General features: G+C 51.6%; 47 protein-coding genes, 1 tRNA gene and 9 pseudogenes (1 of these 57 cut by a window edge). 46 read left to right on the top strand and 11 right to left on the bottom strand.

What is annotated here, in order from left to right; all coding sequences use genetic code 11:
* Positions 1 to 57 precede the first annotated feature (57 nt).
* Positions 58 to 828 carry a class I SAM-dependent methyltransferase gene (locus tag ACLJPE_RS20920; RefSeq protein ID WP_000207221.1) on the top strand — a complete coding sequence of 257 codons (771 nt, stop codon included), beginning with the start codon at positions 58 to 60 and terminating at the stop codon, positions 826 to 828.
* A gap of 55 nt (positions 829 to 883) precedes the next feature.
* Here the strand turns inward: ACLJPE_RS20920 and mltD are convergent, their stop codons facing one another.
* Both mltD and gloB read right to left on the bottom strand, forming a co-directional pair.
* A complete protein-coding gene (gene mltD, locus ACLJPE_RS20915) occupies positions 884 to 2251 on the bottom strand; it encodes a murein transglycosylase D (RefSeq protein ID WP_000644706.1) in 1368 nt (455 codons plus the stop codon).
* 71 nt (positions 2252 to 2322) lie between these two features.
* Complete coding sequence (gene gloB / locus ACLJPE_RS20910; RefSeq protein WP_039514496.1) at positions 2323 to 3078, bottom strand: hydroxyacylglutathione hydrolase; 756 nt, start codon at positions 3076 to 3078, stop codon at positions 2323 to 2325.
* Between the two features lie 34 nt (positions 3079 to 3112).
* Here gloB and ACLJPE_RS20905 point away from each other — a divergent pair, with 34 nt between their 5' ends.
* The gene (locus ACLJPE_RS20905; RefSeq protein ID WP_000801238.1) at positions 3113 to 3835 is read left to right on the top strand and encodes a class I SAM-dependent methyltransferase; all 723 of its coding nucleotides are present in this window, start codon (positions 3113 to 3115) and stop codon (positions 3833 to 3835) included.
* Here ACLJPE_RS20905 and rnhA read toward each other — a convergent pair.
* Positions 3832 to 4299, bottom strand: coding sequence for a ribonuclease HI (gene rnhA / locus ACLJPE_RS20900; RefSeq protein WP_000917872.1), 468 nt, complete (start codon positions 4297 to 4299; stop codon positions 3832 to 3834). The two genes, ACLJPE_RS20905 and rnhA, sit on opposite strands and share 4 nt — an antisense overlap.
* A gap of 63 nt (positions 4300 to 4362) precedes the next feature.
* Between rnhA and dnaQ the strand changes: the two genes are divergently transcribed.
* Together dnaQ and ACLJPE_RS20890 are read left to right on the top strand one after the other, a co-directional pair.
* Complete coding sequence (gene dnaQ / locus ACLJPE_RS20895) at positions 4363 to 5094, top strand: DNA polymerase III subunit epsilon (RefSeq protein ID WP_001562201.1); 732 nt, start codon at positions 4363 to 4365, stop codon at positions 5092 to 5094.
* Positions 5095 to 5227: 133 nt separating this feature from the next.
* A tRNA-Asp gene (locus ACLJPE_RS20890) sits at positions 5228 to 5304 on the top strand.
* 320 nt (positions 5305 to 5624) lie between these two features.
* Here ACLJPE_RS20890 and ACLJPE_RS20885 read toward each other — a convergent pair.
* The 6 genes from ACLJPE_RS20885 to tagK are packed head-to-tail and all read right to left on the bottom strand — an operon-like array spanning position 5625 to position 11780.
* Positions 5625 to 6674, bottom strand: a complete 1050-nt coding sequence (locus tag ACLJPE_RS20885; RefSeq protein ID WP_000367618.1) for an ImpA family type VI secretion system protein — start codon at positions 6672 to 6674, stop codon at positions 5625 to 5627.
* Positions 6675 to 6684: 10 nt separating this feature from the next.
* Positions 6685 to 7680 (bottom strand): type VI secretion system baseplate subunit TssG, encoded by a 996-nt coding sequence (gene tssG / locus ACLJPE_RS20880; RefSeq protein ID WP_023262999.1) that lies wholly within the window; start codon positions 7678 to 7680, stop codon positions 6685 to 6687.
* Positions 7677 to 9560 carry a type VI secretion system baseplate subunit TssF gene (gene tssF / locus ACLJPE_RS20875; RefSeq protein WP_039514494.1) on the bottom strand — a complete coding sequence of 628 codons (1884 nt, stop codon included), beginning with the start codon at positions 9558 to 9560 and terminating at the stop codon, positions 7677 to 7679. Before tssF ends, tssG begins: the two co-directional genes overlap by 4 nt.
* A 15-nt stretch (positions 9561 to 9575) precedes the next feature.
* The gene (gene tssE, locus ACLJPE_RS20870; protein ID WP_000108008.1) at positions 9576 to 10070 is read right to left on the bottom strand and encodes a type VI secretion system baseplate subunit TssE; all 495 of its coding nucleotides are present in this window, start codon (positions 10068 to 10070) and stop codon (positions 9576 to 9578) included.
* Complete coding sequence (locus ACLJPE_RS20865) at positions 10067 to 10891, bottom strand: type VI secretion system accessory protein TagJ (protein ID WP_001642663.1); 825 nt, start codon at positions 10889 to 10891, stop codon at positions 10067 to 10069. Before ACLJPE_RS20865 ends, tssE begins: the two co-directional genes overlap by 4 nt.
* Positions 10878 to 11780, bottom strand: coding sequence for a type VI secretion system-associated protein TagK (tagK, locus tag ACLJPE_RS20860; protein WP_001524811.1), 903 nt, complete (start codon positions 11778 to 11780; stop codon positions 10878 to 10880). The genes ACLJPE_RS20865 and tagK overlap by 14 nt, the downstream gene beginning before the upstream one ends.
* 367 nt (positions 11781 to 12147) lie before the next feature.
* Between tagK and tssH the strand changes: the two genes are divergently transcribed.
* The 24 genes and pseudogenes from tssH (at position 12148) to ACLJPE_RS20740 (ending at position 39775) form a co-directional block, all read left to right on the top strand.
* Positions 12148 to 14811, top strand: a complete 2664-nt coding sequence (gene tssH / locus ACLJPE_RS20855; RefSeq protein ID WP_000449780.1) for a type VI secretion system ATPase TssH — start codon at positions 12148 to 12150, stop codon at positions 14809 to 14811.
* A gap of 85 nt (positions 14812 to 14896) precedes the next feature.
* Positions 14897 to 15187 carry a hypothetical protein gene (locus ACLJPE_RS20850; protein WP_000175471.1) on the top strand — a complete coding sequence of 97 codons (291 nt, stop codon included), beginning with the start codon at positions 14897 to 14899 and terminating at the stop codon, positions 15185 to 15187.
* Positions 15188 to 15248: 61 nt separating this feature from the next.
* Positions 15249 to 15791, top strand: coding sequence for a type VI secretion system contractile sheath small subunit (gene tssB, locus ACLJPE_RS20845; RefSeq protein WP_000996818.1), 543 nt, complete (start codon positions 15249 to 15251; stop codon positions 15789 to 15791).
* 23 nt (positions 15792 to 15814) lie between these two features.
* Positions 15815 to 17323 (top strand): type VI secretion system contractile sheath large subunit, encoded by a 1509-nt coding sequence (tssC, locus tag ACLJPE_RS20840; protein ID WP_000013884.1) that lies wholly within the window; start codon positions 15815 to 15817, stop codon positions 17321 to 17323.
* 52 nt (positions 17324 to 17375) lie between these two features.
* Positions 17376 to 17776 (top strand): annotated as a pseudogene (locus ACLJPE_RS20835) (BPSL0067 family protein).
* Positions 17748 to 18173 (top strand): STY0301 family protein, encoded by a 426-nt coding sequence (locus ACLJPE_RS20830; RefSeq protein WP_001171575.1) that lies wholly within the window; start codon positions 17748 to 17750, stop codon positions 18171 to 18173. Before ACLJPE_RS20835 ends, ACLJPE_RS20830 begins: the two are co-directional and overlap by 29 nt.
* A gap of 236 nt (positions 18174 to 18409) precedes the next feature.
* Positions 18410 to 18895 (top strand): Hcp family type VI secretion system effector, encoded by a 486-nt coding sequence (locus ACLJPE_RS20825; protein WP_000312802.1) that lies wholly within the window; start codon positions 18410 to 18412, stop codon positions 18893 to 18895.
* A 66-nt stretch (positions 18896 to 18961) separates the two neighbouring features.
* Complete coding sequence (gene tssJ / locus ACLJPE_RS20820) at positions 18962 to 19498, top strand: type VI secretion system lipoprotein TssJ (RefSeq protein WP_023263004.1); 537 nt, start codon at positions 18962 to 18964, stop codon at positions 19496 to 19498.
* A gap of 3 nt (positions 19499 to 19501) precedes the next feature.
* The gene (gene tssK, locus ACLJPE_RS20815) at positions 19502 to 20845 is read left to right on the top strand and encodes a type VI secretion system baseplate subunit TssK (RefSeq protein ID WP_000118727.1); all 1344 of its coding nucleotides are present in this window, start codon (positions 19502 to 19504) and stop codon (positions 20843 to 20845) included.
* Entirely contained in the window at positions 20842 to 22146 is a 1305-nt protein-coding gene (gene tssL / locus ACLJPE_RS20810) for a type VI secretion system protein TssL, long form (RefSeq protein WP_039514490.1), read from the top strand. Before tssK ends, tssL begins: the two co-directional genes overlap by 4 nt.
* Before the next feature lie 4 nt (positions 22147 to 22150).
* Positions 22151 to 22924 (top strand): Rap1a/Tai family immunity protein, encoded by a 774-nt coding sequence (locus ACLJPE_RS20805; RefSeq protein ID WP_039514488.1) that lies wholly within the window; start codon positions 22151 to 22153, stop codon positions 22922 to 22924.
* A gap of 188 nt (positions 22925 to 23112) precedes the next feature.
* Positions 23113 to 23521, top strand: a pseudogene (locus tag ACLJPE_RS20800) (Shiga toxin A subunit).
* 33 nt (positions 23522 to 23554) lie between these two features.
* Positions 23555 to 27424 carry a Type VI secretion protein IcmF gene (gene icmF / locus ACLJPE_RS20795; RefSeq protein WP_039514486.1) on the top strand — a complete coding sequence of 1290 codons (3870 nt, stop codon included), beginning with the start codon at positions 23555 to 23557 and terminating at the stop codon, positions 27422 to 27424.
* The gene (locus ACLJPE_RS20790; RefSeq protein WP_001254128.1) at positions 27424 to 28212 is read left to right on the top strand and encodes a TagF domain-containing protein; all 789 of its coding nucleotides are present in this window, start codon (positions 27424 to 27426) and stop codon (positions 28210 to 28212) included. Before icmF ends, ACLJPE_RS20790 begins: the two co-directional genes overlap by 1 nt.
* Positions 28209 to 28625: a DUF2195 family protein gene (locus ACLJPE_RS20785; RefSeq protein WP_072102662.1), complete on the top strand. Its 417-nt coding sequence runs from the start codon at positions 28209 to 28211 to the stop codon at positions 28623 to 28625. The genes ACLJPE_RS20790 and ACLJPE_RS20785 overlap by 4 nt, the downstream gene beginning before the upstream one ends.
* A 23-nt stretch (positions 28626 to 28648) precedes the next feature.
* Positions 28649 to 29170 (top strand): DUF2778 domain-containing protein, encoded by a 522-nt coding sequence (locus ACLJPE_RS20780; protein WP_000968384.1) that lies wholly within the window; start codon positions 28649 to 28651, stop codon positions 29168 to 29170.
* Between the two features lie 396 nt (positions 29171 to 29566).
* Positions 29567 to 31756, top strand: a complete 2190-nt coding sequence (locus ACLJPE_RS20775; RefSeq protein WP_039514482.1) for a type VI secretion system Vgr family protein — start codon at positions 29567 to 29569, stop codon at positions 31754 to 31756.
* A gap of 23 nt (positions 31757 to 31779) precedes the next feature.
* The gene (locus ACLJPE_RS20770) at positions 31780 to 32226 is read left to right on the top strand and encodes a DcrB-related protein (protein ID WP_000375832.1); all 447 of its coding nucleotides are present in this window, start codon (positions 31780 to 31782) and stop codon (positions 32224 to 32226) included.
* A gap of 18 nt (positions 32227 to 32244) precedes the next feature.
* Positions 32245 to 36333 carry an RHS repeat-associated core domain-containing protein gene (locus tag ACLJPE_RS20765; protein WP_039514481.1) on the top strand — a complete coding sequence of 1363 codons (4089 nt, stop codon included), beginning with the start codon at positions 32245 to 32247 and terminating at the stop codon, positions 36331 to 36333.
* A gap of 9 nt (positions 36334 to 36342) precedes the next feature.
* Complete coding sequence (locus ACLJPE_RS20760) at positions 36343 to 37188, top strand: hypothetical protein (RefSeq protein ID WP_001084940.1); 846 nt, start codon at positions 36343 to 36345, stop codon at positions 37186 to 37188.
* Positions 37189 to 37329: 141 nt separating this feature from the next.
* Positions 37330 to 38145: pseudogene (locus tag ACLJPE_RS20755) on the top strand (RHS repeat-associated core domain-containing protein); the annotation flags it as partial.
* A gap of 341 nt (positions 38146 to 38486) precedes the next feature.
* The gene (locus ACLJPE_RS20750) at positions 38487 to 38933 is read left to right on the top strand and encodes a hypothetical protein (RefSeq protein WP_031564739.1); all 447 of its coding nucleotides are present in this window, start codon (positions 38487 to 38489) and stop codon (positions 38931 to 38933) included.
* A gap of 352 nt (positions 38934 to 39285) precedes the next feature.
* Positions 39286 to 39372 (top strand): annotated as a pseudogene (locus ACLJPE_RS20745) (hypothetical protein); the annotation flags it as partial.
* A gap of 124 nt (positions 39373 to 39496) precedes the next feature.
* A complete protein-coding gene (locus tag ACLJPE_RS20740; RefSeq protein ID WP_077677834.1) occupies positions 39497 to 39775 on the top strand; it encodes a hypothetical protein in 279 nt (92 codons plus the stop codon).
* 66 nt (positions 39776 to 39841) lie between these two features.
* Here the strand turns inward: ACLJPE_RS20740 and ACLJPE_RS20735 are convergent, their stop codons facing one another.
* On the bottom strand, positions 39842 to 40156 hold the full coding sequence (locus ACLJPE_RS20735) for a SymE family type I addiction module toxin (RefSeq protein WP_023892102.1): 315 nt from the start codon (positions 40154 to 40156) through the stop codon (positions 39842 to 39844).
* A gap of 52 nt (positions 40157 to 40208) precedes the next feature.
* On the opposite strand from ACLJPE_RS20735, the gene ACLJPE_RS20730 reads away from it, so the two are divergent.
* The 11 genes and pseudogenes from ACLJPE_RS20730 to ACLJPE_RS20680 form a co-directional block, all read left to right on the top strand.
* Complete coding sequence (locus ACLJPE_RS20730; RefSeq protein WP_001224041.1) at positions 40209 to 40406, top strand: transposase; 198 nt, start codon at positions 40209 to 40211, stop codon at positions 40404 to 40406.
* Positions 40340 to 40910, top strand: a pseudogene (locus ACLJPE_RS20725) (integrase core domain-containing protein); the annotation flags it as partial. The gene ACLJPE_RS20730 and the pseudogene ACLJPE_RS20725, both read left to right, overlap by 67 nt.
* 763 nt (positions 40911 to 41673) lie before the next feature.
* Positions 41674 to 42168: a pilus assembly protein gene (locus tag ACLJPE_RS20720; RefSeq protein ID WP_039514478.1), complete on the top strand. Its 495-nt coding sequence runs from the start codon at positions 41674 to 41676 to the stop codon at positions 42166 to 42168.
* Positions 42169 to 42251: 83 nt separating this feature from the next.
* Positions 42252 to 42989 (top strand): pili assembly chaperone SafB, encoded by a 738-nt coding sequence (gene safB, locus ACLJPE_RS20715; RefSeq protein WP_001530955.1) that lies wholly within the window; start codon positions 42252 to 42254, stop codon positions 42987 to 42989.
* Between the two features lie 23 nt (positions 42990 to 43012).
* Positions 43013 to 45523, top strand: coding sequence for a fimbrial biogenesis outer membrane usher protein (locus ACLJPE_RS20710; protein WP_000669620.1), 2511 nt, complete (start codon positions 43013 to 43015; stop codon positions 45521 to 45523).
* A 21-nt stretch (positions 45524 to 45544) separates the two neighbouring features.
* On the top strand, positions 45545 to 46015 hold the full coding sequence (gene afaD / locus ACLJPE_RS20705; protein ID WP_000266941.1) for an AfaD family invasin: 471 nt from the start codon (positions 45545 to 45547) through the stop codon (positions 46013 to 46015).
* A gap of 406 nt (positions 46016 to 46421) precedes the next feature.
* Positions 46422 to 47243 (top strand): polysaccharide deacetylase family protein, encoded by an 822-nt coding sequence (locus ACLJPE_RS20700; RefSeq protein WP_000119391.1) that lies wholly within the window; start codon positions 46422 to 46424, stop codon positions 47241 to 47243.
* Positions 47244 to 47325: 82 nt separating this feature from the next.
* Positions 47326 to 47563: pseudogene (locus ACLJPE_RS20695) on the top strand (PerC family transcriptional regulator); the annotation flags it as partial.
* Positions 47564 to 48059: 496 nt separating this feature from the next.
* Entirely contained in the window at positions 48060 to 49007 is a 948-nt protein-coding gene (locus ACLJPE_RS20690; protein ID WP_000970302.1) for a LysR family transcriptional regulator, read from the top strand.
* A gap of 119 nt (positions 49008 to 49126) precedes the next feature.
* A pseudogene (locus tag ACLJPE_RS20685) lies at positions 49127 to 49246 on the top strand (hypothetical protein); the annotation flags it as partial.
* A gap of 80 nt (positions 49247 to 49326) precedes the next feature.
* A pseudogene (locus tag ACLJPE_RS20680) lies at positions 49327 to 49488 on the top strand (transposase); the annotation flags it as partial.
* 64 nt (positions 49489 to 49552) lie between these two features.
* Here ACLJPE_RS20680 and ACLJPE_RS20675 read toward each other — a convergent pair.
* Positions 49553 to 50110 (bottom strand): annotated as a pseudogene (locus ACLJPE_RS20675) (ATP-binding protein).
* Between ACLJPE_RS20675 and ACLJPE_RS20670 the strand changes: the two are divergent.
* From ACLJPE_RS20670 to tioA, 7 genes are all read left to right on the top strand, one after another.
* A complete protein-coding gene (locus tag ACLJPE_RS20670) occupies positions 50102 to 50332 on the top strand; it encodes a hypothetical protein (RefSeq protein ID WP_000564356.1) in 231 nt (76 codons plus the stop codon). The pseudogene ACLJPE_RS20675 and the gene ACLJPE_RS20670 sit on opposite strands and share 9 nt — an antisense overlap.
* Positions 50333 to 51145: 813 nt before the next feature.
* Complete coding sequence (tcfA, locus tag ACLJPE_RS20665) at positions 51146 to 51856, top strand: fimbrial chaperone TcfA (RefSeq protein ID WP_001009507.1); 711 nt, start codon at positions 51146 to 51148, stop codon at positions 51854 to 51856.
* Positions 51857 to 51906: 50 nt separating this feature from the next.
* Positions 51907 to 52482 carry a fimbrial protein TcfB gene (gene tcfB / locus ACLJPE_RS20660; RefSeq protein ID WP_000287812.1) on the top strand — a complete coding sequence of 192 codons (576 nt, stop codon included), beginning with the start codon at positions 51907 to 51909 and terminating at the stop codon, positions 52480 to 52482.
* A gap of 108 nt (positions 52483 to 52590) precedes the next feature.
* Positions 52591 to 55278, top strand: a complete 2688-nt coding sequence (tcfC, locus tag ACLJPE_RS20655) for a fimbrial outer membrane usher protein TcfC (protein WP_023197139.1) — start codon at positions 52591 to 52593, stop codon at positions 55276 to 55278.
* 22 nt (positions 55279 to 55300) lie between these two features.
* Positions 55301 to 56359, top strand: coding sequence for a CfaE/CblD family pilus tip adhesin (locus ACLJPE_RS20650; RefSeq protein ID WP_039514474.1), 1059 nt, complete (start codon positions 55301 to 55303; stop codon positions 56357 to 56359).
* A gap of 132 nt (positions 56360 to 56491) precedes the next feature.
* Positions 56492 to 56947, top strand: coding sequence for an Lrp/AsnC family transcriptional regulator TinR (gene tinR, locus ACLJPE_RS20645; RefSeq protein WP_023136372.1), 456 nt, complete (start codon positions 56492 to 56494; stop codon positions 56945 to 56947).
* Between the two features lie 139 nt (positions 56948 to 57086).
* Positions 57087 to 57671, top strand: partial view of a protein TioA gene (tioA, locus tag ACLJPE_RS20640; protein ID WP_000241747.1) — the 5' portion only. Its footprint extends 33 nt past the window's final position; only the first 585 of its 618 coding nucleotides appear in the window; it begins with the start codon at positions 57087 to 57089; its stop codon lies beyond the right edge, outside the window.

Genomic DNA, 57671 nt, shown 5'->3' with positions numbered 1-57671 from the left:
GGGGCAGGCCTCTGCGGGTGCTGCCCTCTATTTTTCTCATAACAGAAGGGCACTACCATGACAACGCATTCCCACCATGACAATGTTGAAAAGCAGTTTGGTTCACAGGCGAACGCCTATTTACATAGCGCCGTTCACGCAGCGGGTCGTGACTTAGCGCGGCTGGCGCAAAGGTTGTCTGATTTTTCCCACGCGAACGTACTGGATATGGGATGTGGGGCTGGACACGCGAGTTTTGTCGCTGCGCAACATGCCAACTCGGTCGTGGCATACGATTTATCCGCCAGCATGCTTGAGGTTGTCGCTGGAGCGGCGGAAGAAAGACATTTAAGTAATATTACTCTCCGGCAAGGCTATGCCGAAAAACTGCCCTTTGAAGATGCATCGTTTGAGGTGGTGATTAGCCGCTATTCCGCGCATCACTGGCACGACGTTGGTCAGGCATTGCGTGAGGTTTATCGTGTATTAAAACCCGGCGGCGTGCTGATTATCATGGATGTCATGTCGCCTGGACATCCTGTACGCGATATCTGGCTGCAAACGGTGGAGGCGTTACGCGACACGTCGCATGTCCGTAACTATTCCAGTGGCGAATGGCTGGCGATGGTCAATAACGCGATGCTGGTAACGAATACCGTGATAACCGATCGTTTATCGCTGGAGTTTCGCTCATGGGTAACGCGGATGCGTACGCCAGCGCCGTTGGTTGAAGCGATTCGATTATATCAGGCGAGTGCCCCGGTAGAGGTGAAGCGTTATTTTGAGTTGCAGGATGACGGCTCGTTTAGCAGCGATACTATCATGCTGGAAGCGCATAAAGCGGTATAGCAATTTAAAAGGCGCCGGGGGAAGCGGCGCCTTTTGGCTTTTTCGTCGGACAATATCAGGAGTCTGGCGTGCTATTGTCCTTCACAAACAACGTAAGCTGATCGCCCGGTTGTAGATTATCCGTATCATGGTTCCAGCGCATTACATCTTTGATATTCACCCCGTGACGTCTGGCGATACTGGAAAGCGAATCGCCTTTACGGACACGATAGGTAATGCTATCGCTATTGTTTGCCAGTCGTTGCGCGCTGCTGCCAGCACCTACGGTCAGGCTTTGCCCGATTTTCAGGCGCGAACCACGCAGGTTGTTCCACTGCTGCAAGTCCTTCGTGCTTACGCCAAGCCGCGAAGCAATACCGGAAAGCGTATCGCCAGAGCGCACCTTATAGCTACGGCTATTCAACGGCGTATTGTCGGCGATCAGTTGGGACTGAACGGCGTCAATCTCACCGGAAGCCAGCGACTCACGCAACTGCTCGGCATGCTTTTTGGGCACCATAACATATTGCGGACCGCTTACGCCTAAGGTAGACCCTTTTACACCGGCATTAAACGTCTTCAGCTTGCTGATAGACATGCCCGCCATATCCGCAACCTGGGCCATTTCAACTGGACTGTTTAAACGAACTCGTGCCAGCGCTCGGCTTTCATCTGTTGTTGGCAGACGTACGCCGTAGCGTTTGCTGTTTTTGAGAATTTCACTCAATGCCAGCATCTTAGGTACGTAGAGTTTTGTTTCTCTGGGCAAAGAAAGCGACCAGAAATCCGTCGGTTTTCCACGCGCTTTGTTTGCTTTAATTGCCCGCATAACACGGCCTTCGCCGCTGTTATACGCTGCAACGGTTAACAGCCAGTCGCCGTCAAACATTTTGTTCAGACGCTGCATCATGTCTAACGCGGCGGTCGTAGAGGCTACAACATCGCGACGCGCGTCATAATTACGGGTCTGCTTTAAACCATAATTGCGCCCTGTGCTCGGTATGATCTGCCAGATGCCTGCGGCATTGGCGCCAGACGTTGCGTGAGGATCAAAAGCGCTCTCCACTATGGGTAGTAGTACCAGCTCCATAGGCATGTTACGTTTCTTAACCTGCCCCGCTATCCAGTACATATACGGCTCTGCCCGTAAAGTTACATCGTGGAGATAGCTCTTATTGCGTAAATACTTCTGTTTCTGTTCGCGAATCCGGCTGTTTTCCGGAATTCCCATCTTTAGCTCGTCGCCAATGAAAGCCCACAAGTCCTGATCTGGCGCGATAGACGTTCCGTCGTCCATCCATCGTGCCTGACTCGTAAACTTTCCTGCTTCCCCTTGACCAGCTGCAGAAAGGCTCTGTGCGTGCTGTTGGACGTTGCCAGTGTTCTGAGACGTCTGGCACCCCACAAGCAGGACAGAGGCGAGTAATATCGCTTTTGCCTTCATGTGTGTGTCAATAGTTGCTTAAAAGACGACCGATCATAACGGCGAAGTTAGCGAATGACAAGTAAGAATTATCAGAACGTGTCTTTCTTTGACCTTAACCATGCAAAACGCGCTTCTGGTTGTTGCAATATTGTTTCTTTGTTTATTTCGTTAATTAAATCAATATCTTCAGTTCTTAAAAAAAGATTAATCTTACGCTCATTTTTAAGAATAACGGGTAATGTCATTTGTTTTTTTACACGTAACTCTTTAACTTTACGATAATATTCATTTATGAACGAATCGTGCGGAAGTATGCTCAATGCGAACTTAATGTTAGCTAAAGTGTATTCGTGAGCACAGCAAATGAGCGTGTCGTCAGGCAGAGAGTTAATTTTCATAAGTGACTGATACATCTGTGATGGCGTGCCTTCAAACAGTCGACCACAGCCACCAGAAAACAGCGTGTCGCCGCAGAATAAGTAAGGGGGGCTAAAGTAACAGACGTGTCCTAACGTGTGGCCCGGCGTGGCAAAAAGAGTAAATTTCTCGCCTAAAACGCGAATAGTATCGCCATCGCCAACAAGATGGGTTGCTCCCTTGTCTTGCGTTTCCGCCGGTCCATAAACCGTCATTTGCGGGAAGTGTTGCAACAGCTCCTTGACTCCGCCAACATGGTCGTGATGGTGATGCGTCAGAAAAATCGCCTCCGGCATCCACTTATGTTCAGCAATGGCCTTTAAGACGGGTGCCGCTTCGCCGGGATCAACAATCACACAGCGGCCTTCATCATTGGTCAGCACCCAGATGTAATTGTCCTGAAACGCGGGAATACTGTTAAGATTCATATATTACCTCTCAAATAATTAGCGGAAGGTTGCGATGAAACCGGCAAGGCTCTCTCAAACTGTCGTTGCGCCCGGATGTTGGGGTGAGTTGCCCTGGGGCAATTACTACCGTGAGGCGCTGGAACAGCAGCTAAATCCGTGGTTTGCAAAAATGTATGGTTTCCATTTGCTTAAAATCGGTAATTTAAGCGCAGAAATCAATTCCGAAGCGTGCGCGGTCTCCCATCAGGTGAATGTTTCGTCGCAGGGGTCGCCGATGCAGGTTCTGGCCGATCCGCTACACCTTCCTTTTGCAGATAAATCCGTCGATGTTTGTCTGCTGGCGCATACTTTGCCGTGGTGTACCGACCCGCACCGTTTATTGCGGGAAGCCGACCGCGTATTGATTGATGACGGTTGGCTGGTCATCAGTGGATTTAACCCGCTGAGTTTGATGGGGTTACGTAAACTGGTACCCGTTTTACGTAAAACACCGCCCTATAATAGTCGGATGTTTACCCTTATGCGGCAACTGGACTGGCTGTCTTTACTCAATTTTGAAGTGCTACATTATAGCCGTTTTCATGTCTTACCCTGGAAAAAGCAGGGAGGGCGGCTATTAAATACGCATATCCCGGCGCTGGGCTGTTTACAGCTTATTGTGGCCCGTAAGCGGACCATCCCGCTTACGCTTAATCCGCTGCGACATAATAAAAGTAAAACCCCTATCCGCCAGACCGTTGGCGCCACCCGGCAATATCGCAAACCGGATGGCTAAGCTTCCGCCTGGTAGCCACTATCTTCCTGCGTGGGATTCATTGCCGCGGCGCGCGCCAGTTCATCACAACGCTCGTTTTCGGGATGGCCTGCATGGCCTTTGACCCATACCCATTTGATCTGATGCTGACCTAACGCAGCATCGAGACGTTTCCAGAGATCGACATTTTTTACGGGTTTCTTTTCCGCTGTTTTCCAGCCGCGTTTCTTCCAGTTATGAATCCATTGGGTAATTCCTTGCCGCACATATTGGCTGTCGGTGCTCAATGTCACTTCGCAATGTTCTTTTAACGCTTCAAGCGCGACGATCGCCGCCATCAGTTCCATACGGTTATTGGTGGTCAGCGTGTAACCTTCACTAAACGTTTTTTCATGACCGCGATAGCGTAAGATAGCGCCATAACCACCAGGCCCTGGATTCCCCAGGCAAGAGCCATCGGTGAAAATTTCTACCTGTTTAAGCATCTCTGGTAGACTTCCTGTAATTGAAATCGATAACAAAACGCAAGTCTGACATAAATGACCGATATGAGCACTGCAATTACACGACAGATTGTCCTCGATACCGAAACCACCGGTATGAACCAGATAGGCGCGCACTATGAAGGTCACAAGATTATTGAGATCGGTGCGGTTGAGGTGATAAACCGTCGTCTGACCGGTAATAACTTCCACGTTTACCTGAAGCCGGATCGGCTGGTGGATCCGGAAGCGTTTGGCGTACACGGCATCGCCGATGAGTTCCTGCTGGATAAGCCGGTTTTTGCTGATGTGGTCGATGAGTTTCTCGATTATATCCGCGGCGCGGAGCTGGTCATCCATAACGCATCGTTCGATATCGGCTTTATGGATTATGAGTTTGGTCTGCTTAAACGCGATATTCCTAAAACCAATACTTTCTGCAAAGTTACCGACAGCCTGGCGTTGGCGCGGAAAATGTTCCCCGGCAAGCGTAACAGCCTTGATGCGCTGTGTTCGCGTTATGAGATAGATAATAGCAAACGTACTTTGCACGGCGCATTGCTCGATGCCCAGATCCTTGCTGAAGTGTATCTGGCGATGACGGGCGGGCAAACGTCCATGACGTTTGCGATGGAAGGAGAGACGCAACGGCAGCAAGGTGAAGAGACCATTCAGCGAATCGTTCGCCAGGCCAGCCGGTTACGGGTCGTTTTTGCCTCTGATGAAGAGCTGGCTGCGCATGAATCGCGGCTTGATCTGGTGCAGAAAAAGGGCGGAAGTTGCCTTTGGCGGGCGTAATTTATTCCTTTTTAGGCTATAAAAATCATCCTTCGGGCGATTTTTGCAGCAACTGATTCAAAAGGTGAGAAAAAGCGTTGACGGGCGACACCGCAAACCGTAATATTCGCCTCGTTCCCAGCGGGAACATAACGGAGCGGTAGTTCAGTTGGTTAGAATACCTGCCTGTCACGCAGGGGGTCGCGGGTTCGAGTCCCGTCCGTTCCGCCAGATACAAATCACAGGATGTTTTTATACATCCTGTGAAGTAAAAAAACCGTATCGCTGTAAAAGGGATACGGTTTTTTTTTCGTCTTCAAGAAGTTCCTCCGTCTATCGTGGAATCTGACGCAAATGGGCCTACGCCTGGATGACGAACAGGATATTACCGCCACTTCTTTCACTGTTATGGTTATTTTGTCCCACTGACATTTAAGGCGCGGCCTCATGGCGGTGCTTAACCGGGATCGGGACATGTTCAGCGCAGAAGCAGACTGCGTAATGTTGATGTCACTCAGATAATCACGGACAACCGCCAGACATGCGTATCATCATTCCAGGGCATCCCACTTCTCCAGCAACTCCACCGGGATTTCATTGATCACCTCCGAGAACCGTTTTCCCACCAGTCTTTCAGCCTGGCGTAACAGTGGGATGGTCGGGCTGCTGGGTTCACTGCTCTCAAACCAGCGACGAATGCACCGCAGGCGTTCCAGCGCATCATTACGATCGCGAATTGGCCCCGGTTCAGCATTGTGTGGGAGGGATATACCGGGGGGCGTGTTGACAGGCGGCACATCCTCTGCCCGTGCCGGAACGGCATTAACCATAACCGTGCCTGCGGGGTCTGGCGCTGGCGACGGAGGGATTTCCGGCGTGGTTGTCTGTACCACGTCAGGCAGCAGCGCCAACAACTGCCGCAGGCGTGAAAAATCTGGAGCCAGATCGCCTAATGTCTCACGCGCCCACACTTGCAGGCGTTCTGCGCTTTCCTGCGCTTCGCGAAACGCCGCCAGCGGTAATGCCCCACGGGCTTCGAGGTCGGCCAGTTGCTGGCGGACGGATTCGGGGGCCAGCGCATCAGCCGGGCGGGGAGCGGATAACGCGCGCTCGACATCCCGTACCTGCAGGCGCAGGGCGGCACTGTTTGACAGCGTGATACCGCGAATGTCTGCCATCACGCCTTCGTGATCCAGCAGCGCCGCCAGGGCATTACTGCGCGCCAGCGCCGCATCTTCAATAGATTCTGCGGATGCGCCTTCGCCGGTAAGCAGCTGTGGATGGAGTGCATCAGACCAGATTACGCTCAGTTCTGCCAGTTGTGTGAGCATTTCCGCCAGTCCCTGTGCGCCAGCCTGCTGGATGCGACTGCGCAGCAGCAGGATCAACACCCGGATATCCTTACTGCGCGTGAGCAGACGGCGCGCATCACGCTCAATTTCCGGCCAGTTCACGGCTTCCGGCGTACTGACAAAATCACCATATTGCGCCTCCGCCTGGGGGGCGGCGCGGCTGAACAGCAGCAGGTATTCCGGATCGTACTCCGGATCGGGGCCGCAGGGTTGTTCCGCGCTTACCGGTTTAGTCAGGGACATGTCCATATCATTACTCTCAGTGGGTTAAGCCGTGTTCAGGTTCAAAAATCATGCCGGTCACCGGACGGTCATGCATGGCTTTACCTGCCCAGGCCGTCCAGCCAAGCCGCTGCGTGCCGCCGATCACCGCAGGCGGTGCGGCATGAGGCTTCAACTGCAGCTCAATTTCCCAGCAATATTCAAAACCGATGAACGTACGCACCAGTTCTGTCAGCACGGGCAGATTGTTGCCGCCGGGCAGAAAACGCAGGTAATCCTCCAGCGTGAGCGGGCCGATAATTAGCCGGAATTTGTACTGCATATCCGGTACGGCCTGGCCGATAAGCGCCCCGTTGCCCAGCACCGAAGACTGCGCGGGCGTGCCCAGACGGGTGATTTCATCGTTCGCCACCGTTATCCAGTGCAGGGCGAATTCTTTCACCGCAAAAGGTACGCTGAAATAGTGTGCCAGCGTGGCGGCCAGCCCGTCAGGATTACGCGATTCGCGTACCAGATGAGCGGAGGCTGCCAGGCGAACATGATCCGACAGCGGGCTTTCGGCACTTTCCCGTAGATCCTGCCCGCTGAGACTGGCGATATAAAACGCAAAACGGTCGTGTTCCGGTTTGTCCAGCCCGCCACCAGCGGACTGGGCGCTGCGCCATGCCTGCCAGAACTGCGTCAGCCAGCGGTGGTGAAAAATATTGGAAAAATGAACCAGCGTCGGATCGTGACGGCTCTCTGAGCGATTTAGCGCCAGCTCGGTATAGTGCAGCGGCAACGGGCCGTTTGGCCCCCACAGTCCGAGGCTGTACAGGCTCAGGTGCAGGCGTCCATCCTGCCAGCTGACCTGGGCGATTTCCCGTGGCGCAAAGGTCATCGTCGGCGTCTGTCCCAGACGGAATTTTTCCATCCGTGGCTGCCAGATACTGCCTGCCGGAGTATCACAGAGCTGGGCATCCACGCGCCGCATCAGGTTCAGGAATCCGTAACGCCATGGGGTTTTCTGCGCCTGGTCGAGAGCGCCGGTCATACGCTCCCCCGTTGCCCGGTTCTTACCGGCCAGGTCATGACATGCCCGCGTTGCATCGAGTGCAGCGCCATCTGTGAGAAGGTATTAATGGAAACATGGCGGGCAATATAGTGTTCCAGCACCAGACCGAACAGGTAAGGACTGATACCGGAAAATCCTTCTTCGTCCACGGTCAGTTCGCAACTGACGCCCCGGCCATAGACCAACAGACCGGAGCCGGGCAGGCGGCGGGTCACCGGGGTGGTTTTGCAGCCAATCAGGCTGCGCACCTGGCGCGACTGCGGGCTGTCGTGAGCCGGAATAAACAGATTCAGCAGATCGCGCAGCGCCTGACCGCCGGTACGGTGATCCAGATCGGCCAGCGGCAGATAATTAAACGACAACTGCCGGATCAGCCGCCAGGCCATTTCGCGTTCAGCCAGCGGCGGCTGCGGCGGGCGCGGCGGTCTGATAAGACCCACGCCCGCCACCGGAATCGCCGCATCTACGGTCAGATCATCCCGGCCATTACGTGGAATAAGGCAGGGCAGATCGCGGTTAGTCACCATTGCCGTGACGGTGATATGGCGCAGATTTTCCGGGTAGGGCGCTTCATGCTGATCAACCAGCGACAGGAAGACTTCCGAGCCGGTATAGGGGGTTCGGGTGCCATAGCGGCGGGCGTTTTCTGATGAGCGGCGCGGCTCACGACGCAGTGAAAAATAACGCCCGTGGTTGCCTTCGTCATTATTACGGGTGTGATACAGCGGACGAAAAATCATCTTCCGTGTGGTTTCCGCTTCCAGGCCTTCGACTTCCTGAACAGAAAACACCTCGTAATCCAGCGGACGGGTACGATCCACCACCAGATGCTGTTCCGTCACGCTGTGAGTAACTTCAATCCGGGTGGTGGTGCGGGGAAACAGGTTGATCACCGGCGTACAGAACAGGCTGAACTGTGCAGCGTCCGTCTGATGAATCAGCCAGTCCGGCGGCAGGCGGTTAAGCAGTATGACAATTTCCGCCACATTGCCCTGCACCTTTTGTAACCCGGCAGACAATCCGGTCGGGGTGAAGAAGTAAAACCGTTCCGGACAGGCGAAAAATTCATGGAGCAGATTATGGCCGTGAAACACGTTCCAGGCGAGCGGCAGCAGCCCCTGCCCTGGCTCCAGCCCTTCGTGCGCCACCGGGTGTTGAAGATTCACATTCAGTTCGCCGTCAAAGTGACCGGGTTCACCGGCCAGTGTGGCGACGGCGCTGGTATGCAGCAGCTCAAACAGGTGTGACGCAATGCGTTCTTCGCCGCAGAGGTAAAAGGGCAGCCGTGCCGGACCGGCCAGCTCGCTGAAAGTCAGTTCCCCGAAGGTTCGCAGGGTGATGCGCAATGCCCCGGCGACATGAATATTAGGCGGCAGATAGCGGTGCAGGGCGGGCATATCCGGTGGCGCGGCGGTCAGGCGTACCTCCTCGATGGACAGCGGCCACAGCGTGACGTCCTGGCTGCTGCGAAACTGGCAGGCGGTATTTTCGCCTTCCGGGATAGGGGAAACGAACGCGGTATCGCGCGGCACGGTGACCCCTTTCGCCAGGTCGCCTTCCTGCGTATCGGGATACAGCTTTACCACTGCCATCGATGGCGTGGGGGTGACGTAATTGGGGCTGACGACTTCCAGTAACCGCTGTGTGAAGCGGGGAAACTCGGCGTCAATTTTTAGCTGAGTACGGGCGCTCAGAAAGCTGAACGCCTCGATCATGCGTTCCACATACGGGTCGGCAATATCGCTTCCCTGCATCCCCAGTCGGGCGGCAATTTTGGGATGGAGGGTGGCGAACTCAGCACCGGTCTCCCGCAGGTAGCTCAGTTCGCGGTTGTAATACTCCAGTAGCCGTGGATCCATGAATAATGCCCTGTATTAAAAGAACGTAATGCGGCTCAGTTCCATATCCAGCGCGCTGCGTACCATAAACTCCGTGGGATACGGCTGCGTCAGAATTTGTCCGCGAATTTCAAACTGTAGCGTGTTATAGCTACCCTGCCGGGTTTTATCGAGCAATGGCGTGACCCTGAGTGTGGCGGCGTTCAGCCGGGGTTCGAAACGAATAATGGCGCGCCGGATCGCCTCGCTGATATCGTCCCACTTATGCTCATACATAAAGCTGCCCGCCAGCGGCGGCAGGCCATAGTTGAGCACTGACGCCGCCGCCTGCGGATAGCGCCGGGCGTCGATGTCACCCTCGTGGCTAATGGTATTGAGCAAAAAGGAGAGATCCCGACGAATGATCTCCTTCAGTTGTACCGGCGTGACGCTGATATCCCGGTCAATTTTCTGATACGGAGCATTGTCACACAGCCGATCAAATAGGGTGGGCAGCAGGTGGTTAGCGGGTGTAAAACGAGACGTGCTCATGCGCCATCGTTTTCCTGAGCATGAAAGGTACAATGGGCCATGTCCAGCAGGCTGATATCGCCGTGGCTGGTCAGCCAGACTTTCTGCCCCAGCGCCCGCACGGTGGTTTCGCCGGGACCGTCCTGCCAGGCGGTTTCCCGGCACAGACGCAGGGCGTCAGATGCACTTTCCGAACCGCTGTAACGGGTAAAGAGCCAGGCACCGTGCGTATCGCCATTCATCAGGGTGATATTAATGGGTTTCCACAGCAGATCGGTCAGGCGCGTCGGCTGCGGCGATTCCAGCGAGCGTATTTGCGAAAACGGTAGCCAGATATACACGCCGCCGGTGACCAGCTCAAGTACCGGGCCAAGGCGGGAATCGCTGTCGCTCGCCCAGTCAAACGCGCCGCCGTTCCACTGCCCGCCCGTGTCTGTTATGGCTTCCAGTGCGGTATTACGGTGTTTATCAACCTCACCGGTATCGTCATGACAGGCGAGTGCCGCCAGCAGTGACTCCACCCAAACGGGCTGCGGCAGAAGGAAACCGGGTCGTTGTTCACCCTGAAAAACGGTGCGGCGGAACATTTCGCAGCGAACCAGCTCCCGGTACAGCCGGGCCTCCTGGGTATAATTAGCCTCCATCCTGGCGCATAGCTGAAGTTGGTGTAGCGCCCGCGACCAGTCTCCGGCCACACACAGCAACTGAAACAGGCTGTGGCGGCAGAGCGCTTTCGCCGGATTTTCCCGAACCTGCTGCTCCGCCATCTGAATTCCCTCTGCAATAGAGTATTCCTGTAGCAGCGCGGACAGGGTAGCAGGAAGCGTGTCAGTTTTTTTCATGGGCGGTATTTCCATTTTTCTGTGTCGGAGTGATTCGGTAGTGGCTGTCGATGCCAATAATACGATGCTCGCGGCGGGTCAGATCGGGCAGTATCTCGCTATGTGCGGTTTTCCCCGCCTGTTCCGGCGAGAGCAGTTGCAGGATATCGGGCATTGATTCCATCGCCAGCCAGTGCATTTCACCCTCACCGGTCGTGTCCAGCGTATCCAGAATGGCATCAATACCGGGCGCGCCTGCCACCATATCCTGTAACGTGTCGGTGTCGCCCTTTTTATCGTATAACGACGTCAAATCCTGGGTGACAGCGTCTTCATTTCGGGGAAACGGTTTAGGACGGAGGGGCTTTTCCTGCCCGGAGGGCCGCAATGCCTGCTGATATTCCTGGTAAAGCTGGTGTAGCGTGCTATCCGCTTCATGGCCGGTGTAAGAGGACGCGGTTTCCCGGACGGGAATAATATCGAACGGGTTCTGCGGATTGAGCTGTTGTTGTTTAAACCAGTCCAGATCCAGGTACTCAGCAACGGATTCAGATGACTGAACCAACTGAGGAAACGAAACATCGGGACGGGACTCATCATTGGTGCGGGCAAGGCACCAGGATGACAGACCCCATTCAATCGTATCTCCATCATTCAGCCGCATACGGTGATGAGGTTCCATCACCTGCTCATTGACGGCACAGCACAGTTCATCAGAGTGATTAACAATCCACCACGCCTCTTCGTGGCGAACAAGACTGAGCGCGATATCGTCTTTCCCATGTTGCTCAAAAAGCGGAATGTAGGGGGCGGCGGCAGTAAATACGATGTATGTCCCTGCGGGATACTGTGCGTTATCCGTTATACCCTGCGACTGTATTTTCCGTAATTCCCACATGTCTTGTTTCATTATGTCCCTTAAATGTATTTATTTTTCTGGAGGAAACGTTTAGGGAGTTTTAATTCATAAATAATTTTAACTAAATTCATAGGGAGTCATTATTGATGACACCCTTTTTATTATTTTCGTCGTGAATGCATTGTTGTATGCATAGATGTCTTTTTTGAAATATTATTTCTTTTAATTCTGCAATTGCGATTTTTATCTTGCTGTTCATTGATTATTTAATATTAACAGCTTGGTTGCTAATTAGTCCCTGATCTGTATCATTGTTTTGTTTCGATATTTTTTCGAGGCTATCAATAAAGAATTGTTTATATATTTATATGCATTGATGCATTATTTTTATGAATTTTTATGTCACAAGGCATAACACATGGAAACTCCTGTTTCACGCAGTGCGTTGTATGGAAAACTGGCCGGCCCACTATTCCGGTCGCTGGAATCGGCAACGGCATTTTGCAAACTACGCTCTAATCCCTGGGTTGAGCTGACTCACTGGCTGCACCAGTTAACACAGCAGCCCGATAACGATATTCTCCACGTTCTTCGGCATTACCAGATCCCTCTTTCTGATGTGGAGAAAGCGTTACTCCGGCAACTGGATATGCTGCCCGCCGGGGCCAGCGCCATTAGTGATTTTTCTCACCATATCGATCTCAGCGTTGAAAAGGCCTGGATGCTGGCGAGCGTCCGTTACGGCGATAACAAAATTCGCAGCGGCTGGTTGCTGCTGGCCTTGTTGACCACGCCAGAACTGCGTCGGGTACTGAGCAGTATCTGCGCGCCGCTGGCCACGCTTCCGGTTGATGAACTGACTGAAATACTGCCCTCGTTGATCGAAACATCGCCGGAAGCGCAGGAGCGCCCTTACGACGGCTCCGGCCTGGCATCAGCCATTCCCGGTGAAAGCAGTCAGGCGATTCCCAACGGCGGGCAGGACGGTAAATCCGCGCTGGCAAAATACTGTCAGGACATGACGGCACAGGCGCGCGACGGCAAAATCGACCCGGTGACGGGGCGTGAGCATGAAATCCGCACCATGACGGATATTCTGCTGCGCCGTCGCCAGAATAATCCACTACTGACTGGTGAGGCGGGCGTCGGGAAAACGGCGGTCGTCGAAGGTTTTGCCCTGGCGATTGCGCAGGGGGAAGTGCCGCCCGCGCTGCGGGAAGTACGGCTGCTGGCGCTGGACGTTGGCGCTCTGTTGGCCGGAGCCAGCATGAAAGGCGAGTTTGAATCGCGTCTGAAAGGGTTACTGGAAGAGGCCGGGCGCTCGCCGCAGCCGGTTATTCTGTTTGTTGATGAAGTTCACACTCTGGTGGGCGCGGGCGGCGCATCCGGCACGGGCGATGCCGCTAACCTGCTGAAACCGGCGCTGGCGCGCGGCACCCTGCGGACTATCGGCGCCACCACCTGGAGCGAATACAAGCGCCATATTGAGAAAGATCCGGCGCTGACCCGGCGTTTTCAGGTGTTGCAGATTGCCGAACCGGAAGAAATCCCCGCAATGGAAATGGTGCGTGGTCTGGTGGATACGCTGGAAAAACACCATAACGTACTGATTCTGGATGAGGCGGTACGTGCGGCGGTACAGCTTTCTCACCGCTATATTCCCGCCCGGCAGTTGCCGGATAAGGCCATCAGCCTGCTGGATACCGCCGCGGCCCGCGTGGCGCTGACGCTGCACACGCCGCCTGCCAGCGTACAGTTCCTGCGCCAGCAGCTAAAAGCGGCGGAAATGGAACGGTCGCTGTTGCAGAAGCAGGAAAAAATGGGGATTCAGTCAGATGAGCGGCGCGATGCGCTGACGGCGCGAATTTTCTCGCTCAACGATGAACTGACTGCATCCGAATCCCGCTGGCAGCGGGAGCTGGAACTGGTACATACGTTGCAGAAACTGCGTCTCGCAGAGTCTGATGCTGATGACAAAACCACGCTGCAACAGGCCGAAACGGCGCTAAGGGAGTGGCAGGGTGACGCGCCGGTGGTGTTCCCGGAAGTCAGCGCGGCGGTGGTCGCGGCGATTGTCGCCGACTGGACCGGTATTCCTGCCGGGCGCATGGTGAAAGATGAGGCCAGCCAGGTGCTGGAACTGCCTGCCCGACTGGCGCAACGCGTTACCGGGCAAGACGGCGCGCTGGCGCAGATTGGTGAACGTATTCAGACCGCCAGGGCGGGACTGGGCGATCCACGCAAACCGGTGGGCGTGTTTATGCTGGCCGGGCCGTCCGGTGTCGGTAAAACCGAAACCGCGCTGGCGCTGGCGGAGGCTATCTACGGCGGTGAGCAAAACCTGGTAACCATCAATATGAGCGAGTTCCAGGAGGCTCACACCGTTTCCACACTGAAAGGCGCGCCGCCCGGCTATGTGGGCTATGGCGAGGGTGGTGTGCTGACGGAAGCGGTGCGTCGCCACCCCTGGAGCGTAGTGCTGCTCGACGAGATCGAAAAAGCGCACCATGACGTCCACGAACTCTTCTATCAGGTGTTTGATAAAGGGGGCATGGAGGACGGTGAGGGAACACATGTCGATTTCAAAAACACCACGCTACTACTCACCACCAACGTGGGTTCCGACCTCATCAGCCAGATGTGTGAAGATCCGGCCTTAATGCCCGATGCTACGGGGCTTAAAGAGGCGCTAATGCCGGAATTGCGCAAGCATTTCCCGGCGGCATTTCTGGGCCGCGTGACGGTGATCCCTTACCTGCCGCTGGATGAAACGTCGCGTGGCGTGATTGCCCGTCTGCACCTTGACCGGCTGGTGGCGCGGATGGGTGAACAGCACGGCGTGACGCTGACGTATAGCGAGGAACTGGTCGCACATATTGTGGCGTGCTGTCCAATGCATGAAACGGGCGCGCGGTTGCTGATTGGCTACATCGAACAGCACATCCTGCCACGACTGTCGCGCTACTGGTTGCAGGCCATGACGGAAAAAGCCGCTATCAGGCAGATTGATATCGGCGTTAATGGTGATGAGCAGATTGTTTTTGAGACAACCTCGCAGGAGGGAATATGCCAAAAGAGTTAAGTGGTGCGCAGTGGGTTTATGGCGTGACTAAGTTTGTCGGCGGAAATACAGATAAACCCCACTGGTCAATTGATGGGCATTAAATATGACATTACGTTACCCGGCGTTATTGACTCCTTTGCTAATGATGTTCGCTTTCAGTGTTCATGGCGAACCGCCTTTACCACAGGATGTGCAGCATTTTCTGAGCAATGCAGAGATGTGCCAGCATCTGGCCGGCGAATGGGACAGTTCTTTACCGGAAGAGGATAAAAAAGACATAGAAAAGGGCATTAATACCTGGTGCCCTCCGGCGAAAAAAGCACTTCCTGGGTTACGGGAAAAGTACAAAGAAAACAAAGAGATTATAAAAAAACTCTCTGAGTATGATTTTTAAACTGTGCCGTTGCACCGCTATCCGGGCGGTCGTCGGTAGATTGATAAGGAAATGAAAGAGTATGGCTATCAACAATAGCGCGCAGAAATTCATCGCGCGCAACCGCGCGCCGCGCGTGCAGATTGAATATGACGTAGAGATTTACGGTTCCGAGAAAAAAATCGAGCTGCCGTTCGTGATGGCGGTGCTGGCCGATCTGGCCGGGAAACCGCGGGAAGAACTGCCGCCGGTGACGGATCGCAAATTCCTCGATATTGATATTGATAACTTCAATGAGCGCATGAAAGCCATTGCGCCGCGCGTGGCGTTCGCTGTGCCGAATACGCTGACGGGTGAAGGTCAGTTGATGGTCGATATCACTCTGGAAAATATGGACGACTTTTCGCCGGCACAGATTGCCCGCAAGGTGGACGCCCTGAACCAGTTACTGGAAGCCCGCACCCAACTGGCGAACCTCCAGACCTACATGGATGGCAAGGCCGGGGCGGAAAATCTGGTCAATAAACTGTTGCAGGACCCGACCCTGCTGAAAACGCTGGCGAATGCGCCGAAATCGGCCGCTACCCAGCAAGGTGTGTCAGCGGATAATGAATCAGCGGAATAATGTCGAATTTTTAAGGAATTTTCATGGCAAACAGTAATATGCAGGCAACCGACGCGGTTGCTCAGGATACCGTCTCCGCATCCGGTGAATTTGATGCGTTGCTGAATCAGGCCTTCCGACCCAAGACTACCCAGGCGGCAAAAGCCGTGGAAGCCGCGGTGCAGACGCTGGCGCAACAGGCGCTGGCGAACACGATCACCGTCAGCGATGACGCCTATAAAAGCATCAGCGCTATTATTGCGCAGATCGACTTTAAACTGACCGAACAGATCAAACTGATTCTGCAACATCCCGACTGGCAGAAGCTGGAATCCTCGTGGCGCGGTATGGAGCATCTGGTTTACAACACCGAGACCGACGAAAAGCTGAAAATCCGCTTCATGAATCTGTCAAAAGATGAATTGCGGCGCAACATGAAGCGTTACAAGGGCATCGCCTGGGATCAAAGCCCGATGTTCAAGAAACTGTATGAAGCCGAATACGGCCAGTTAGGTGGCGAACCTTATGGCTGTATCATTGCGGATTACTACTTCGACCATACACCGCCCGATGTGGATCTGCTCGGCTCTATCGCCAAAGTCGCCGCGTCGGCCCATGCGCCGTTTATTGCCGGGGCTTCCCCCTCGGTACTGCAAATGGACTCCTGGCAGGAACTCGCGAATCCCCGCGACCTGACCAAAATCGTCACCCAGAACCTGGAATATGCGCCGTGGAACTCGCTGCGGGCCAGCGAAGACTCCCGTTATATTGGCCTGACGATGCCGCGTTTTCTTGCCCGCCTGCCGTATGGCGCAAAAACCAACCCGGTGGACGAGTTTGATTTTGAAGAAGATGCGGATGGTTCTGACCATACCAAATACGTCTGGAGCAACGCGGCCTACGCGATGGGCGTAAACATCAACCGTTCCTTCAAACACTACGGCTGGTGTACGTTGATTCGCGGTGTGGAATCAGGCGGTGCGGTGGAAAATCTTCCCTGCCATACCTTCCCGACTGACGATGGCGGCGTGGACATGAAATGCCCGACCGAAATCGCCATCTCTGACCGCCGCGAGGCTGAACTGGCGAAAAACGGTTTTATCCCGTTGATCCACCGTAAAAACTCAGACTATGCCGCCTTTATCGGCGCACAGTCGCTGCAAAAACCACAGGAATACTACGATCCGGACGCGACGGCCAACGCTAACCTGTCTGCCCGTCTGCCGTACCTGTTCGCCTGCTCGCGCTTCGCTCACTTCCTCAAATGTATCGTCCGCGACAAAATCGGTTCCTTTAAAGAGCGTGAGGATATGCAGCGCTGGCTAAATGAATGGATTATGAATTACGTCGACGCCGATCCGGTGAACTCCTCGCAAGAAACTAAAGCCCGTCGTCCGCTGGCTGCCGCTGAAGTAGTGGTGGAAGAGGTGGAAGGCAATCCAGGTTATTACGACGCGAAATTCTTCCTGCGTCCGCATTTCCAGCTTGAAGGGCTGACGGGATCGCTGCGCCTGGTGACAAAACTGCCGTCAGTGAAGCAGGGCAATGCCTGATGCATTTATTTTGTGAATGTATAAATGATATCAGAGGATATTAAGAGAATATATGCCATATGTTTATGCTAATGCAAAGGCTTTACAGGATACAGAAAAGGTAGGAAACCACCATCAGTGTGTTGAACTTATTCAACACTATATACGAGTAGGACAAGCGAGTACATGGCAGCAAGGGGCCGCAGTATTTGGAAACAAAAACATTGAAGTCGGGACAGTTATCGCTACTTTTGTGAATGGGCGATATCCGAACCACAATAGTGGCAACCATGCTGCATTTTTTTGGGGCAAGATGCTGGCGGGATATGGGTGATGGATCAATGGAAAGATGATATCGCAAAACCCCGTGTGTCCAAACGTTATATAAGAAAGTTGCATAATGGAAGTGTTCGTAGTGACGGGACTTATATAAGGATGAGTAATAATGCAGAAGCCTATTTTATCGTTGAATAGCACCTGTATTGTCGGGGGCATTCTGTGGTTACTTCCGGTAATAGTTGTTCATGCCGATGAGATTGTCTGCCCTGCGGTTATTCATTTTTCTCAGGCTCCAATAATTTCCTCAGCGGAAGGATGGAATGTCTCATCCCGTGCAGCGCGTATGTTGAATGATGGTGGTTTTCTTTCGTCTGGCGATCCCAAAGAGCAGGCAGATCTGAAAGGTGAAGATGCAGTCGTTGATGGGAAAAAGGGGCACCTGTGGGAGATAGACCCGGAGGATAATCGCCGGGGGATCTGGTTCTCGTGTAGTTATGGACAGTGGGCTGTTCTGCTTGCCAGAAAAGTTCAGGGAACGGTCGCGACATGCTGGAGCCCGGATGTCTTACCGGCGAAATTGATTTGTAAATAAAATATATAATCTTTATATGAATACTCTGATGCCAGAATACGCATAAAAGATGCCTGTTAATGTTTAAGATTTATTCGTGAAGTAAATACTTCAATAATATTGGCAGCGGAAAAAGACAGCCTTCTGTTCTCCTGAAATTACGGGGAAGGGGATTCTGTACGGCAACGGTTTATTTCTGCGCAAATTATCAGGATAAACCAGGTTTATTTTAAGTAAAACTTAATAAGGATATAAAAATGGCTTATGACATTTTTCTGAAAATTGACGGCATCGACGGTGAGTCGATGGATGACAAACACAAAAATGAAATTGAAGTACTGAGCTGGCGCTGGAATATCCATCAGGAATCCACCATGCACGCCGGTAGCGGCCTCGGCTCCGGTAAGGTCTCCGTCACCAACCTGGATTTTGATCACTATATCGACCGCGCCAGCCCGAACCTGTTCAAATACTGCGCCTCCGGCAAGCACATTCCGCAGGCCATTCTTGTTATGCGTAAGGCTGGCGGCAATCCGCTGGAGTACCTCAAGTATACCTTCACCGACCTGATTGTCGCCGTGGTTTCCCCGAGCGGCAGCCACGATGGTGAAATCGCCTCCCGTGAAACGGTCGAGCTTTCTTTCAGCACCGTGAAACAGGAATACGTGGTGCAGAACCAGCAGGGCGGCAGCGGCGGCACTATCACCGCAGGCTACGACTTCAAGGCCAACAAAGAAATTTAACGGTTGTTTTTCCGGCCAGATTTATATCTGGCCGGATTTATTGTTTTGATTTTAAAGGAATTTACAGTGAATAAATGGCGTAACCCCACTCGGCGGTTATGTGCGGTAGCTATGCCTTTTGCACTGCTCCTGCTTTCCGGATGCGGCAGTAGCGATGCGTTACCTGACCTCGAATCACAGCGACTCGACCTGAGCGTGAAAGCCTCCGATAAGGTGAATCCTGACAATCAGAAGAAGGCCGCGCCCATTGAGATACGTGTTTATGAACTGAAAAATGACGCCGCTTTCACGACAGCCGATTACTGGTCGCTCCATGACAACGACAAATCCGTCCTTACCGACGATTTAGTGCGTCGCGACAGCTTTATTTTGCGTCCCGGCGAAGAGAAAAAACTGCGTCGCCCGCTGAATGCGCAGACCACGGCAATCGGCGTACTGGCCGGATACCGTAACCTGGCCAAATCGGTCTGGCGGGTAACCTACAAAATCCCGGAAGCCCCGGGAAAAGCCTGGTACAGCAACTTCATACCGGGGAAAGGAAAAGTGCAGTTGGATGCGGAACTGGAACAAAGCGCTATTGTAATTACGGAACGGGATAAATGAATTATGAGCTGGAATGACCGCGTAGTCTGGAGTGAAGGACAATTTTTACTGCCGCAGATGTTTCAGCAGCAAGAGCGTTATCTGGAACACGTCATGCATTACCGCAGCCTGCCGCTGACCCCCTTTTTCTGGGGATTCAGCCACTACAATATTGATGGCGAAGCGCTGAACATCGGTAAACTGATACTGAAAGAGGCATCAGGGATTTTTCCTGACGGCACGCCGTTTAACGCACCGGACCACACCCCGCTGCCGCCGCCACTGACCATTCTGCCGGAGCACCTGAACCAGCAGATTTGTCTGGCGGTACCGGTACGCGCGCCGAACAGCGAAGAAACTACGTTTGACAATAACCCGGAATCATTGGCGCGTTTCTCGGTACATGAACACGACATCCGCGACGCCAACTCGCTGGGACGTGGCGCGCAGCTATTACAGCTCAGTCACCTGCGCCTGCGGCTGCTGCCGGAAAAGGCGGTGACGGGCGCCTGGATTGGCCTGCCGCTGACCCGCATCATCGGGCTGAATCCTGACGGGCGGATAGATATCGACCACGACCTGATCCCGCCCATCATTAATTATCAGGCCAGTTCACTGATGTGTACCTGGCTGTCGTGGATCAACGATCTCATCCGGATGCGGGCCGATTCGCTGGCGGAACGGCTGACCGGCAGCGACAACCACGGCCATGAAGCAGCAGAGGTCTCCGATTACCTGCTGCTGCAAATTCTCAATCGCTTTGAGCCGCTGTTGATTCACCTGGCGAAAACCCCGCTGGCCCCGGAAGTGTTGTATCGCTACCTGTCCGAACTGGCCGGGGAACTCTCCACCTATGTGCGTCCACAAACGCGACGGCCCGCTGAATACAAAGAGTACAAACACCTGACGCCCTATGCCGGGTTGAAATCACTGGTCGATGAGGTGCAGTTCCTGCTGAATGCAGTACTGATCCGGGGCGCGCAGCGCATCGAGCTGAAAGAGGGGACTTACGGCATCCTGAATGCGGTGGTGGCTCCTTCCGATCTTGCCGATTTCAGCACGCTGGTACTGGCGATAAAGGCTTCAATGCCGACCGATGTGCTACTGCAACATTTTGCCGCCCAGACCAAAATTGGGCCATCCGATCGCCTGCCGGAACTGATCCGCTCGCATCTGCCGGGGCTGGCTTTGCAGGTTCTGCCTGTACCACCGCGCCAAATCCCGTTTCAGGCCGGATACATCTATTACGACATCCGCCGCGAGGGAGCATTGTGGGAACACATTGCCCGTTACGGCGGGATGGCCATGCATACCGCCGGGGAATTTCCGGGGCTGGAGACAGAACTGTGGGGAGTGCGCGATAAATGACAGACAGTACCCTGACGCCGCCAGCGGCGGACATGATGTCCTTTTTGTCCACCACGCCGGAACATAAGAACAGTGAATATGAAACGCCGGTACACACCAGCCAGCGCACGGAACTCAATGTCATCGTTGAAGACGGTCCGGACAGCAAACTCCGGCTGGCTGAAATCAGCGCGGCGGCTAACCCGTTGCTCGCCGCTGCCCAGCCTTTATTGTGCGCTCTCGCAGCCATGCCCGCTAAGCTGGATGCGGCCCTGGTAGAGCCTTACCGTAATTTGCTGGTACGCGAGATGCATCTGTACCAGACATTATGCGATCAGGCGAACCTGCGGCGCGAGCACGTACTGGCGGTACGTTACTGCCTGTGTACGGCGCTTGATGAAGCCGCCAATAACACAACCTGGGGACGGCGCGGCGTCTGGGCCGGAAAAAGCCTGCTGGTAACATTTCATGGTGAAAGCGAAGGCGGGATAAAACTTTTCCAGATCATCGGGCGTTTGGCGGCCAGCTTCCAGGAGCATGGCAACGTACTGGAGGTTATCTACCACCTGCTAGGGTTGGGATTTGAAGGCCGCTACAGCGTGCAGCCAGACGGGCGTAAGCAACTGGACAATATTCGCCAGCAATTGCTGACACAGCTTTCACAGCGTCGCGATCCGGTCATGCCCGCGCTCTCGCCTGACTTTCAGGGGGCGATAAGCGGACGACTGCGACGGATGCGCCGGGTGCCGGTCTGGCTGAGCGCCGGGATAGCCCTGTTGGCGATGCTGACGCTGTTTGGCCTTTACAGCCACCGGATGGATGTGCAGACCGTCACCGTACAACAGCATATTGATGCGATTGGTATAAAACTGCCGCCGCCGCCCGTGCCGGTTCATAAGCTGCGGCTGAAAATCCTGCTGGCAAACGAAATCGCCCGTGGCCTGCTGACCGTGGACGAAGATGACCAGCACAGTAGGGTGGTCTTCCGTGGCGACGCCATGTTTGTACCGGGACAAAAAACGGTGAGTGACGCAATCCGGCCAGTGATTAACAAAGCGGCGCGGGAAATCGCCCGCGTGGGCGGCGCAGTCACTGTAACGGGTCACACTGACAGCCAGCCCATTCATTCGGCTGAATTCCCATCCAACCTGGTGCTGTCGGAAAAACGGGCGGCGGAAGTTGCGGCGTTGCTGACCTCCGGCGGCGTACCTGCCGGACGGGTACATATCGTCGGCAAGGGCGATACGGTGCCGGTGGCGGATAACGGCAGTAAAGCCGGGCGGGCGAAAAACCGTCGGGTGGAAATTCTGGTAGTGGAGTGAATGAATGATAAAAAAATCGACCTATGATGTGTCTCATCATTCGGCAATATGTGGCGTGACGGGGGATTATTATCGGATCTCAGCGACATATCACATAAAACGATCTATCCGTGTTTTTTTGATGATTTTATGTTGTTTATTACCCGGTGGCGTTTTTGCCGGGTCCCTGATTAACGCAGGATTAATTTCCCCCGATAATGTCAACCTCAGTATACGGGATTTTCTGGGGTTTTATGCCAGTGATGACTTACAGGAAAAAGATAATACACTGATGTATGTGTTGGGGGTAGCGGATGCCACAGAAGGTAAGACGTGGTGTGGATATGGTCAGGTTGACAGTATAACAATAAACCATACTGTGCTGGCCTGGCTTGATCGGTACTCTGTGAAAAAGCCTGATGCAAGAGCTTCGGTGCTGATAGAGGAAGCATTAGTTAAAAATTTCCCCTGTCAGGGGACTGAACCCTCCGTAAAAATTGCTTCCCGGTCATCTCCTGTGTTATCCCTGACGCCGGATGCGCTTAATCTTTCAGGTAATGACTTTTTTAAATTTTGGGTATCTGGTAATCAACTGGATAAACTCAGGGCGGGTATCTATCTGCTTGGCGTGGAGGATGCAACGGAGAAAAAACTATGGTGTGGATACGATTTATTTAAGACGCTAACATTAAATGAATTAGTCTATGTTTCTCTTAAAAATAAAACCAATGAGGAACTGAATTCTCGCGCGGCTGAACTTATCATAAATAAATTAATAGAGTATCCCTGTAATATATAAAATCATTCAAGTTGCATCAAGGCGGCAAGGGAGTGAATCCCCAGGAACGTACATTAGTTCGTGACTGGGGTGAGCGAGGAAAGCCAACACACATGCAGCCTGAAGTATGACAGGTATACCCTGTGATAATGTTATCGCTGCCAGTTCAGATAAAGTCTTGGTGGTAAAGGATTGATATGTTTAAGGTGATGGTCTGTCTGTTGGTGGGTACTCCTGCCATTTCTTATGCGCAGGGTTATGGGTGTGCTACGGTTGGAGCATCAATGGAGTCATCGTTATTTGATGCCATAAAAAATGACCTGAATATAGATGTCGCTACTATTATAAAGGATAAAACAAAGTGTATCTAAGGTCTATGCAGAATCTCTGGCCAGGATGGATTATGAAAAAGATAAGGCCAAAAATAAAGTGGCAATATTAGATAAAAAATCCTATTCCGATAGTTACTATGAAAATCAGGTTAAATATATCGTGGCAAAATATACCTATATTAACAAAGATAAAGAAAAAGATATTTTCATTGCATCCAGCTTCATGAATGCTGATGAGTGTTCTGTAAGATTTAATGGTTATATTACTTTATCCAGGGAATTTTAAAATATTGATTATTGGGTGGCGAGTCGAAATATAATGCAAAAATTTCTTAGTCTGCTTTTTTCCCGGCGCGCGCTGGCAGTTGTGGGCGTTCTGGTTCTGGCGCTACTGGTCTGGTTTGTCGGGCCGCTGGTGTCATTTGATACCCTGCGCCCGCTGGCCTCCGTGGGTAGCCGGGTAGTGACCATTGCCCTGTTGCTGATGCTGCTGGTACTGTGGCTGGTCAACTGGTCGATGAGTATCATCGGCATCAGTGTCCTGTGCCTGGCGATTGGCTTCGTCACACCGCTGCTGGCCCTGGGCGATGTCCATCCGTTTGCGCCGCTGTGGGTCCGCCTGACCCTGATTGGTTTCATCCTGCTGATGTACGCGCTGTACGGCCTGTACCGGCTGTGGCGTGCGCTGCGTATGGATGAACAACTGCTGCGTCGCTTCCTGCATCCTCGCGGGGAAGAGGTACCGGTGGCAGGCGAGATCAAAGCCGACCTGCGCACCGTCAACCATATTGTCACGCAGGCCATCCGGCAGCTGCGGCAGTTGCGGGTGGATATGCCTGGCTGGCGTAAAATCTTCGAGGGAAAACGCTTTCTGTATGAGCTGCCGTGGTTCATGGTGGTCGGCAGTCCCGGCGACGGCAAAACCACGGCCCTGCTGAACACCGGATTGCAGTTCCCGCTGGCGGAGCAAATGGAGCAGACCTCGCGTATCCTGACAGTGCCGGGTGGCGGCACGCTACACTGCGACTGGTGGTTTACCAATGAAGCGGTGTTGATTGATACCGCCGGACGCTACGCCCGCCACGATGACGGCGGAGAAGTGAGCGCCGCGCAGCGTAACGCCGGAGAGTGGCAGGGCTTTCTCGGTCTGCTGCGTAAACATCGCCCCGGCGCGCCGCTTAACGGCGTGATCCTGACGCTAAACGTGGCGGATTTAACCGCGCAGTCACCGGCGGAACGCCTGGCGGCCTGCGCTGCCTTACGTGCGCGGCTGGCCGATTTGCGTGAGACGCTGGGCATTCGCTTCCCGGTCTATCTGGTGGTCACCAAAATGGATCTGTTGCCGGGCTTCAGTGACTATTTTCGCACGCTGACCAGCCATCTTCGCGCACAAATCTGGGGCTTCTCGCTGCCGTACAGCCGCAGGCGAAAAGCGGGCGACCCGCAGGCGCTGCACGCCGCCTGCGCGCAGGAGCTGGCACGCCTGACGCTGCGGCTGGATCAGGGACTGGATACCCGGTTACAGGAAGAGTACGACCTTAAAAGCCGCCAGCGGCTGTATACCTTCCCGCGTGAGTTCGCCGCCCTCGGCGAGCCGTTGCTGGAGGCTATTGAACAGATCTTCCTCGATTCAAAATTCGATGCCACGCAACTGAATAACACGCTGCGCGGGGTGTTTTTCACCAGTGCCGCGCAGGCGCAGGCCGACGCCGTGGCCGACCAGTTGAGTATCTGGCAGCGCTTTGTCCGGGCGATAAAAACCGCCCGTGGCGAATCATCCGCCTCTCTCCCACACGCTCTGCCGGACGGCAACCGCAGCTACTTTCTGCATGACCTGCTGACACAGTTTATTTTCCGTGAAGCGCACCTGGTGGAGCCAAACCTCCAGTGGGCCTGGCGTTACCGCCTGCTGCGCCTCGGCGGGCACCTGCTGGTACTGGTGCTGGCATTCCTGTTGTGGCAGGGGATGCAGACCAGTCAGCAGACCAACGGCGACTATCTGAATGAAATCAGCGCCCGCGCGACCCGGCTGGATGGTGAAGTGAAAGCCTACACCGGTAAACCGGCGATGGCTCCCGTCCCGGCACTGCTGGACAGCGCAAGGGAACTGTCCGCCTGGCCGGAACTGGACCCGGACGCGCCGCCGCTGGCCTGGCGCTACGGTCTGTACAGCGTACCGCCGGTAACCGACAGCGTGGCGTCGCTGTACAACCGTCTGCTGGATCAACTGCTGCTGCCGCCGCTGGTGAAACGGATGGAGTATGTGCTGGCGGACGCCATTGCCCGTCAGGACAGTAAAGCTGCGTATGATGCCCTGCGCATCTATCTGCTACTGAATCTGGATAAAGATCACGAAGATAAATACAACGCGGCGGAGATCCAGTCGTGGGTGATTAACGATCTGGGGAACAGCGACAGCGTGGCCGGGTTCGGCGGGCGCGCCGCCGTGCTGACGCATATCGAAGCGCTGTTTGACGGCAGCCGGGTGGTGCATTCACCGTATGAGAAAAATGAGGCACTGATCCGCCAGGCGCGGGCATTCCTCGACGGTCACACCAGTACCGAGCGTATCTATGCGCGGGCGCTGGCGGCGATGGAGAGCGAAGCGCCGCAGGAGTTCACGCTGGTACGCGCCGTCGGCGCGGATGCGGGAACGGTGTTTGTGCGTAGCAACGGCGCGCCGCTGGATCGGGGCGTGCCGGGTATTTTTACCCGTGAAGGTTACCGGGAGCTGTTCGACAAACGATTACCGGAATTTGTGGCGGCGGCGACGGCGAACGATGGCTGGGTGATGGGCCGGGAGAGTACGCCAAAAAAGCTGACTGACAGCCTGCGCAGCCAGATACCGGGGCAGGAGCAGTCTGTCGCCCGCGAAGTCCGCCGTTTGTACCTGACGGAATATGCCCGCCGCTGGCAGGATTTTCTGGACAGTATCCATAGTATCAACAGTGCCGGGGAAGAGGGCAGTTCCGGCCTGGCCTATGATTTACAGGTGCTGCGCACCCTGGCGTCGCCGGACTCACCGCTGATGCGGCTGGGAAAAGCGGTGGTGGAGCAGACCACGCTGGTGCCGCCGCCGGACCCGCAGGCCAGACAGAAACAACTGGCGCAGCGCGCATCCGGTAACGCGGGGAAAGTGGTACAGACGGCAAAACTGTTCCAGGATATTCACCCGGAAGAACGGCTGGAAAAAACGCTGGTGGATGATCGTTTCGCCGCGCTGCGCGAGGTCATTGCCGGGCGGACGGACGGCGGACAGAGCGGCGGTGGGACGATGCAGATCGCTTCGCTGCTGACCATGCTCAACGAGTATTACACCCAACTGACCATTGCTGATAGCGCGCTGGCGGCGGGGACGTTGCCAGCGCGCATTACTGCCGCAGACAAGTTGCAACTGGAGGCGGCGAAACTGCCTGCGCCGCTGAAAAACATCCTGCTGGATCTGACGAAGCAGGGAACGCGCAAAATCAACGCCGGGACCGGCGACGTGCTGAACACCCAGATGGAGGCGATGATGGGCGACGACTGCCGTGACGCCATCGACGGGCGCTATCCGTTCGCCGACAGCCCGCAGGAGGTCAGCGCCGAGGACTTTAACCGCATCTTCGCCAGCGGCGGCGTACTGGATGCTTTCTGGAGCAAACAACTGGCTCCGCTGGCGGACACCGCCAGCGACCCGTGGCGCTACAAACCGACCGAAGGCAACATGACATTGCAGGGGCCGGATTTAACGCCGTTTCAGCAGGCGAAGCAGATCCGCAGCGTGTTTTTTAACAGCGAGGGCGGGAAAAAATTTTCCTGGTCGATGCAGATTAGCGTGGTGGATATGGACCCGGCCATCACGGAACTGGTGATTGATATCGACGGTCAGGTGCTGCGCTACGCCCATGGTCCGGACCGGCCCCTGAAAGTGACGTGGCCGGGACCGCGCAACGGCTCGATGGCGGAAATCACCGCCAGCCCGCGTATTCGCCAGGACACCTCAACGCTACTGACCGGCGGGCCGTGGGCGCTGTTTCATCTGCTGGACGCCGGAAAGGTGCAGGAAACGGCGGTGCGGGGGCGCCAACTGGTGGAATATGATTTTGACGGTCGCCGGGTGGTGCTGGAAATCACCGCCGGGCGGGATTTTAACCCGGTCAGCCGGGAGCTGTTGCAGAACTTCAGTTGTCCGGCGAGGGCGTTGTAATGCGCCGGCCAGCGGTGGTATCAGCCCCGGCGATGTTCGGCAGGCTGCCGGACCAGCGCGACTATGTGCGCTGGCGGGTGGGCGCTGAAGAGGGACGAATATGGCAGGACTGGCTGAACCGCCAGACGTGGGTGGGCAGCGGGCGGCATATCGTGTTGCCGGAAGGCCAGACGACCGATGAAGAGCGTGACGGCTGGATGCACCTGTCGCCGCGTGGCGAACATGATATGCCCGCGCCGGAACACCATCCGCTGCCGTGGAGCTTTGTGATGTCGCCGGGATTTTTGCCGATGGGGGGGACGACTGACTGGCTGACCGGAGTGCTGATGGCGTCACGGGATAGCGTGGGACGCCCGTGGCCGCTGGTGATTTACCAGCGCTGCGGTCGGGAGTGGCTGGACGAGAGTTTGCAGGAGACGCAGGGCTGGCTGTACTGGCTGGCGAGGCTGGCGGCGCAGCATATCACGCCGGACACGATGCGGCGCGGGCGGCTGACGGAGCAGGTGGACCAGCTATGGGCGATGTGGCAGCCGGGGCCGTGGTGGGCGCAGTGGCTGCGCGGGTTACGACGTACATCGCAGCGCAGCCGGGAATTGACCGGGCTGCCGGATGAAGCACCGGTAGTAGAACTGCCGGGCGTGCGTTATCTGCCGTGGCCGGGCTGGCCGGGTAAGACGCTGGGGCAGGCAACACCGGGGCAAGGCTGGTTCTGGCAGCAGAACAGTGAAGGGCGGTATGTGGATGCGCTGCGGCTGGTGGATGAAGAAAATAGAGGTCAGATGCTGTGAAAAAGTACGCTGTAGAGGTTCTGTTTATGTCTGCCTGTGCAGGAATGTTCCTGCCCGTATTTGCCTGGGGCGGAACAGATGTAAACATTGATAACCCGCTGGCGGAGTGTGTGGATATCCATCCCGTTCATCGTCAGGAAATGGATAACCTTACCATTCTGAAAACAACGGTCACACTGAAAAAAAGTACCGGTGAATGTGGCTGTTTCTCAGCATTAATCAACTATACCAGCTTACTGGCGCAGGATGTTGAGGGTTACGGACGCGGAAGTGCATATTCCCTTCAGGAGGGGAATATCTCACTGGCGAAGATGCAGGGACGTTATCCTTTCAGCTTTGTATTATCGGTGGATAACCAGTCTGTACGGGATCAGAAGCTGGCGCTAATGATACGTTGTACACCACCGCTGTAATACACAGAATAGTCAGGGAGAAGATGATGGCGGTAAGACTGACTTTTGACGGGCAAAAGCTGACATGGCCTGGTATCGGGATATTTAAGGCGACCACGGGGTTACCGGATTTACAGTGGCCAGATAAACAGTGTGTGCCGGATGCGGCGATACCGGAAGGGAATTATAAATTGTTTATTCAGTTTCAGGGGGAGGCACCGATAAGAAATGCTGCGGATTGTGATCTGGGACCATCATGGGGCTGGAGTACCATTCCGCGAGGTCAGGCTGCCGGAACATGTGAGATATACTGGGCGAACTGGGGATATAACCGTATCCGGCTGGAATCAGCGGATGAGAAGACCCGAAAAGCCTGTGGGGGCAAGCGGGGTGGTTTTTATATCCATGATTCCACCAAAGGTTACAGTCATGGTTGTATTGAAGTGGAACCGGTGTTTTTCCGTATTCTGAAACAGGAGACGGAAAAAGAAAATGGTGAAAAGACATTTACGGTTAATGTTAAGTATGTTTCTGGTCAGCAAACGAATGGTGGAACAAAACAATAATACCGTTAAAACCGGATCAAATTATCGTGTCTGAACGTGCTGTGGTTGACAATGATTACAATGGTGGCCAGATAAGTAACGAGCACCAATGATAAAGTATATGACTGGCGGTGTGCTGGTTATTAATCAAATTTTTATAAAATGCAATGCGAATCTGGTAAGCGTAATAAAAATAAAATCATAATATTGTTATATTCATTTCCTTATTTATGTAATTCAGTATTTATGTTATGTGCTAATTTTTGTGTTTTTATTTTCATGGCTCTTGTCAGCAATATACCCTGTTCTTCTGGTAAATATTTAAATATAACAGGCTGGTTGCATTATAAAGTGCGGGGCACTGTTTCCTGACGGTGAGTCTATTTATTTTAATCCGGTATTAAAGGAGTCACTACCATGAGTTTTGTATCCACAAATAATAAATCCGGTATGGGAGGGCTGACGACAACCACGCCGCCGATAACCGGAGAAAGTGGCGGTGTCACCGCAGATTCAGTCGCCGGAAGCGTGGCAGATGCGGCGGAAGCCGCCGTGGAACAGGCTGCGGGATCGCTGTTTGGCGCATTGCCGGAGCCATCAGGACTGGTGAAAGCCGCGGTGGCAGCGGCGCAGGCTGCCGCCGCCGCAGGTATGGCGCAGGATGCGGTATCGGCCATCGTCTCCGCTGTTGCAGGCGGGCCGGGGGCGCATAATGTGACGGTCAGCGGCAGCGCCGTACCGCCGGGCGCATTACTGTTCGCCAGCCTGGACGGCGGCGAAACATTAAGTGAACTGTTCAGCTATGTGGTACAGCTAAAAACGCCCGACACCCTGAACCTGGGCTATGTCTCCCCGGCGGCCAACCTGCCGCTCAAACCGATGGTGGGCAAAGATCTGTGCGTCAACATCGAACTGGATGGTGGCGGTAAACGGCATATCAGCGGGCTGGTCACGGCGGCGCGGGTGGTGGGCCATGAAGGGCGTTCGGTTACCTATGAGCTGCGTATGGAGCCGTGGGTAAAACTGCTGACCCATACCAGCGACTACAAAGCATTCCAGAATAAAACCGTGGTGGATATTCTGGATGAGGTTCTGGCGGAATATCCCTACCCGGTGGAAAAGCGGCTGGTGGAAAGCTACCCGGTACGCACCTGGCAGGTACAGTACGGTGAAACTGATTTTGATTTTCTTCAGCGACTGATGCAGGAGTGGGGCATCTACTGGTGGTTTGAGCACAGCGAGAACAGTCACACGCTGGTGCTGGCGGATGCCATCAGCGCCCACAAAGCATGTCCGGACTCGCCGCTGGTCGAGTGGCACCAGGAAGGGCTGAAGCTGGACAAGGAGTTTATCCACACTATCACGGCAAACGAGAGTCTGCGGACTGGCCAGTGGGTGCTGGATGATTTCGATTTTACGAAGCCACGTTCATTGCTGGCAAACACCGTGGCAAACCCGCGTGAAACCGGTCATGCCACCTACGAGCATTATGAGTGGCCGGGAGACTACTTCGACAAGAGTGAAGGCGAGATGCTGACGCGCATTCGTATGGAAGCGCAGCGCAGCCCCGGCAGTCGGGTGCTGGGGGGAGGGAATATCCGCACACTCATGACTGGTTATACCTTCACGCTGGAAAACTATCCCACTGCCGAAGTCAATCAGGAATACCTGCTGATGCAGACCTTGCTGTTTGTGCAGGACAACGCGCAGCACAGCGGGCAGGACCAGCACTTTACCTTTTCCACCCGTTTTGAACTGCACCCCACCCGCGAGGTGTTCCGCCCGCAGCGGACGGTGAGCAAACCCCACACCAAAGGGCCGCAGAGCGCCATCGTCACCGGCCCGGCGGGCCAGGAAATCTGGACGGATCAGTACGGGCGGGTAAAGGTACAGTTTGGCTGGGATCGCTACGGCAAAATGGATGAAAACAGCTCCTGCTGGATACGCGTCAGCTACCCATGGGCGGGCAAAGGCTTCGGGATGATCCAGATCCCGCGTATCGGCCAGGAAGTGCTGGTGGATTTCAAAAACGGCGATCCGGATCTGCCGATCATCGTGGGGCGCACCTACAACCAGGACACCATGCCGCCGTGGGGACTGCCGGGAATGGCGTCGCAGAGCGGGATCTTCAGCCACTCGCTGTATGGCGGGCCAACGAACGGCAACATGCTGCGTTTTGATGATAAAACGGGCGCGGAGGAAGTGAAGTTCCACGCGGAAAAAGATCTCAACACCACGGTGAAGAATAATGAAACGCATACGGTTATGGTGGATCGCACTAAAACCATTATTAAAAATGAAACCAACAGTATTGGTGAGGACAGAAACACCACGGTAACGAAGAATGACGGCCTTTCCGTAAAACTGGCGCAGACGATCAATATCGGCACCACTTATCGTTTAGATGTTGGCGATCAATTCACGCTTCGCTGCGGCAATGCGGCGCTTGTTTTACATAAGGACGGCTCCATTGAGTTTTGTGGCAAGCAACTGATGTTACATACCAGCGATGTCATGCAACTGATTGGTAAAGGTATTGATATGAACCCGGATGGCGGCACAGCCGTAACCGCCGATGATATTGCCCCCCTTCCCACCTCTGAGTGATCTGAATTAAACCTGGAGTTCTCATGGATCGACCATACCGCATACAGGAAGGGTGTTTTGTCCTGCCTGAAACATTTACGGATCGCAGCGTTAATATTTTTATCCTGGAGGGCAATGAACGAACATCGCCCAGCCTGAATATTTCCCGCGATACGCTAAAACCTGATGAAGACCTGCCCGCCTATATTGACCGCCAGATTGCGCTGATGAAAAAAAATCTCGGTCAGCACCGGGTATTGTCGCGAGCGCCTGCACAGGCAGGAACGGGCAATGATGCCCTGATGGGGGAACAAATTGCCGCCACCCATAAATCCGGGAAAACGGAAGTGTACCAGCGTCAGGCCGGGTTTATTGCAACCCCTGGCAAGGTACTGGTCTTCACCCTGACCAGTCCCCGTCCTTTTGATGATAAAGCAGACCTACTCTGGAACACCTGGCTGGCAGGCTTTCAGCCGGATAAAAACGAATAATCACACGGAGGTGTGACCATGTATGAAGCAGCCCGTGTGGATGATCCTATCTACCACACCAGTGCGCTCGCCGGATTTCTTATCGGCGCTATCATCGGCATCGCCATTATCGCGATTGCCGCCTTTGCCTTATTTAGCTGCGGTATTCTTGCCGGGCTGATTCTGGGTTTTATGGCCGATCAAATAGCCTCCGGGGTATTGCAACTGGGCGAGGCCATCGGGCGCTCCATCCACCACACGGCAGGAAAAATCCTCACCGGTTCGGAGAATGTCAGCACCAACAGTCGCCCGGCGGCGCGCGCGGTACTGAGTACGGTGAAATGCGATAACCATATCGCAGAAAAACGCATCGCCCAGGGGTCGGAAAATATCTACATCAACAGCCAGCCTGCCGCCCGTAAGGATGACCACACCGAATGCGATGCGGTGATTGAAGACGGTTCGCCGAATGTGTTTCTCGGCGGCGGCACACAGACGGTACTGGAAATCAGTTCTGAAATTCCGGACTGGCTGCGCAAGGTGGTGGATGTATTGTTTGTCGTGGCGAGTCTGCTCGGTGGGCTGGCCGGGGCGTGGCGGCAGGCGGCAAAGCTGGGGACGAAATTTGGCACTAAATGTGCCGCTAAGTTTATCGGCGGGGAGCTTACCGGGATGGCCGTGAGTGAGGCTATCAGCGGGCTGTTCAGCAATCCGGTGGATGTGACCACCGGGCAGAAAATCCTGCTGCCGGAAACGGACTTCACCCTGCCCGGTCGCCTGCCGGTCACCTGCTCGCGTTTTTACGCCAGCCACCTGGAAACCGTGGGACTGTTGGGACGGGGCTGGCGGCTGAACTGGGAAACCAGCCTGCGCGAGGACGATGAACACATCACGCTGACCGGCGTACAGGGGCGGGAGCTGCGTTACCCGAAAACAATGCTGACGCCCGGCCACCAGATATTTGACCCGGAAGAACAGTTATACCTCAGCCGCCTGCATGACGGGCGTTACGTGCTGCATTACACCGATCGCAGCTATTACGTATTTGGTGATTTTGACAGTGACGGCATGGCATACCTGCTGTTTATGGAGACGCCGCACCGCCAGCGCATTGTCTTCGGGCACGAAGGAGGCAGACTGGTACGGATAGCCTCCAGCAGCGGGCATCACCTGTTACTGCACCGCACACAGACCCCGGCAGGGGAGCGGCTGTCGCGAATTGAACTGGTGCAGGGCGGCACCCGTGGCAATCTGGTGGAGTACCGGTATGACGATAACGGTCAACTGACCGGCGTGGTGAACCGGGCGGGAACGCAGGTGCGTCAGTTTGCTTATGAAAACGGGCTGATGACGGCGCACAGCAATGCGGCGGGGTTCACCTGCCGCTACCGCTGGCAGGAACTCGACGGCGCGCCGCGCGTGACGGAGCACGACACCAGTGACGGCGAACATTACCGCTTTGACTATGATTTTGCCGCAGGCACCACCACCGTCACCGGCAGGCAGGGGGAGACATGGCAGTGGTGGTACGACAGGGAAACGTATATCACCGCGCACCGGACGCCGGGCGGTGGAATGTACCGCTTCACGTACAACGAAGACCACTTCCCTGTCAACATTGAGCTGCCCGGCGGTCGCACGGTGGCGTATGAATATGACATCCAGAACCGGGTGGTGAAGACGACAGATCCGGAAGGCCGGGTGACGCAGACGCAGTGGAACGGCGAGTTCGACGAAATCACGCGCACGGCGCTGGACGATGACGCTGTCTGGAAAACGCAGTACAACGCCCACGGCCAGCCAGTGCAGGAGACGGACCCGGAAGGGCGGGTGACGCAGTACGCTTACGATGAACAGGGGCAGATGTGCAGCCGGACGGATGCGGCGGGCGGCACGGTGGTGACGGCGTTCGACAGCCGGGGGCAGATGACGCGGTACACCGACTGTTCAGGGCGCAGCACAGGATATGACCACGATGAGGACGGCAACCTGACGCGGGTGACGGACGCGGAAGGGAAGGTGGTACGCATCAGCTACAACCGACTTGGGTTGCCGGAGACGGTGAACTCACCGGGGAAACAGCAGGACAGGTATACCTGGAATGCGCTGGGGCTGATGAGCAGCCACCGGCGCATCACGGGGAGCGTGGAGAGCTGGCGGTATACGCCGCGCGGTCTGCTGGCGGCGCACACGGATGAGGAGAAGCGCGAGACGCGCTGGCAGTACACGCCGGAAGGCCGGGTGGCAGCGCTGACCAACGGCAACGGGGCGCAGTACCGGTTCAGTCACGATGCGGACGGCAGGCTGGTGCGTGAGGTGCGCCCGGACGGACTGAGCCGTACTTTTATCCTGGACGACAGCGGTTATCTGACGGCGATACAGACCACGGGCACGCAGGGCGGCGTGCGGCGGGAGACGCAGCAGCGGGATGCGCTGGGCCGTCTGTTACGGACGGAGAATGAACACGGCCAGCGGACGTTCAGCTACAACCGGCTGGACCAGATAACGGCAGTGACGCTCACGCCCACGGAGGCGGGGCAACAGCAGCACCGGATGCAGGCCGACACGGTGCGTTTTGAGTATGACCGCAGCGGCTGGCTGACGGCGGAGCACGCGGGGAACGGCAGCATACGTTATCAGCGCGACGCGCTGGGCAACCCGACGGACATCACGCTGCCGGACGGGCAGCACCTGACGCATCTGTATTACGGGAGCGGGCATCTGTTACAGACGGCGCTGGATGGCCTGACGGTGAGCGAGTATGAGCGCGACAGCCTGCACCGTCAGATAATGCGCACGCAGGGGCAGCTTGCGACGTACAGCGGCTATGACGACGACGGGCTGCTGAGCTGGCAGCGCAGTCTGGCGTCCGGCAGTGCCCCTGTTCTTCCCGGCCAGCGCCCGGCGCGGCAGGGCTGCGTGACGTCGAGGGACTATTACTGGAACAACCACGGCGAGGTGGGCACAATTGACGACGGCCTGCGTGGCAGCGTGGTGTACAGCTATGACAGAAGCGGTTACCTGACCGGGCGTTCCGGGCAGATGTATGACCATGACCGTTATTATTACGATAAGGCGGGCAACCTGCTGGATAACGAAGGGCAGGGTCCGGTGATGAACAACCGGCTGCCGGGCTGTGGTCGTGACCGTTACGGCTATAACGAGTGGGGCGAGCTGACCACGCGGCGCGACCAGCAACTGGAGTGGAACGCGCAGGGGCAGCTGACGCGGGTCATCAGCGGCAACACGGAGACGCACTACGGCTACGATGCGCTGGGGAGGCGAATCCGCAAGGCGACGTACGGGCGGCACACGGGCCATACGGCGCGGAGCCGGACGGACTTTGTGTGGGAGGGGTTCAGGCTGTTGCAGGAGAACGTGCAGCAGCAGGGCTGGCGGACATATGTGTACGATGCGGAACAGCCGTACACGCCGGTGGCGAGCGTGACGGGGCGGGGAGAAAGCAGGCAGGTGTGGTATTACCACACGGACGTGACGGGCACGCCGCAGGAGGTGACGGCGGCGGACGGAACGCTGGTATGGGCGGGGTATATCAGGGGGTTTGGAGAGAATGCGGCGGACATCAGCAACAGCGGGGCGTACTTTCACCAGCCGCTGCGGCTGCCGGGGCAGTATTTTGACGACGAGACAGGGCTGCATTACAATCTGTTCAGATATTATGCACCGGAGTGTGGGCGGTTCGTCAGTCAGGATCCGATTGGGCTAGTGGGTGGTATTAACTTATATCAATATGGGTCTAATCCGTTAAGCTGGATCGATCCATGGGGATTGACAGGGACATATATTTTCACTGACGGTACTACATATTATATTGGCAAAGGGCCTGAATCCAGAATGTATGATTCGATGGACTATCGTATAGGTGGTAGGGCTAATGCGATACAATTTGCGCATATGGATTTTGGTGATGATAAATTAGGTTTTATGGTCGAGCATCGTTTAATGGAAAAATATAATGCTCGGTATTCTCCTGATTTCGCGAATAGCGAACGTATAAGCTCACCTGGTAAGAGATTATATGATGCTGCCGATGCTAAGACACAAAGAAAAGTTAATCGATTAGCTAATAAATTAGATAGTAAATATAGAGCATCTAAGGGTTGTTAAGGAGGTATTATGAATTCAATTTATTATAACGAGAATACAGGCGATCTTGAAATACCGTTGGATATTCTATCCAAGGGAATATCTTATGCTGCAAAAAAGAAATTACATAACATAAAAATAGTCAGCCCAATAAAAAAAAGCAATGACAAACTTGATTTATCGCCATTGACTGAAAATGATAATATTCATTCACTTCATATTATTGATGATATCGATCTAAAAAAAATTGACTTATCGCCATTATATGAAATGAAAAATATAAAAAAAATAACAATGAAGTATTTAAAGGGAAGTATTGATTTTTCTAAATTTCAGAAGTTGGAAACTCTTTATATAACAAAGGCTGATGCCGAAATAGATATTTTAAATATCGATACCCTAGTAGATCTTTTACTGGTTTCAATAAAAAACACTAATTGTGAATTTATATCTTCGCTTAGGAGCTTGAATACGCTGAGAATAAGTAGTGTCAGTATAGAAACTCTATCTGGGATAGAGCTTCTCAGTAATTTAAAGTCATTAAAAATTACCTACTCCCCCAACGTTATTGATATATCAAGTATAAATAAAATAAAAACCTTATCTTATCTGCATGTTGAGAAGTGTAAAAAATTAACTGAATTTTCTTTCCTAAGGGATAACGAATCTATATGTGATCTTTTTTTGTCAGATGTTGATTCACTCTCTTTTATTCCAGAAATGAAAAGTATTAAAAATCTTAAATTTTGGAACTTAAAAGATGGAGATTTAAGCTATTTGCTTAACTCTTCGACACTTAAAACTGTTGATTTTCACCCCGATAAGAAAAGTTATAGTCACAGGAAAGACGAAATAAATAAGAAAATAGGTAAATGAGAGGGGGCAATTATTGATATTTGCCGGGAACCATTGAAATTTGCCCAGCCTTTTTATTACTTAACTTTCAGAGCACCTTCATGGTTCCAGTCGTAACGGGCCCCGGCACCCGCGATGGCGTTTCTCACCCCGGTACGCCGCCTGCGTGGTAGCGTGGTGTACAGCTATGACAGAAGCGGTTACCTGACCGGGCGCTCAGGTCAGATGTATGACCATGACCGTTATTATTACGATAAGGCGGGCAACCTGCTGGATAACGAAGGGCAGGGTCCGGTGATGAGCAACCGGCTGCCGGGCTGTGGTCGTGACCGTTACGGTTATAACGAGTGGGGCGAGCTGACCACGCGGCGCGACCAGCAACTGGAGTGGAACGCGCAGGGGCAACTGACGCGGGTCATCAGCGGCAACACGGAGACGCACTACGGCTACGATGCGCTGGGCAGGCGAATCCGCAAGGCGACGTACGGGCGGCACACGGGCCATACGGCGCGGAGCCGGACGGACTTTGTGTGGGAGGGGTTCAGGCTGTTGCAGGAGAACGTGCAGCAGCAGGGCTGGCGGACCTATCTGTACGATGCGGAACAGCCGTACACGCCGGTGGCGAGCGTGACGGGAAAGGGAGAAAGCAGGCAGGTGTGGTATTACCACACGGACGTGACGGGCACGCCGCAGGAGGTGACGGCGGCGGACGGAACGCTGGTGTGGGCGGGATATATCAGGGGGTTTGGAGAGAATGCGGCGGACATCAGCAACAGCGGGGCGTACTTTCACCAGCCGCTGCGGCTGCCGGGGCAGTATTTTGACGATGAGACGGGGCTGCATTACAATCTGTTCAGATATTATGCACCGGAGTGTGGCAGGTTCGTCAGTCAGGACCCGATAGGACTGGCGGGAGGGCTGAATCTTTACCAGTATGCGCCTAATCCGTTAAGTTGGGTTGATCCGCTGGGTTTAAGTGGAGAACCGATAGGCAGTGAGAACAATCCATTTGATTCTTCTCGTGCTGCTCGTCGTGAAGCTATGAGGCAAGCAGGAATACCCACAAGCCAACAACCGATCAGCCAATCACAAAATAGCTCTGGTCGAGAATATTCTTACGAAACACCAAAACCAGGTGGCGGCACTGGTTTATCATCCGTACAAGAGCAAACAATGGATATTAGTCATCCAGATAAGCCACATTGGGAAGCAGGACAAGTTAAAACAGATGATTTTGGAAATCCTCGAATGAATAAGTATGGGCGACCTCAATTACGTAATGGTAAAGGGAAAGCATATTATGGTAAAGGAGGATGCGAATGAGTGTATCTGAATACAAACGAGCATTGCTCTATAGAAAAGCTCAGGCTAATGTATGCAAAAATGATTATTTTAATAAAATACAATCATTTACCAATGATACTGTTGTAGGGGGTAATTTTCTTACCTTAGAAGAAACTGATAATATTATAAATTCTCTTAAAGATAAGAAAATAAATTCAAAAATTAAAGTGGAAATTGATAGCTATCAACAACTTGTTGAATTTATTAAAGAGAAAGTTGCAGGTCTTTCTTCTTATTTATTAATTGATGAAGAATGGAAGTTTTGCGGAATGTATAAGATAAGTAGTGAGTTTTCGAGTGATTATAATTTTGATGAATTACATTCAGACGAGATAAGAATAATATCTTGCGATCTATCTTTTCAGATTCAAATAGACTATGACCACAATAAAATAGAGTGTGAATATATTATGTATAAATAATTTTTGATTGAATAAATATTTTTGAGCGATTATCTCTCACTGAAAGTATTTTGATTTCCCAGCCCAGTCAATCGCCCTTAAGTTGTTGGCTGGGATGGGACTACGCGAATATTGGATAGAAATTTTGGTTTTACGATTGATGTGGGAAATACCGATATAGCCAACTTTAAGACAGCACTGTGTTTTGGATGATTTTTTACTTAACCTGATTATTAAATAGTAAAATAAGTATCGTACAGATAGCTAAACTTATCAGGGGGGGCGGTAGCGTATGAACTATGACGCAATGAGTTTGATGATTTACATACGAAACTGATTGTACGATCCACCTTTCGGTTAGATTGCGTGATCTGACCCAATAGGGCTGAAAGGGGGATGGAACCGATATCATTCTCCGCTGAATCCTATTACAGATAGTGATCTTCTTGGTCTTATTACTTGTGGTACTGATAGAGATGATCCTGGCAAGTTATTAAGATGAAAAATGGTTGAAAATAATTGCATTAGTGAATGCTCATTTATGCCTTTACCTACAAAAAGTAACGGATTTGCTTGCTGGAATTGTGTTAACGAATGCAAATAAAATCAAGGCTGTTGATGTTTTTACTACAGGAATAAGTATGGTTAACGATAAGGATACAGCTATATTAATTAGTGATTTAATGTTGAGATTCGGTAAGGAACTTGATGAATCTGTTGCTGTTGTTCAGTCCCGTTGTGATGAGGATGAATTTAAGGTATATCGAGAAGCGGTTGGTTTGATCATGGGTGAAATGCTTATTAAAATAATGAATCCATTATATGAAAAACATCCCGAAATAAAACCAAAAGGATTGAAATAAAACATCTGGAACCGGAGGAATAATGTGTAAAAGCCGGAGGGGTTATCTTTTCCCGGCTTTTTATTATCAATTACTCATTAACTCCTGTTCCGTTCTTTTGCGTTTAATCACCGGAATATCTCCGGTATTGTTCAGCGCCCCCAGAAATTTTTTTAACCACTGTTCTGCACTCCGTTTATTAATGCGGGTTACGCCCATCCCTTCAATACAGACAAAGAGTCCGTGGGTATGCTGCGGCGTGATCACGATGCAATCCCTCATTACCCGCACCTTGACGGGCATCCCGTTAATAAACCCCGCCTGCGGCATCCATTCACCGTACAAACGAACTGAAAGTCTCTCAATGCGTGAGTATGTAAGTATCCCGCATAATCGAGCCATTCACATTTAGAGATCATCCGACATAATCAATCTGCCAACGCAGGAGATCGCTGTGCGTAAAGCCCGTTTTACTGCGCACCAGATCATCGCTGTGATTAGATCAGTCGAATCCGGACGGACTGTTAAAGATGTCTACCGGGAGGCCGGTATTTCTGAAGCCACCAGGGACAACTGGAAGTCTGGATACGGCGGCAGGGATACGCGTGGAATCACAAAAGGCTCCACCGTATTTACTGTCTGCTCAAGCTGAATTTTCGCCGTAAGGGTAAACAACGGCTGCCGGTACGCAATCCCTCGCCACTGGTCACGCCGGAAGCGCTGAACCAGAGCTGGTCTGTGGGCGTCGTTTTCGCACGTTCAATGTTGTTGATGACTGTAATCGTGAAGCGTTGTCGATTGAAATCGATCTGAATCTGCCAGCTCTGCGAGTGGTCCGTGTACTCGACAGGATTACAGCAACCGCGGTTATCTGGCCATGCTGCGTATGGATAAGGAACCGGAATTTATCTCGCTGGCACTGGCTGAATGGGCAAAGAAACATGCAGTAAAGCTGGCGTTTATCCAGCCGGGTAAGCCGAAGAAAAACGTTTTCATCGCGCGCTTTAACCGGACATACCGTACAGAAATACTCAATTCTTATCTGTTCAGAACGCTGAATGAGGTGCGGGAAATTGCGGATAAAGGGTTATCAGAATATAACTGCGAACGTCCATATGAATCGCGGAACAATATGATACCGAAGGAATACCGCTAACAACATTATCTGGCCGGAATCTTAAAAATGCATGGAACTAAAACGGGTCTATTTACAGGGGCACCTGCGATGAATTTCGCTGCACTGAAAAACGATACCGGATGAGAGCTGCTTCAAATTAATGTGCCATGTTCACGGGGAGGTGGTGCGACGTTTGCATAATCCAGCAAGAACTGAAAGGAAGGGGAGAGCTTTTTCATGCCTGTATAATCAGTCTGGCCTGTGTCAGTCAGCTCTTAGTGTTGAGACTCTCGTTGGAGCGTTATAATTGCTTTTCCGTTTCGGAAAACAAGATTTTCCACTAAAGATCTTCCCTGCGAGGAAAAGTTAACTAATAATCTTACCGTCGAGTTAGGAGATGTATGTTTAAATATAAACAATGTTGCAACGATGCCTGATAATTATCCTCTCTTCGAAGATAAGTTTCCCACACCCAGTGTGGTGGGTGTCATTGTAATGTTATCACTTGAATGTAAATGGAAGGTATAATTGCTTTTTGACTAGTATTCTATTCCACCCTGACAACACGATGTTAACATCAACACTGTTTATATTGGCAATAACGCAATTTTTTTCAGATTAAGAGGTGCTCTGATATATAGATTTTTATAACATTACTTATTTGAATTGGTAACAAATACCAATAAGTACAAGCTGTTATTACCAGCCACGGATTTTTCCATACGGTAAGATTTGGTATGGCGTTATGTATTCTGGATGTGCTGGATTATTTTAATTTGGTTTAAAAAAGGTGGTTATTCAAATGAAAAGCATAAAAAAATTGATTATCGCAAGTGCGTTGAGCATGATGGCTGCTAGTTGTTATGCTTCAGTTTTGCCGAACACAGAGCAACAGAAATCAGTGGATATTAGCTTTGCCGCTCCCGAACATTTAACCATATCGTTTGATCAGATGCCAGGCTTAATGGCTGGGAAGAATGCTAAGGATATGGATATTGCGAAGCTTACAGTTGATTCTACTTCTATTAAAGAGTTCGGGGTCAGGGGGATTTCTGGCTCGCTAATGAACGATGCTGGCAGTGAATGGAAAATAACTGGTAAAAATGGTGGCAACCCAATCATTGTGCGCTTTTCAGATTATGATCTAAACAAAACTCATGTCCCGGTAATGTGGAATGGGAGAAAATGGCTCACCTTTGATACCAATGTCCCAATTGATATTATTGCAGTAGCGGGTCAGGATATCTCACCTGATACGTACCCACTGACTGTAGACGTAGTGGGATATCAGCCTTAATAGTAAACAACTATTAGTGTATTGCGCCTTGTTTAAGGCGTAATACACATCAAGTTTTTCATTTTTCTTTTACAATTTTTGATATGAAAACAATTAATTTTGTTTTAATGGCGGCAGCTTTGTTCGCCTCTAATTCTATGGTTTCAGTATATGCCGCCAGGCAGCAATTAAATTCAGCCACTAAATCATTCAGCGTGAAGCTGGGAGCTACACGTGTGATTTATCACGCTGGTACACCAAGCGCGACGCTCTCGGTGAGCAACCCGCAGAATTACCCTATTTTGGTTCAGTCTTCAGTCAAAGCAGAAGACAAAAATTCGCCAGCCCCCTTTATGGTGATGCCGCCTCTATTTCGTTTAGAAGCGAACCAGCAGAGTCAACTGCGTATTATCCGTACTGGTGGTGACATGCCAACGGATCGCGAGACTTTACAGTGGGTCTGTATAAAGGCGCTACCACCCGAAAATGAACAGTCGGATACACAGGCTAAGGGCGCGACCCTTGACCTCAATTTGTCCATCAGCACCTGTGACAAGCTGATTTTCCGCCCGGATGCCGTGAAGGGGACGCCGGAAGATGTTGCAGGAAATTTAAGATGGGTGGAGACGGGCAACAAACTTAAGGTAGAGAACCCCACCCCGTTTTACATGAATTTAGCCTCTGTCACAGTAGGGGGAAAGCCCATTACAGGGCTTGAGTATATCCCCCCCTTTGCTGACAAAACACTAAATATGCCAGGTGGCACTCGTGGTGATGTCGAGTGGAAAATTATTACAGACTTAGGTGGTGAAAGTCATCCGTTCCACTACGTTTTTAAATAAATTCAAGGATTTAGCGGCAGAAAATGAAGTTCAAACAACCTGCCTTGCTACTGTTCATCGCGGGAGTGGTTCATTGCGCAAATGCGCACGCTTACACATTCGATGCATCAATGTTGGGCGATGCAGCGAAAGGGGTTGATATGTCGCTCTTTAACCAGGGGGTACAACAGCCAGGGACTTATCGAGTGGACGTGATGGTGAATGGTAAACGTGTCGACACCCGTGATGTGGTGTTCAAATTGGAAAAGGATGGGCAAGGAACGCCTTTTCTGGCTCCTTGTTTGACGGTCAGTCAGCTTTCACGCTACGGCGTAAAAACGGAAGATTACCCTCAGTTGTGGAAAGCAGCAAAGACCCCAGATGAGTGTGCGGATCTGACCGCCATTCCACAGGCTAAAGCGGTACTGGATATCAATAATCAGCAACTGCAACTGAGTATTCCGCAGTTGGCGTTGCGTCCGGAATTTAAGGGGATCGCTCCTGAAGATCTCTGGGATGATGGTATTCCGGCGTTTCTGATGAACTACAGTGCGAGGACAACGCAGACGGATTACAAAATGGATATGGAGAGGCGTGACAACTCTTCCTGGGTACAACTGCAACCGGGAATCAATATAGGTGCGTGGCGTGTCCGCAATGCGACCAGCTGGCAGCGGAGTAGTCAACTGTCGGGGAAGTGGCAGGCAGCATATACCTATGCTGAGCGTGGACTGTACCCACTAAAAAGTCGTCTGACTCTGGGGCAAAAGACTTCGCAGGGGGAGATATTTGATAGTGTGCCATTTACCGGTGTGATGTTGGCATCGGATGACAACATGGTGCCCTACAGTGAGCGGCAGTTTGCTCCAGTAGTGCGTGGGATTGCCCGCACGCAGGCTCGGGTGGAGGTCAAACAGAATGGTTACACCATTTACAACACCACCGTGGCGCCCGGACCGTTTGCACTGCGGGATCTGTCGGTAACAGACAGTAGTGGTGATCTGCATGTCACCGTGTGGGAGGCCGATGGCAGTACACAAATGTTTGTGGTGCCGTATCAGACCCCGGCGATAGCACTGCACCAGGGATATTTGAAGTACAGCCTGTTGGCGGGCCGATACCGATCGTCAGACTCTGCAACGGATAAGGCGCAGATCGCGCAGGCTACGTTGATGTATGGTCTGCCGTGGAATCTCACTGCATACGGCGGTATACAGAGTGCAACGCACTATCAAGCTGCATTGCTTGGTTTGGGGGGATCTCTCGGGCGATGGGGGAGTTTATCTGTCGATGGAAGCGACACACACAGTCAGCGTCAGGGGGAGGCGGTACAGCAAGGAGCCTCCTGGCGACTGCGTTACAGCAACCAGCTGACTGCGACGGGGACAAATTTTTTTCTGACGAGATGGCAGTATGCCTCGCAGGGCTATAACACCTTATCCGATGTGCTCGACAGTTATCGACATGATGGCAACCGTCTATGGTCGTGGCGAGATAATTTGCAGCCGAGCTCGCGTACCACCCTGATGTTGAGTCAGTCATGGGGGAGGCATTTGGGCAATCTGAGTTTAACCGGTTCCCGTACCGACTGGCGTAATCGCCCCGGTCATGATGACAGCTACGGACTGAGTTGGGGAACCTCTATCGGAGGGGGCTCGCTGTCATTGAACTGGAATCAAAACAGAACGCTGTGGCGCAATGGCGCGCACCGTAAAGAGAACATAACCAGCCTGGGGTTCAGTATGCCATTAAGCCGCTGGACGGGGAATAATGTAAGTGCCAGTTGGCAGATGACTTCACCATCACACGGTGGTCAGACGCAACAAGTGGGGGTCAACGGAGAGGCATTCAGTCAGCAACTGGATTGGGAGGTGCGTCAGAGTTACCGTGCCGATGCCCCGCCAGGTGGTGGTAATAACAGCGCATTGCACTTGGCATGGAATGGGGCTTACGGCCTGTTAGGTGGTGACTATAGCTACAGCCGGGCGATGAGCCAGATGGGAGTCAATATCGCGGGAGGTATAGTTATCCACCATCATGGTGTGACGCTGGGGCAACCTTTGCAAGGCTCAGTGGCGCTGGTTGAAGCGCCAGGGGCCTCGGGGGTGCCAGTTGGCGGCTGGCCTGGCGTTAAGACGGATTTTCGTGGCGACACCACAGTGGGCAACCTGAACGTCTATCAGGAGAATACAGTCAGCCTCGATCCGTCGCGACTACCGGATGACGCAGAGGTCACACAAACCGATGTGCGCGTGGTGCCAACCGAAGGGGCGGTGGTGGAAGCGAAGTTTCACACTCGCATCGGGGCCAGGGCACTGATGACGCTGAAACGGGAAGATGGTAGCGCCATTCCTTTCGGGGCGCAGGTTACAGTCAATGGGCAGGATGGCAGTGCTGCTCTGGTGGATACTGATAGCCAGGTTTATCTCACTGGTCTGGCGGATAAGGGCGAACTGACGGTGAAATGGGGAGCACAGCAATGTCGGGTTAACTACCAGCTACCTGCCCACAAGGGAATCGCGGGCTTGTATCAAATGAGCGGTCTCTGCAGATAGCCGATTCTGAAGGAGAGAATAATGTGGATGAAAATACAGCGAGTGAAAACGGTTATCTATAGCGTAAGCTTACTGGTCACTGCCAGTAGCTTGGTGCCGATAGCGAACGCCGCAGAAAAACTTCAGACAACGCTACGTGTAGGTACTTACTTTCGGGCTGGGCACGTGCCAGATGGGATGGTGCTTGCGCAAGGCTGGGTGACTTATCACGGCAGTCACAGCGGGTTTCGGGTATGGAGCGATGAGCAAAAGGCGGGTAACACGCCTACCGTATTGCTGCTGAGCGGGCAACAGGATCCTCGCCATCACATTCAGGTTCGCCTGGAGGGCGAGGGGTGGCAACCAGATACGGTGAGTGGTCGTGGCGCCATTTTAAGAACCGCTGCAGATAACGCCAGTTTCAGTGTGGTCGTTGATGGCAATCAGGAAGTGCCTGCGGACACCTGGACGCTGGATTTTAAGGCCTGTGCATTGGCGCAGGAGGATACGTAGCCGTCTGTTCCACTCATACTTCCTGTATAAGTGAATAAGGCGAATACTGTATATCAGGTTCGAGGATGTATTGAAAATTTACTCAAGGCAAATATGGTTAGCAATCTTCATTGCAGAAAAATCAATTGCTGATTTATTTTAAAATCTGAAATTCATCTTTTTTGTAGGGAGAGGAATATTATGTTTCGTAAAATAATTTAACAGACACTGATGCCTTTATTATTTTCTGTTTTGTGGATTTGTTTGATTCACTCTTTTGTGAACGGGTCTTTATAAGCCCTTAGTATAAGGTTTGTTTATCTGTCAGGTATTCATATGTGATATTTAAGATTTTATGTTTAGGGGGCTTTTTCTTGTCCCCTCAGGCGTAAAAATAATTTATTTTTTACATAAAGGAATAAAGCATATGTCTTATGCACGACATTTACCGGTATTAATGTATCACCATGTCAGTGATAAACCCGGACAGATAACCTTATCTCCCCGTACGTTCCGGGCGCAGATGAAATGGCTGGCTGAATCTGGCTGGAAAACCGTTACCGCAGCAGAGGTGGAAGCTTTTTATCATGGTGCAAGATTGCCTCGTAAAAGCGTCATGCTGACCTTTGATGGCGGCTGGCTGGATAACTGGTTGCAGGTTTTTCCGGTGCTGCAGGAGTTTAATCTGCATGCGCATCTCTTTCTTGTGACCAGTTTGATCAGTGACGGACCGGTCCGTATTCCTGCAGGCGAACCGGTGTACTCTCATGATGAGTGTCAGATGCTGGTTAAACAAGGCCGGGCTGATGAGGTCATGCTGCGCTGGTCAGAGGTCCGGGAGATGCACCTCAGTGGCCTTGTTGAGTTTCACTCGCACACGCACACCCACCGACGCTGGGACCAGAAACCTGTGTCCCGTAATCCGTCGGATTTGCTTCGTGTCGATATTCTTCTTAGTCGTAAGCGGATGAGGGAGATGCTGGGTTACTGCAGTCAGCATCTGTGCTGGCCTGAGGGCTGGTATTGTTCTGACTATATTCATGTGGCTGAAGAGCTGGGGTTCACATACCTGTATACCACAGAAAGGCGTATGAACAATCCAGTCATCGGTTCACAGCGTATTGGTCGTATCAACACAAAGGAGCGAAAGAATGTGGGCTGGCTGAAACGTCGTCTGTTTTATCACACCACGCCCGGATTTTCTTCGCTGCTGGCCCGGCATAAGGGGGCACGTCGGATAGCTGACTGAGCCGGAGACCAGGATGAAAGTGCTGCATACCGAATCCTCCCCCATCATCGGCGGGCAGGGGTTGTAGGCTATATCCCAAATGATGGTGCTGATTTTGAGCAGAAATAAGATAACACCGGAGGCCGTGATAGACCCGGTTGCGCAGAATCTGGAGGCCGCAGGTCACTGGCGCAGGGCTTCTACCCGCTGGCTTTTGGTCATGGGAGATTTTGAATGTACAGAGGCCCAGCGGGAGTGGTTGTTGTTGCGCCGGAATTATTGCCTTGCGCAGATATCTTCCCCTGGCGCCAGTAAAGCTGGATATCAGCGACGTGACGAAATGAGAGGAGCCTGCACATAGGTTTATGTTTTGAGTAAGCGTCTTATTTAAACCGTCTGTTCTTTTTCCTCCACTTTCACAAATAATGTCGAGCCGGGTGGGGGGGACTCAAGTAAGAATAATCTGGCGATGTTTTGCTTGTTTCCACGGGATACTTTGTTAGGTGAACGATACAATTAATGCGTTCCAGACTGCGTCACAGAAAAGGACAATGCCTTTGCAGAACGGGCGCATGACAATGAACCACTTTATTATTGGTATCTGGTTCGGCGACAACCTTGACGATCACTTCTGAGATAGGGTATTTACACTGAGTGGTAAACAGGTTCAATTAGTAACCGGAGATGGATGCAAAATCATGATCGATTCAGATGCTATTTTGCAGCCAATAGATTTTTTATTATGATGATATCAAGGACATTGAGGCACACAATGACGCATCAGTAAGTCGTTGATAGCTCCTTTAATATAAGAATTTCTTTTATCAACGGAAGATAATGATGGAACTGATCAATAATCGTGGTATGCGAGACTGGATGATATTTATTAAAGTGGCGGAAGTAGGGAATCTTTCCCGGGCTGCACGGGAATTAGATATTAGCATTTCTGCTGTCAGTAAATCGCTTAGTCGCCTTGAGAATTCTATTGAGGTTACTTTACTTCGGCGCGATTCACATCACTTAGAACTGACTGGAGCTGGTCAGACAGCCTATGCAAGCATGAAAAGGATAACATCTTCCTTTCAGTCCTTGCTGGATGAATTGCGAAATCCGGATAAAATTATCAGAGGGAGTATAAAATTTTCGGCTCCGGCTATTGTCTGTGAGTTTCTTGCCAATAAGTGGATATGGGAATTTACAGCTAGCTATCCGGATACAAAAATCTACCTGGATTCACGAGAGCGTAGCGATTTTTTTAGTAAATCCCTGGAGTTTGATGAGCTGGTTTTTAAAAGTGGCATAATCGAAAGTGAGGATCTCGTGTATCGAAAGATAAGCCCTTTAAAGTTGGTTCTTTGTGCGAGTCCGAAATATATTAGAAAATATGGCAGGATCTCACATCCTGGCGATTTGGAAAATCACATTATTGTGGGTCTTCACAACCATGGTCTTTCCGGACCTCTTACTCTTTTCCGTCAAGATGAATCATACACTATTAGTGGCGCTGTTAATGTTCATTTATCTTCCAATAATCTTTTGAGTGTTCTTAATTTGGTTTTAGAAGGAAAGGGTATCAACCTCATGACTCCGGCCTGGCTTGCCACCAAATACTTAAAAAATAATGAACTTGAAATTATACTTCCTGAATGGAGGGTCCCAGATCTCCCCATTTATCTTGTATGGCGTCATCGTCAGTATTATTCTCCTTTATTTCAACGCTTTCTGTCTTTTATTGAAGATAAATGGAATAATCGCCCACAAATTGATTTTCTGAATGATGATTAACCCGTTTGGAATGGTTTTGACACGTTCCTGACTTAAACCCACATGATGATGACTGAATTGAGGCATCGAGATATGCGACTGGTCAGCCAGTCGTCTTTTGACGATGCCCAATACAAAACATGATGCCGACTGACGGAAATGATAATACCCGGAAACAGGACGGGGCTGTTTTTGGGCAGCCGGAAGTTAAGCCCATACCAGAAACGTTGCAGTGTACTGAAAAATGGTGCCAGGTTGCACTGTAAGTATCCCGCATAATCGAGCCATTCACATTTAGAGATCATCCGGCATAATCAATCTGCCAACGCAGGAGATCGCTGTGCGTAATGCCCGTATTACTGCGCACCAGATCATCGCTGTGATTAGATCAGTTGAATCCGGACGGACTGTTAAAGATGTCTACCGGGAGGCCGGTATTTCTGAAGCCACCAGGGACAACTGGAAGTCTGGATGCGGCGGCATGGAAGCTTCTGATATTAAATCTTGAGGATGTCAACGCCAGGATTTATGGTCGTTTTTCGCTATTTTTAATATCCGCTGTTTGATCACTTCTGCTGTCCGCTTTCCGCCATTTCATCTTCACTGATTGGCGTTGCGCTTTTGGTCAGCGCCCCGACTTTGCGTTTTTCCTTCAGTTGGTAACTTTCTCCTTTGATATTCAGTGTGGTTGAGTGATGCAGTAGCCGATCCAGGATCGCTGTTGCCAGCACGTTATCACCGAACATCTCTCCCCAGTCTGCGAAGCCTTTGTTTGACGTCAGGATAATGCTCGCTTTTTCATACCGTCGGTTCAGCAGTCGGAAGAACAGACTGGCTTCCTCACTGGTCATTGGCAGGTAACCTACTTCGTCCAGGATCAGCCCCCGCGCATAGCTCAGTTGTTGTAGCTGGCGCTTCAGGCGGTTTTCCAGCTTCGCTTTCATCAGCGTCTACCAACCTGTCCTGCGGCATGAACAACACCCGATGGCCCACATCTGCCGCTTTCACACCGGGGGCAGCGGCCAGGTGGGTTTTCTCCACTCCGGGGGCCCCAGCAGGATCACATTCACGCAGCGCTCCACGAACGCCAGACCGGCCAACTCCCGGACGACCTTATGATCGATGCCTGGCTGGAAGCTGAAGTCGAACTGCTCCAGCGTTTTGACTCATGGCAGACGAGCCTGTTTCAGCCGGGATTCCATTCCGCGCTGATGTCTGCCGTTCTATTCCTGCTGCAGCGCCATGCACAGGAATGTCGACTTATTTTTGGGCTGACAGAGGCATTGGTCGTTAAGACTTGTATATTCATGTTGCTTACTCGCACAAAAGGGGGAAAGGAACCGTAAACAACATTGACAGGTAAGGGACTGGCATCAATTTGAATGGTGTTTTTTATAACATTATGTTTTAAAAGGTGAATTGTATTTTCATGGTGAATTGTTCTGTTTTATATTGTTGTTTATGGAATATTTAACCAATATTTCATCTAAAAATAGTGTATTATATTGATTACACTTTGCTGGAGAGGTGTAAACATCAAGTGTAACCATATGATGTATATAAGTTTTTGTTTGCTGATATCATATTTTTAACAGATATTGAGCAAGTAAATCTGATCTAACTGTAACTTTAGTTTTCTAAATTAATTACTTTGCTTACTTTTTTTTACCTGGTTTTGTAAAACCTCATGATGATCAGTCTATTTGTGGCTTTGTTTAAGGTTTATTTGGTTTTGTAGTCTGAATTGTATCTCCCTCCTGGAGGGCTTTCTTTAGATTCTCTGTCTCCTACGTTGTTATGTTACGTATTTGTTGCTTTGAAGGAGGGGGAAATGCAGTTCCATTTATCTGAGTAAGTCAGGTACACAGTAACAACTTTCTTATGAAGAATTTCCAAAATTTTTACTGCGGCGTTATTAATTGTTCAGCGATTCTTACAGATCTGTCGTTCGCTTTTGGTGAATGAAATCCGTGGACTTTTATTTACTAATTTTTCCTTTCCTGAAAAAAACAGAGGTATTGAGCGAAAAATTTTATTCCGTATGATGCCCTCCACACAAAATGTATTAACACTGAATCGTAATTTGCTTCTTTATGCTGATAACTTTCTGTCTATGCTAATACTAAAATTTAGATGACTTTTATACGGTAAAATCTGGTATGAATTTTAAAGATACTCTTCCCGGGGTGTTTCTCTGTGTCGCTATGTTTGCATGTGGTCATGCCAGGGCGAATATGCTCGTTTATCCCATGGCGGCAGAAATTAATAGTAGCCGCGAAGAGGCCACCTCGCTGTTCGTCTATTCTAAATCAGATCATGTGCAATATATTCGAACAAGAATCATGCGTATTGAACATCCTGGTATGCCACAGGAGAAGGAGGTACCAGCAGGGAATGATATAGAGACAGGACTTGTTGTCTCCCCGGAGAAATTTGCCCTTTCCCCGGGAACAAAAAAAACAATACGTGTTATCAGTACTCAGGCACCGGAAAGAGAGGAAGCCTGGCGGGTATACTTCGAGGCTGTTCCTGAACTGGAAGATGATCCACAGGCAGGTGGAAAGCAAAATTCATCCGTAAGTGTGAATCTTGTCTGGGGGGTGTTGCTGCGTGTTTCTCCGTCAGACCCCAGGCCTGCGCTGGTAACGAACGGTCACCACCTGCTGAATACGGGAAATACCCGGCTTTCTCTTATTCGGGCCGGCAACTGCGACACCACATGCCACTGGCAGAATATAGACAAAAGTATTTATCCCGGCGGGAGTGCTGATATTCCGGCCGGAATAAAAAGTAATGCATTTCGTGTGGAATATCGTACGGGTGCAAATTCACCGGTAATCTCTGCTGATTTAACAGCAGCCGGAAAGTAAAAACACACGGAGCGTACGCTATACCCTACATTTATTCTCAGGGGGAGCGGATGTATACCGAGTGTACATATATCACTGTAATAAACAACAAAGCAAGGTTATTTTTTATGAACATGAAAACATCTTTTATTGCCGCAGCTGTGGCATTGGCCACCGTTTATTCTTTTTCTGTTTCTGCGGTTCAGAAGGATATTACCGTCACTGCCAATATTGACAGTACACTTGAACTGCTGCAGGCCGATGGTTCATCCCTCCCGTCGACTATGAAGCTGGATTTCATGCCGGGTAAGGGCCTGGTCCATAAATCACTCCAGACCCGCCTTTACAGCAACGATCAGACCAAGTCGGTTAATGTAAAACTGTTGAATGCTCCACAACTTATCAACGTCCTGGATCCCACCAAAACCATTGATATGGAAGTGACTCTGGGAGGACGGTCACTGACCACCACCAATTCTGTACTGGAAGCTAAAACCCTGTTCCCGGACGGAAAAACTGGCGATGCTTCAGCTCCGCTGAACCTGGATATTGGTCAGAAGGCTGGAGCAGCCTTACAAAACCTGCCTGCCGGTGAATACAGCGGATTGGTCAGTCTGGTGATTTCACAGGCCGTCACTGCCGGCTAATAACCGGTTATTAGCTCTTCATCTGATCCGGTTTTGGGGTGTCACCGTTCGTACCTGAACCGGATCCGGTATTGATCTTATTATTCATTGCAATTCAGGTCTCTTTACGTGAGTCGTTATTTCTGGATGTATTATTTACTGGGATTGTGCAGTTTTACCAGCCAGGCAACTCTTATTCCCCCTCCTGGATTTGAATCTCTGCTGGAAGGACAGACTGAGCAAATTGAAGTGTTGCTACCAGGGCATTCACTGGGATTATTTCCGGTGGTGGTTAAACCGGACACCGTGCAGTTTATGTCCCCATTGATGGTACTTGAAAGCAGTGGGCTTGCCGCGTTGCCGGCCGCAGAACGGCAAAAAGCGCTGGCTGCACTCAGCCGTCCGTTGCTACGTAACAGCAATCTGGTCTGTGGTGTCTCAGAAGCAAAAGACAGCAGCGAGTGTGGTTACGTGGCAACAGATAAAGAGGATGTTGCGGTTATTTTTGATGAGAACAACGGTCAGTTATCTTTGTTTCTTAACCGGGACTGGTTGCCGGATGAAGAACGACGTGATAAACGCTGGCTGACTCCGACCCCGGAGGGTGTCAGCGCATTTATTCACCGCCAGACGCTGTATCTGAGTGATGATCTCCACAGTCGTAATATGACACTGAATGGTAGCGGTGCCCTGGGGCTTGGTGACGGTCGTTATCTGGGAGGCAACTGGGCAGCTATCTGGAATCAGTCAGAACATTACAATAACAGTCAGACCTGGTTTGACAATCTGTTTGTCCGTCAGGATCTCGGCAATCAGTATTATCTCCAGGCTGGTCGGATGGATCAGCGGAATCTGTCCAGCGCCACGGGGGGGGATTTTGGGTTCAGTCTGCTTCCCCTGAGCCGGTTTGATGGATTACGAACCGGGACCACCCAAGCTTATGTTAACCATGAGGTGGACCAGAATGCCACTCCGGTTATGGTTCAGGTTACCCGAAATGCCCGTATTGATATTTATCGTGGCAGCGAGTTGCTGGGGAGTCAGTTCCTGACCCCGGGAATGCATACCCTGGATACTCACTCTCTTCCACCGGGAAGCTATCCTCTGGCGTTGCGGATATATGAGGATGGAATTCTGCGACGAACGGAGAGCCAGCCCTTCAGTAAGGGGGGTAATAGCTTCAGTGCACAGACCCAGTGGTTTATTCAGGGCGGGCAGGAAGATACCGGGGATAAAGCCAGCCATTATGACGGTGAGACTGTCATGGCTGCCGGATTCCGAACTGGGCTGCGGAAAAATATCAGTCTGACCGAAGGTATCTCTCTGGCACATGAGGCCTGGTACAGTGAAACCCGACTGAATTCACAGCATGCAGTGCTGGATGGCACGCTGGACCTTTCTGCCGGGATACTGCATGGGACAGACAGCACGAGCGGTAACACTGAGCAGGTGACATACAACGACGGATTTTCCGCGAGTCTGTGGCGTAACCATACGGAAAGTGATGCCTGTAGTGGTCGTCATCCACAGTCAGTGCATGCCAGTATGACCTGCCAGACTTCGATGAACGCCTCCCTGTCGGTTCCGGTGGGGAACTGGTATGCCCTGCTGGGATACAGTACCAGCAGGACAGAAGGTCGGCCGGTTTACCGGGGATATGATGATAACAGTGACAAAGAAAATGTGTTCTGGCGACAGGCATACATCCCTGCCTCTCACCGCGAATCTGCTCAGGCTAGTGCAACGTACAACCTTAATATGGCTGGCATGAATATTAATACCCATGGGGGAGTATGGCGAACCCGAAATGACGGAGTGAATGATGATGGCTTGTTTATGAGTGTCAGTGTGTCATATGCCTCTCAACCACCGACAATGACTGGCAGTAATGGGTATACCTCAGCCGGGACCGATATTCACAGTAGCCGGAATCAAAAAACACAGACGTCCTGGAATGTGAACCATGTGAGATCCTGGCAGCAGGATCTGTATCGTGAACTGTCGGTGGGTTTCTCCGGTTATAACGACGACAGCTGGAGCGGGAGTCTCGGCGGACGCATGAGCGGCCGTATGGGTGAACTGAGCGCCACTATCAGTAACTCCCATCAACGTAATGCGGGCAGCGCCAGTTCACTCACCGCTGGCTACAGCTCGTCTCTGGCGTTATCCCGTAATGGACTGTTCTGGGGAGGTGGTCAGGACGGTGAACCGGCCTCTGGCATGGCGGTGAACGTGGAGTCAGAGGGGGACGAGGGTAGTAGCGGGAAAGTAGTCAGCGTTCGTGGCAGCAGCCAGCCGTTCAGTCTCGGTTTTGGTCAGCAGTCGCTGTTGCTGATGGAAGGCTATAACGCCACGGAGGTGACCATTGAGGATGCAGGGGTTAGTTCACAGGGTATGGCAGACGTAAAAGCGGGAGGGGGAAGCAGGCGTTACTTCCTGACACCCGGGCATCTGCTGGTTCACAACATCAGCGCCAGTATGAGCCGACTGTACGTTGGCCGCGTACTGGACAAGGATGGCAGACCGCTGCTGGACGCACAGCCACTGAACCATCCATTTTTGTCGCTGGGACCTTCCGGGCGATTTAGCCTGCAGAGCGAGCATAAAGAATCCAGCCTGTGGCTGCTGTCTAAAAACAGGATCCTGCGTTGTCCGATGTCAGTACATAAACGTCGGGATGTTATGCAGGTAGTGGGTGATGTGCGGTGTGAATTAAGTGACGTGGATGCCCTGCCACAGGCGTTGCAAATATCGCCGCGGGTCATCCGTTTGCTGAACGTTGCTGGTCTGCTGCGCCATGCCGTTCAGGAAGCATAACGTAAAGATAAAAACGATTAGTATGGAAAATAAAATGAAATGGGCGAGTATGACGTGGTATTGGCTGCTCTTGGTAGCTATGTGTATAGCTCCATTAAACGTGTGGGCAGACCATTTTACCTACAACAAATACATACCTATTACTCAAACTCAGGACATTAGCCAGTCTGTTGAAGATTTGTACATCTTGCGTAATGAAAATATTAAGTTTGAGGACAACACTATGAACCGAGGGAGTTTACTTTGTCTCTCTGAGAATGATCCCAGTAACGGTGCATGCTCTACGAGAAGTCTGTGGGGTCATAACGTGACGGTGGCTGGTAAGTTTTCAGCAATCAGGTTGATGTTTACAGATTTAAAAACAGGCAAGAAGGCAGAGGTGGCTCTTCAGGGATACCGTTCCAGTTCGTGTGGTGATTATTTTTTAGATTCTGGTGGAGGATGCGCCTATTCGTGGGGATATTATCTATGGATACCTGCAAGCGAACGCAGAAAACTCCCTATTGGGCAATGGAGCGCACATTTACAGATGCGGGCTGAGGCATGGTGGCATATTCCAATCGGTAGTTTAGTGTCGGATATCACGCTGAATGTGACAGACCACTTTGCAGAAAATGCTGCTATTTACTTTTCGCAGTTTGGTACTGCAACCCCTCGGGTGGATCTGAATCTGCACCGGCTGAATGCCTCACAAATGTCGGGCAGGGCTAATCTGGATATGTGTCTGTATGACGGAGGTGTGAAAGCCCGTTCATTACAGATGAAGATAGAAGGAAGCAATAAATCAGGTACGGGATTTCAGGTTATAAAGAGCGATTCTGCTGATACGATTGATTATGCGGTCAGTATGAATTATGGGGGACGAAATATTCCTGTCACCCGTGGCGTGGAGTTCAGTCTGGATAACGTGGATAAAGCAGCAACGCGTCCGGTGGTACTTCCCGGGCAACGGCAGGCGGTACGTTGTGTGCCAGTGCCCCTTACCCTGACAACACAACCCTTTAACATCAGGGAGAAGCGTTCTGGTGAATATCAGGGAACGCTGACAGTGACAATGCTGATGGGAACACAAACCCCCTGACAGTAATTATTTATTTTATTGATATCTTTCTTATATGGTTTTTTAAATCAGAGTTCTCTTTATATACTTGCTTTATTTAATAAAGAAAATCTATTCACTTATGAAAATCAATGCGTGAGGTTCTGCTTTCCTATGACTGAGTATTTAGATGATAAAGATAAAGAATTATTGAAAGAAATCCAAAAAGATTGTGCGCAAACTTTATGGCAACTTGCATATAAAGTGGGACTTACGCCCACACCATGTTTCAAGCGTTTAAAAAAACTTAAAGACAGGGGGGTTATCATTGGTCAGTTCGCTTTATTGGATAAAGAAAAACTAGGTCTTTCACTTAATGTCTTTATTATGATTAACATATCTGAGGAGCAATACGCTAGTGTTTCTGAGAAAATAAAGTCAATGCGTGAGGTTATTGCCTTTTATCGAATTTCTGGATCATTTAATTATTTAATGCATACAGTATTTACAGATATGAACGATTACTATAGTTTTTATGAGAAAATAATATTAACTAATTCTTCAATTAGTGGATCTGCATCGAGCTTTGTTCTTGAGCAAATAAAAGAAACAAACGAACTGCCAGTGTGAAAGTGTGATGTGTACTTACTGATTTAATACATTATTATCCTTCTTACGGAACAACAACGGCAGATTGCGGCTGTTGAACAAGGATTTTAATCAGCAGTGGTGAAATTAAGCGGCACAGAATAACACAGCGGAATATCACATGGTTAAATATCACCCCGTGCATGTAACAAAAAACCGCATTAAAACAGATGATGTTACTGATATTTATTTCGTTGAACCCTTCTGGAAAGAAGGCGAAAACCACATAATTGAGTCATTGATGTTTTTTGAAGAGTTACAAAAGTCATTTAATTTATTCAACCATAAATATGGGTTAAATAAATATATACTCAGGATTCCCTGGGAATTTGTGCTCATACATATGGAAAGGATCAGTAAATTAAATAGCGTCGGGTTATTTGCTGTTTCTGTTGACTTTAATAACAACCACAAATTTCTGAGCGAGTACATCAGGAGTCGCAGAGATTATGGTATGGAAGTTTGGTTTGATTTTTGTGGTAAACATTCTTATTCCAGTGAAATTAAAAACCTTGGGTTCTTTTTTCAGGCTTGCGTAGTGCCTCGTGATCCTAATTTTATTAGTAGTGTTTATCATTATCATAAGTTCCAAAAGATTCTTGTCGGGGATATAAATGATGTAGAACAGAGGGCCGTGTACCAGAACGAAGTTGATTACATGTATGGAATGCAATGGCCATCGTCATATGACGGTTTTTTCTTTCGG

Source organism: Salmonella sp. SAL04196, assembly GCF_046550835.1.
Lineage (GTDB): Bacteria > Pseudomonadota > Gammaproteobacteria > Enterobacterales > Enterobacteriaceae > Salmonella > Salmonella enterica.
Note: the sequence above shows the minus strand (reverse complement) of the source record. Positions and strands in the feature narration are given on the sequence as shown.

What these genes read in the sequence shown, in the direction of transcription:
- tssE (WP_000108008.1), bottom strand. Translation starts at nt 10,070, where the DNA reads ATGAGCACGTCTCGTTTTACACCCGCTAACCACCTGCTGCCCACCCTA.
- ACLJPE_RS20780 (WP_000968384.1), top strand. Translation starts at nt 28,649, where the DNA reads ATGATGGCGGTAAGACTGACTTTTGACGGGCAAAAGCTGACATGGCCT.
- tcfA (WP_001009507.1), top strand. Translation starts at nt 51,146, where the DNA reads ATGAATTTTAAAGATACTCTTCCCGGGGTGTTTCTCTGTGTCGCTATG.
- gloB (WP_039514496.1), bottom strand. Translation starts at nt 3,078, where the DNA reads ATGAATCTTAACAGTATTCCCGCGTTTCAGGACAATTACATCTGGGTG.
- ACLJPE_RS20650 (WP_039514474.1), top strand. Translation starts at nt 55,301, where the DNA reads ATGGAAAATAAAATGAAATGGGCGAGTATGACGTGGTATTGGCTGCTC.
- ACLJPE_RS20750 (WP_031564739.1), top strand. Translation starts at nt 38,487, where the DNA reads ATGAGTGTATCTGAATACAAACGAGCATTGCTCTATAGAAAAGCTCAG.
- ACLJPE_RS20825 (WP_000312802.1), top strand. Translation starts at nt 18,410, where the DNA reads ATGGCTTATGACATTTTTCTGAAAATTGACGGCATCGACGGTGAGTCG.
- safB (WP_001530955.1), top strand. Translation starts at nt 42,252, where the DNA reads ATGAAAACAATTAATTTTGTTTTAATGGCGGCAGCTTTGTTCGCCTCT.
- tssL (WP_039514490.1), top strand. Translation starts at nt 20,842, where the DNA reads ATGACAGACAGTACCCTGACGCCGCCAGCGGCGGACATGATGTCCTTT.
- ACLJPE_RS20760 (WP_001084940.1), top strand. Translation starts at nt 36,343, where the DNA reads ATGAATTCAATTTATTATAACGAGAATACAGGCGATCTTGAAATACCG.
- tssF (WP_039514494.1), bottom strand. Translation starts at nt 9,560, where the DNA reads ATGGATCCACGGCTACTGGAGTATTACAACCGCGAACTGAGCTACCTG.
- tssC (WP_000013884.1), top strand. Translation starts at nt 15,815, where the DNA reads ATGGCAAACAGTAATATGCAGGCAACCGACGCGGTTGCTCAGGATACC.
- icmF (WP_039514486.1), top strand. Translation starts at nt 23,555, where the DNA reads ATGCAAAAATTTCTTAGTCTGCTTTTTTCCCGGCGCGCGCTGGCAGTT.
- ACLJPE_RS20770 (WP_000375832.1), top strand. Translation starts at nt 31,780, where the DNA reads ATGGATCGACCATACCGCATACAGGAAGGGTGTTTTGTCCTGCCTGAA.
- ACLJPE_RS20735 (WP_023892102.1), bottom strand. Translation starts at nt 40,156, where the DNA reads ATGGCTCGATTATGCGGGATACTTACATACTCACGCATTGAGAGACTT.
- ACLJPE_RS20790 (WP_001254128.1), top strand. Translation starts at nt 27,424, where the DNA reads ATGCGCCGGCCAGCGGTGGTATCAGCCCCGGCGATGTTCGGCAGGCTG.
- tssB (WP_000996818.1), top strand. Translation starts at nt 15,249, where the DNA reads ATGGCTATCAACAATAGCGCGCAGAAATTCATCGCGCGCAACCGCGCG.
- ACLJPE_RS20765 (WP_039514481.1), top strand. Translation starts at nt 32,245, where the DNA reads ATGTATGAAGCAGCCCGTGTGGATGATCCTATCTACCACACCAGTGCG.
- afaD (WP_000266941.1), top strand. Translation starts at nt 45,545, where the DNA reads ATGTGGATGAAAATACAGCGAGTGAAAACGGTTATCTATAGCGTAAGC.
- ACLJPE_RS20720 (WP_039514478.1), top strand. Translation starts at nt 41,674, where the DNA reads ATGAAAAGCATAAAAAAATTGATTATCGCAAGTGCGTTGAGCATGATG.
- ACLJPE_RS20700 (WP_000119391.1), top strand. Translation starts at nt 46,422, where the DNA reads ATGTCTTATGCACGACATTTACCGGTATTAATGTATCACCATGTCAGT.
- ACLJPE_RS20885 (WP_000367618.1), bottom strand. Translation starts at nt 6,674, where the DNA reads ATGGACATGTCCCTGACTAAACCGGTAAGCGCGGAACAACCCTGCGGC.
- ACLJPE_RS20905 (WP_000801238.1), top strand. Translation starts at nt 3,113, where the DNA reads ATGAAACCGGCAAGGCTCTCTCAAACTGTCGTTGCGCCCGGATGTTGG.
- dnaQ (WP_001562201.1), top strand. Translation starts at nt 4,363, where the DNA reads ATGAGCACTGCAATTACACGACAGATTGTCCTCGATACCGAAACCACC.
- ACLJPE_RS20865 (WP_001642663.1), bottom strand. Translation starts at nt 10,891, where the DNA reads ATGAAAAAAACTGACACGCTTCCTGCTACCCTGTCCGCGCTGCTACAG.
- ACLJPE_RS20710 (WP_000669620.1), top strand. Translation starts at nt 43,013, where the DNA reads ATGAAGTTCAAACAACCTGCCTTGCTACTGTTCATCGCGGGAGTGGTT.
- tssK (WP_000118727.1), top strand. Translation starts at nt 19,502, where the DNA reads ATGAGCTGGAATGACCGCGTAGTCTGGAGTGAAGGACAATTTTTACTG.
- tssG (WP_023262999.1), bottom strand. Translation starts at nt 7,680, where the DNA reads ATGACCGGCGCTCTCGACCAGGCGCAGAAAACCCCATGGCGTTACGGA.
- ACLJPE_RS20775 (WP_039514482.1), top strand. Translation starts at nt 29,567, where the DNA reads ATGAGTTTTGTATCCACAAATAATAAATCCGGTATGGGAGGGCTGACG.
- ACLJPE_RS20850 (WP_000175471.1), top strand. Translation starts at nt 14,897, where the DNA reads ATGACATTACGTTACCCGGCGTTATTGACTCCTTTGCTAATGATGTTC.
- ACLJPE_RS20830 (WP_001171575.1), top strand. Translation starts at nt 17,748, where the DNA reads ATGCAGAAGCCTATTTTATCGTTGAATAGCACCTGTATTGTCGGGGGC.
- tcfB (WP_000287812.1), top strand. Translation starts at nt 51,907, where the DNA reads ATGTATACCGAGTGTACATATATCACTGTAATAAACAACAAAGCAAGG.
- tinR (WP_023136372.1), top strand. Translation starts at nt 56,492, where the DNA reads ATGACTGAGTATTTAGATGATAAAGATAAAGAATTATTGAAAGAAATC.
- tssH (WP_000449780.1), top strand. Translation starts at nt 12,148, where the DNA reads ATGGAAACTCCTGTTTCACGCAGTGCGTTGTATGGAAAACTGGCCGGC.
- mltD (WP_000644706.1), bottom strand. Translation starts at nt 2,251, where the DNA reads ATGAAGGCAAAAGCGATATTACTCGCCTCTGTCCTGCTTGTGGGGTGC.
- ACLJPE_RS20805 (WP_039514488.1), top strand. Translation starts at nt 22,151, where the DNA reads ATGATAAAAAAATCGACCTATGATGTGTCTCATCATTCGGCAATATGT.
- ACLJPE_RS20690 (WP_000970302.1), top strand. Translation starts at nt 48,060, where the DNA reads ATGATGGAACTGATCAATAATCGTGGTATGCGAGACTGGATGATATTT.
- ACLJPE_RS20670 (WP_000564356.1), top strand. Translation starts at nt 50,102, where the DNA reads ATGATCGATGCCTGGCTGGAAGCTGAAGTCGAACTGCTCCAGCGTTTT.
- tagK (WP_001524811.1), bottom strand. Translation starts at nt 11,780, where the DNA reads ATGAAACAAGACATGTGGGAATTACGGAAAATACAGTCGCAGGGTATA.
- rnhA (WP_000917872.1), bottom strand. Translation starts at nt 4,299, where the DNA reads ATGCTTAAACAGGTAGAAATTTTCACCGATGGCTCTTGCCTGGGGAAT.
- ACLJPE_RS20920 (WP_000207221.1), top strand. Translation starts at nt 58, where the DNA reads ATGACAACGCATTCCCACCATGACAATGTTGAAAAGCAGTTTGGTTCA.